At 72.5% G+C, this 55,284-nt stretch carries 55 protein-coding genes and 1 pseudogene (1 of these 56 only partly in view); 21 read left to right on the top strand and 35 right to left on the bottom strand.

From position 1 onward, the window contains the following. The 4 genes from ACYVAQ_RS19520 to ACYVAQ_RS19505 all read right to left on the bottom strand — a co-directional run. On the bottom strand, window positions 1–443 hold the start of the coding sequence (locus ACYVAQ_RS19520) for a CaiB/BaiF CoA transferase family protein (RefSeq protein WP_460792152.1). It extends 697 nt beyond the left edge of the window; only the first 443 of its 1,140 coding nucleotides appear in the window; it begins with the start codon at window positions 441–443; its stop codon lies off the left edge, out of view. Between the two features lie 94 nt (window positions 444–537). Continuing rightward, entirely contained in the window at window positions 538–1,659 is a 1,122-nt protein-coding gene (locus tag ACYVAQ_RS19515; protein WP_460792151.1) for a PucR family transcriptional regulator, read from the bottom strand. Between the two features lie 41 nt (window positions 1,660–1,700). Further along, complete coding sequence (locus ACYVAQ_RS19510) at window positions 1,701–2,702, bottom strand: class I SAM-dependent methyltransferase (protein WP_460792150.1); 1,002 nt, start codon at window positions 2,700–2,702, stop codon at window positions 1,701–1,703. A 44-nt stretch (window positions 2,703–2,746) separates the two neighbouring features. Then, complete coding sequence (locus ACYVAQ_RS19505) at window positions 2,747–3,532, bottom strand: hypothetical protein (RefSeq protein ID WP_460792149.1); 786 nt, start codon at window positions 3,530–3,532, stop codon at window positions 2,747–2,749. A gap of 438 nt (window positions 3,533–3,970) precedes the next feature. Between ACYVAQ_RS19505 and ACYVAQ_RS19500 the strand changes: the two genes are divergently transcribed. From ACYVAQ_RS19500 to ACYVAQ_RS19490, 3 genes and pseudogenes are all read left to right on the top strand, one after another. Then, entirely contained in the window at window positions 3,971–5,164 is a 1,194-nt protein-coding gene (locus tag ACYVAQ_RS19500) for an HNH endonuclease signature motif containing protein (RefSeq protein WP_460792147.1), read from the top strand. Window positions 5,165–5,223: 59 nt separating this feature from the next. Continuing rightward, window positions 5,224–5,322: pseudogene (locus tag ACYVAQ_RS19495) on the top strand (DUF2510 domain-containing protein); the annotation flags it as partial. Between the two features lie 99 nt (window positions 5,323–5,421). Further along, complete coding sequence (locus ACYVAQ_RS19490; RefSeq protein ID WP_460792200.1) at window positions 5,422–6,126, top strand: PASTA domain-containing protein; 705 nt, start codon at window positions 5,422–5,424, stop codon at window positions 6,124–6,126. 150 nt (window positions 6,127–6,276) lie between these two features. On the opposite strand, the gene ACYVAQ_RS19485 is transcribed toward ACYVAQ_RS19490, so the two are convergent. Both ACYVAQ_RS19485 and ACYVAQ_RS19480 read right to left on the bottom strand, forming a co-directional pair. Further along, window positions 6,277–6,912 (bottom strand): DUF1345 domain-containing protein, encoded by a 636-nt coding sequence (locus ACYVAQ_RS19485; protein ID WP_460792146.1) that lies wholly within the window; start codon window positions 6,910–6,912, stop codon window positions 6,277–6,279. A 9-nt stretch (window positions 6,913–6,921) separates the two neighbouring features. Continuing rightward, the gene (locus tag ACYVAQ_RS19480) at window positions 6,922–7,623 is read right to left on the bottom strand and encodes a TetR/AcrR family transcriptional regulator C-terminal domain-containing protein (RefSeq protein ID WP_460792145.1); all 702 of its coding nucleotides are present in this window, start codon (window positions 7,621–7,623) and stop codon (window positions 6,922–6,924) included. Between the two features lie 77 nt (window positions 7,624–7,700). Between ACYVAQ_RS19480 and ACYVAQ_RS19475 the strand changes: the two genes are divergently transcribed. After that, window positions 7,701–9,341, top strand: a complete 1,641-nt coding sequence (locus tag ACYVAQ_RS19475) for an amidohydrolase (protein WP_460792144.1) — start codon at window positions 7,701–7,703, stop codon at window positions 9,339–9,341. A 3-nt stretch (window positions 9,342–9,344) separates the two neighbouring features. Here the strand turns inward: ACYVAQ_RS19475 and ACYVAQ_RS19470 are convergent, their stop codons facing one another. From ACYVAQ_RS19470 to ACYVAQ_RS19450, 5 genes are all read right to left on the bottom strand, one after another. Next, window positions 9,345–11,033, bottom strand: a complete 1,689-nt coding sequence (locus ACYVAQ_RS19470) for a hypothetical protein (protein ID WP_460792143.1) — start codon at window positions 11,031–11,033, stop codon at window positions 9,345–9,347. 16 nt (window positions 11,034–11,049) lie between these two features. Further along, complete coding sequence (locus tag ACYVAQ_RS19465; protein WP_460792142.1) at window positions 11,050–11,472, bottom strand: hypothetical protein; 423 nt, start codon at window positions 11,470–11,472, stop codon at window positions 11,050–11,052. Beyond that, the gene (locus ACYVAQ_RS19460) at window positions 11,469–11,840 is read right to left on the bottom strand and encodes a cupin domain-containing protein (protein ID WP_460792141.1); all 372 of its coding nucleotides are present in this window, start codon (window positions 11,838–11,840) and stop codon (window positions 11,469–11,471) included. Before ACYVAQ_RS19460 ends, ACYVAQ_RS19465 begins: the two co-directional genes overlap by 4 nt. Before the next feature lie 65 nt (window positions 11,841–11,905). Then, complete coding sequence (locus tag ACYVAQ_RS19455) at window positions 11,906–12,784, bottom strand: LysR family transcriptional regulator (protein WP_460792199.1); 879 nt, start codon at window positions 12,782–12,784, stop codon at window positions 11,906–11,908. A 31-nt stretch (window positions 12,785–12,815) separates the two neighbouring features. Then, entirely contained in the window at window positions 12,816–13,991 is a 1,176-nt protein-coding gene (locus ACYVAQ_RS19450; protein WP_460792140.1) for an MFS transporter, read from the bottom strand. Window positions 13,992–14,123: 132 nt separating this feature from the next. Here ACYVAQ_RS19450 and ACYVAQ_RS19445 point away from each other — a divergent pair, with 132 nt between their 5' ends. Continuing rightward, window positions 14,124–15,410, top strand: a complete 1,287-nt coding sequence (locus tag ACYVAQ_RS19445; RefSeq protein ID WP_460792139.1) for a D-arabinono-1,4-lactone oxidase — start codon at window positions 14,124–14,126, stop codon at window positions 15,408–15,410. Then, complete coding sequence (locus ACYVAQ_RS19440; RefSeq protein ID WP_460792137.1) at window positions 15,407–16,612, top strand: alanine racemase; 1,206 nt, start codon at window positions 15,407–15,409, stop codon at window positions 16,610–16,612. The genes ACYVAQ_RS19445 and ACYVAQ_RS19440 overlap by 4 nt, the downstream gene beginning before the upstream one ends. Before the next feature lie 9 nt (window positions 16,613–16,621). Here ACYVAQ_RS19440 and ACYVAQ_RS19435 read toward each other — a convergent pair whose 3' ends face one another. Further along, window positions 16,622–17,143 (bottom strand): flavin reductase family protein, encoded by a 522-nt coding sequence (locus ACYVAQ_RS19435; RefSeq protein ID WP_460792136.1) that lies wholly within the window; start codon window positions 17,141–17,143, stop codon window positions 16,622–16,624. Window positions 17,144–17,173: 30 nt separating this feature from the next. Further along, window positions 17,174–18,007, bottom strand: coding sequence for a methyltransferase domain-containing protein (locus ACYVAQ_RS19430; RefSeq protein ID WP_460792135.1), 834 nt, complete (start codon window positions 18,005–18,007; stop codon window positions 17,174–17,176). Between the two features lie 66 nt (window positions 18,008–18,073). Here ACYVAQ_RS19430 and nemA point away from each other — a divergent pair, with 66 nt between their 5' ends. After that, on the top strand, window positions 18,074–19,165 hold the full coding sequence (gene nemA / locus ACYVAQ_RS19425) for an N-ethylmaleimide reductase (RefSeq protein ID WP_460792134.1): 1,092 nt from the start codon (window positions 18,074–18,076) through the stop codon (window positions 19,163–19,165). An 11-nt stretch (window positions 19,166–19,176) separates the two neighbouring features. Here the strand turns inward: nemA and ACYVAQ_RS19420 are convergent, their stop codons facing one another. The 5 genes from ACYVAQ_RS19420 to ACYVAQ_RS19400 form a co-directional block, all read right to left on the bottom strand. Beyond that, a complete protein-coding gene (locus tag ACYVAQ_RS19420) occupies window positions 19,177–20,004 on the bottom strand; it encodes a slipin family protein (RefSeq protein ID WP_460792133.1) in 828 nt (275 codons plus the stop codon). After that, on the bottom strand, window positions 20,001–20,480 hold the full coding sequence (locus tag ACYVAQ_RS19415; protein ID WP_460792132.1) for a DUF5994 family protein: 480 nt from the start codon (window positions 20,478–20,480) through the stop codon (window positions 20,001–20,003). The genes ACYVAQ_RS19420 and ACYVAQ_RS19415 overlap by 4 nt, the downstream gene beginning before the upstream one ends. Before the next feature lie 115 nt (window positions 20,481–20,595). Beyond that, on the bottom strand, window positions 20,596–21,597 hold the full coding sequence (locus tag ACYVAQ_RS19410; protein ID WP_460792131.1) for an alpha/beta fold hydrolase: 1,002 nt from the start codon (window positions 21,595–21,597) through the stop codon (window positions 20,596–20,598). Between the two features lie 24 nt (window positions 21,598–21,621). After that, window positions 21,622–23,784, bottom strand: coding sequence for a heavy metal translocating P-type ATPase (locus tag ACYVAQ_RS19405; protein ID WP_460792129.1), 2,163 nt, complete (start codon window positions 23,782–23,784; stop codon window positions 21,622–21,624). Next, window positions 23,781–23,996 carry a heavy-metal-associated domain-containing protein gene (locus ACYVAQ_RS19400; RefSeq protein WP_460792128.1) on the bottom strand — a complete coding sequence of 72 codons (216 nt, stop codon included), beginning with the start codon at window positions 23,994–23,996 and terminating at the stop codon, window positions 23,781–23,783. Before ACYVAQ_RS19400 ends, ACYVAQ_RS19405 begins: the two co-directional genes overlap by 4 nt. A 156-nt stretch (window positions 23,997–24,152) precedes the next feature. Between ACYVAQ_RS19400 and mqo the strand changes: the two genes are divergently transcribed. Beyond that, a complete protein-coding gene (mqo, locus tag ACYVAQ_RS19395; RefSeq protein WP_460792127.1) occupies window positions 24,153–25,652 on the top strand; it encodes a malate dehydrogenase (quinone) in 1,500 nt (499 codons plus the stop codon). On the opposite strand, the gene ACYVAQ_RS19390 is transcribed toward mqo, so the two are convergent. Then, window positions 25,640–25,831: a hypothetical protein gene (locus ACYVAQ_RS19390; RefSeq protein ID WP_460792126.1), complete on the bottom strand. Its 192-nt coding sequence runs from the start codon at window positions 25,829–25,831 to the stop codon at window positions 25,640–25,642. The genes mqo and ACYVAQ_RS19390 overlap by 13 nt on opposite strands. A gap of 286 nt (window positions 25,832–26,117) precedes the next feature. Between ACYVAQ_RS19390 and ACYVAQ_RS19385 the strand changes: the two genes are divergently transcribed. The 5 genes from ACYVAQ_RS19385 to ACYVAQ_RS19365 all read left to right on the top strand — a co-directional run bounded on the left by ACYVAQ_RS19385 (window position 26,118) and on the right by ACYVAQ_RS19365 (window position 30,909). Continuing rightward, window positions 26,118–27,392 (top strand): choice-of-anchor P family protein, encoded by a 1,275-nt coding sequence (locus ACYVAQ_RS19385; RefSeq protein ID WP_460792125.1) that lies wholly within the window; start codon window positions 26,118–26,120, stop codon window positions 27,390–27,392. A gap of 99 nt (window positions 27,393–27,491) precedes the next feature. Next, the gene (locus ACYVAQ_RS19380; RefSeq protein ID WP_460792124.1) at window positions 27,492–28,418 is read left to right on the top strand and encodes a Dyp-type peroxidase; all 927 of its coding nucleotides are present in this window, start codon (window positions 27,492–27,494) and stop codon (window positions 28,416–28,418) included. After that, window positions 28,415–29,029: a MarC family protein gene (locus tag ACYVAQ_RS19375; RefSeq protein ID WP_460792123.1), complete on the top strand. Its 615-nt coding sequence runs from the start codon at window positions 28,415–28,417 to the stop codon at window positions 29,027–29,029. Before ACYVAQ_RS19380 ends, ACYVAQ_RS19375 begins: the two co-directional genes overlap by 4 nt. After that, a complete protein-coding gene (locus tag ACYVAQ_RS19370; protein ID WP_460792122.1) occupies window positions 29,022–29,999 on the top strand; it encodes a cation diffusion facilitator family transporter in 978 nt (325 codons plus the stop codon). Before ACYVAQ_RS19375 ends, ACYVAQ_RS19370 begins: the two co-directional genes overlap by 8 nt. Before the next feature lie 25 nt (window positions 30,000–30,024). Beyond that, the gene (locus ACYVAQ_RS19365) at window positions 30,025–30,909 is read left to right on the top strand and encodes an SDR family oxidoreductase (protein WP_460792121.1); all 885 of its coding nucleotides are present in this window, start codon (window positions 30,025–30,027) and stop codon (window positions 30,907–30,909) included. On the opposite strand, the gene ACYVAQ_RS19360 is transcribed toward ACYVAQ_RS19365, so the two are convergent. The 6 genes from ACYVAQ_RS19360 to ACYVAQ_RS19335 all read right to left on the bottom strand — a co-directional run bounded on the left by ACYVAQ_RS19360 (window position 30,899) and on the right by ACYVAQ_RS19335 (window position 38,558). Next, entirely contained in the window at window positions 30,899–32,065 is a 1,167-nt protein-coding gene (locus tag ACYVAQ_RS19360) for a Wadjet anti-phage system protein JetD domain-containing protein (protein ID WP_460792120.1), read from the bottom strand. The genes ACYVAQ_RS19365 and ACYVAQ_RS19360 overlap by 11 nt on opposite strands. Next, window positions 32,065–35,496: an ATP-binding protein gene (locus ACYVAQ_RS19355; RefSeq protein WP_460792119.1), complete on the bottom strand. Its 3,432-nt coding sequence runs from the start codon at window positions 35,494–35,496 to the stop codon at window positions 32,065–32,067. Before ACYVAQ_RS19355 ends, ACYVAQ_RS19360 begins: the two co-directional genes overlap by 1 nt. Next, a complete protein-coding gene (locus ACYVAQ_RS19350; protein ID WP_460792118.1) occupies window positions 35,493–36,188 on the bottom strand; it encodes a DUF4194 domain-containing protein in 696 nt (231 codons plus the stop codon). The genes ACYVAQ_RS19355 and ACYVAQ_RS19350 overlap by 4 nt, the downstream gene beginning before the upstream one ends. Continuing rightward, on the bottom strand, window positions 36,185–37,675 hold the full coding sequence (locus ACYVAQ_RS19345; protein WP_460792117.1) for a DUF3375 domain-containing protein: 1,491 nt from the start codon (window positions 37,673–37,675) through the stop codon (window positions 36,185–36,187). The genes ACYVAQ_RS19350 and ACYVAQ_RS19345 overlap by 4 nt, the downstream gene beginning before the upstream one ends. A gap of 64 nt (window positions 37,676–37,739) precedes the next feature. After that, window positions 37,740–38,123 carry a hypothetical protein gene (locus ACYVAQ_RS19340; protein ID WP_460792116.1) on the bottom strand — a complete coding sequence of 128 codons (384 nt, stop codon included), beginning with the start codon at window positions 38,121–38,123 and terminating at the stop codon, window positions 37,740–37,742. 9 nt (window positions 38,124–38,132) lie between these two features. Beyond that, window positions 38,133–38,558: an SRPBCC family protein gene (locus ACYVAQ_RS19335; protein ID WP_460792115.1), complete on the bottom strand. Its 426-nt coding sequence runs from the start codon at window positions 38,556–38,558 to the stop codon at window positions 38,133–38,135. Between the two features lie 86 nt (window positions 38,559–38,644). On the opposite strand from ACYVAQ_RS19335, the gene ACYVAQ_RS19330 reads away from it, so the two are divergent. Continuing rightward, entirely contained in the window at window positions 38,645–39,808 is a 1,164-nt protein-coding gene (locus ACYVAQ_RS19330) for a metallophosphoesterase family protein (RefSeq protein WP_460792114.1), read from the top strand. Between the two features lie 36 nt (window positions 39,809–39,844). Beyond that, window positions 39,845–40,294, top strand: coding sequence for a hypothetical protein (locus ACYVAQ_RS19325; RefSeq protein WP_460792113.1), 450 nt, complete (start codon window positions 39,845–39,847; stop codon window positions 40,292–40,294). A 1-nt stretch (window position 40,295) separates the two neighbouring features. Here ACYVAQ_RS19325 and ACYVAQ_RS19320 read toward each other — a convergent pair whose 3' ends face one another. The 4 genes from ACYVAQ_RS19320 to ACYVAQ_RS19305 are packed head-to-tail and all read right to left on the bottom strand — an operon-like array spanning window position 40,296 to window position 44,195. Further along, window positions 40,296–41,096: an ABC transporter permease gene (locus ACYVAQ_RS19320; protein ID WP_460792112.1), complete on the bottom strand. Its 801-nt coding sequence runs from the start codon at window positions 41,094–41,096 to the stop codon at window positions 40,296–40,298. Next, complete coding sequence (locus tag ACYVAQ_RS19315) at window positions 41,093–41,935, bottom strand: ABC transporter permease (protein WP_460792111.1); 843 nt, start codon at window positions 41,933–41,935, stop codon at window positions 41,093–41,095. Before ACYVAQ_RS19315 ends, ACYVAQ_RS19320 begins: the two co-directional genes overlap by 4 nt. A 3-nt stretch (window positions 41,936–41,938) precedes the next feature. Continuing rightward, complete coding sequence (locus ACYVAQ_RS19310; protein ID WP_460792110.1) at window positions 41,939–43,129, bottom strand: extracellular solute-binding protein; 1,191 nt, start codon at window positions 43,127–43,129, stop codon at window positions 41,939–41,941. A gap of 25 nt (window positions 43,130–43,154) precedes the next feature. Further along, window positions 43,155–44,195 carry an ABC transporter ATP-binding protein gene (locus tag ACYVAQ_RS19305; protein ID WP_460792109.1) on the bottom strand — a complete coding sequence of 347 codons (1,041 nt, stop codon included), beginning with the start codon at window positions 44,193–44,195 and terminating at the stop codon, window positions 43,155–43,157. 81 nt (window positions 44,196–44,276) lie between these two features. On the opposite strand from ACYVAQ_RS19305, the gene ACYVAQ_RS19300 reads away from it, so the two are divergent. From ACYVAQ_RS19300 to ACYVAQ_RS19290, 3 genes are read left to right on the top strand one after another with little or no spacing between them, the layout of a single operon-like run. Beyond that, on the top strand, window positions 44,277–45,023 hold the full coding sequence (locus ACYVAQ_RS19300; RefSeq protein WP_460792108.1) for a FadR/GntR family transcriptional regulator: 747 nt from the start codon (window positions 44,277–44,279) through the stop codon (window positions 45,021–45,023). Further along, window positions 45,020–45,769: a PDC sensor domain-containing protein gene (locus ACYVAQ_RS19295; RefSeq protein WP_460792107.1), complete on the top strand. Its 750-nt coding sequence runs from the start codon at window positions 45,020–45,022 to the stop codon at window positions 45,767–45,769. Before ACYVAQ_RS19300 ends, ACYVAQ_RS19295 begins: the two co-directional genes overlap by 4 nt. Further along, a complete protein-coding gene (locus tag ACYVAQ_RS19290) occupies window positions 45,766–46,758 on the top strand; it encodes a 5'-3' exonuclease (protein ID WP_460792106.1) in 993 nt (330 codons plus the stop codon). The genes ACYVAQ_RS19295 and ACYVAQ_RS19290 overlap by 4 nt, the downstream gene beginning before the upstream one ends. Here ACYVAQ_RS19290 and ACYVAQ_RS19285 read toward each other — a convergent pair. Next, window positions 46,724–47,629 (bottom strand): ArgP/LysG family DNA-binding transcriptional regulator, encoded by a 906-nt coding sequence (locus ACYVAQ_RS19285; protein ID WP_460792105.1) that lies wholly within the window; start codon window positions 47,627–47,629, stop codon window positions 46,724–46,726. The two genes, ACYVAQ_RS19290 and ACYVAQ_RS19285, sit on opposite strands and share 35 nt — an antisense overlap. 80 nt (window positions 47,630–47,709) lie before the next feature. Between ACYVAQ_RS19285 and ACYVAQ_RS19280 the strand changes: the two genes are divergently transcribed. Further along, window positions 47,710–48,318 (top strand): LysE/ArgO family amino acid transporter, encoded by a 609-nt coding sequence (locus ACYVAQ_RS19280; protein WP_460792104.1) that lies wholly within the window; start codon window positions 47,710–47,712, stop codon window positions 48,316–48,318. Here ACYVAQ_RS19280 and ACYVAQ_RS19275 read toward each other — a convergent pair. Together ACYVAQ_RS19275 and ACYVAQ_RS19270 are read right to left on the bottom strand one after the other, a co-directional pair. After that, entirely contained in the window at window positions 48,247–48,573 is a 327-nt protein-coding gene (locus tag ACYVAQ_RS19275) for a hypothetical protein (RefSeq protein WP_460792103.1), read from the bottom strand. The genes ACYVAQ_RS19280 and ACYVAQ_RS19275 overlap by 72 nt on opposite strands. Further along, window positions 48,570–48,863, bottom strand: coding sequence for a hypothetical protein (locus ACYVAQ_RS19270; protein ID WP_460792102.1), 294 nt, complete (start codon window positions 48,861–48,863; stop codon window positions 48,570–48,572). The genes ACYVAQ_RS19275 and ACYVAQ_RS19270 overlap by 4 nt, the downstream gene beginning before the upstream one ends. A gap of 51 nt (window positions 48,864–48,914) precedes the next feature. On the opposite strand from ACYVAQ_RS19270, the gene ACYVAQ_RS19265 reads away from it, so the two are divergent. Together ACYVAQ_RS19265 and ACYVAQ_RS19260 are read left to right on the top strand one after the other, a co-directional pair. Next, window positions 48,915–49,541, top strand: coding sequence for a DUF1361 domain-containing protein (locus tag ACYVAQ_RS19265; protein WP_460792100.1), 627 nt, complete (start codon window positions 48,915–48,917; stop codon window positions 49,539–49,541). Then, a complete protein-coding gene (locus ACYVAQ_RS19260; protein ID WP_460792198.1) occupies window positions 49,538–50,491 on the top strand; it encodes a DUF222 domain-containing protein in 954 nt (317 codons plus the stop codon). Before ACYVAQ_RS19265 ends, ACYVAQ_RS19260 begins: the two co-directional genes overlap by 4 nt. A gap of 448 nt (window positions 50,492–50,939) precedes the next feature. Here ACYVAQ_RS19260 and ACYVAQ_RS19255 read toward each other — a convergent pair whose 3' ends face one another. The 3 genes from ACYVAQ_RS19255 to ACYVAQ_RS19245 are packed head-to-tail and all read right to left on the bottom strand — an operon-like array spanning window position 50,940 to window position 55,052. Next, window positions 50,940–51,581, bottom strand: a complete 642-nt coding sequence (locus ACYVAQ_RS19255; RefSeq protein ID WP_460792099.1) for a DUF6629 family protein — start codon at window positions 51,579–51,581, stop codon at window positions 50,940–50,942. Between the two features lie 21 nt (window positions 51,582–51,602). Further along, on the bottom strand, window positions 51,603–53,108 hold the full coding sequence (locus tag ACYVAQ_RS19250) for an SDR family NAD(P)-dependent oxidoreductase (protein ID WP_460792098.1): 1,506 nt from the start codon (window positions 53,106–53,108) through the stop codon (window positions 51,603–51,605). A gap of 9 nt (window positions 53,109–53,117) precedes the next feature. Further along, entirely contained in the window at window positions 53,118–55,052 is a 1,935-nt protein-coding gene (locus ACYVAQ_RS19245; protein WP_460792097.1) for a hypothetical protein, read from the bottom strand. Window positions 55,053–55,284 lie beyond the last annotated feature (232 nt).

The following is a 55,284-nucleotide window of genomic DNA, read 5'->3' as shown; positions in this document are numbered from 1 at the left end:
ATCAGCCCGCCGACGGCCTGGACCAGGAAGTCGTAGCCGGCGAGGTCGCGGCCCTCGGTGCTGCCGAAGCCGGAGATGGAGGCGTAGACGACGCCCGGGTTCGTCGCGGCGACGTCGTCGTAGCCGAGGCCGCGCCGGTCGAGCGCGCCGACGCGGTAGTTCTCGATCACCACGTCGGCGCGGCGGACGAGCTCGCGGGCGAGCGCGTTGTCGGCCGGGTCGTCCAGGTCGAGCTCGACCGACTGCTTGGAGCGGTTCGCGGACTCGAAGTAGGAGCTGGCGTTGTCGGTCCACGGCGGGCCCCAGTGCCGGGTGTCGTCGCCGGTCCCGGGCCGTTCGACCTTGACCACGGTCGCGCCCAGGTCGGCGAGCATGGCCGCCGCGAGCGGGCCCGCGAGGACCCGGCTGAGGTCGGCGACGAGGACCCCTTCCAGCGGTTGCACCGGCCAAGGCAACCACGCCGCGGGGGCCGCCGGGAAGACGACGGTCGTGCGGTGTGCGGGCCCGGCGTCATACGAACGTACGACGGGGGGTGCGTCAGCCCGCCGGCGGCAGGTCGCCGAGCTCGACGGCCGCCCGGATCGCCTGCCAGAGCTCCGAGGTCCCCTCGGTCGTGCTCAGGTCGTGGCCGGTGACCTCCTCGATGCGTGCGACCCGTGAGACCAGCGTCTGCCGGTGCACGAAGAGCCGCGTGGCCGCGCGCACCCAGCTGCGGTTCTCCTCGAGGAAGACGCGCAGGGTCGCCACCAGCTCGGTGCCGCGCGCCGCGTCGTACGCGAACAGGCCGCCGAGGGTCCGGGCGACGGCGTCGCGGAGCCGTTCGGGGTCGTCCGGCAGGAACAGCGTGCCCGGCCTCGGGTCCTCGAAGCGCACGGCGCCAGCGTGCGCTCCCGGGGTGCGGCTGAGCATGAGCCGAACCTGGCGAAACGCCTCCGGCACGTCCTCGAGGCGCGTGAAGGGACGGCTCAGGGCGAGCGGTCCGGTGCGGGTGATCGTCGGGTCGACGGTCGCGAGCGCCTCCGCGCCGGCCAGGACCACCACCACGCCGTCGGTGGCGGTGAGCAGGTGCGGGATCCTCCGCAGGGCGGTGTGAGTGTCGTCCGAGGTGGCCGCGTCCGCGTCGCCCCGCCAGCCCGCCAGCAGGTACGGCGCCCCCACCCCGTGCGGCTCCAGGAAGCGCTCCGCGGAGTCGGCCCCCACGGAGGCGTCGAGCAGGTCGCCGAGCAGCAGCGAGCCGTGCAGCCGGCGCTCGGCGAGCCGGACCTGCTCCAGGTGCTCGCGATTGGTGGCCTCGGCGACCGCCATCGCGACCGTGATGAAGGGGACGGCGAGGGCGGTCTCCAGGACCGGGAACCCGAGCTCGGTCGCCCGGGCGAGCATCCGGTCGGTCAGCGGCGGCGCCGAGAGGTCCGCGCCGACCGACACCGCGGCGATACCGGCGGCGTACATGCCCTCGACGTACGCGCACTGCTCGGCCTCGCCGGTGGGGACGCCGAGGCCCGTGGTGAGCACGAGCGCCCCGGGACCGACCCACCTCCAGGGCTCCTCGAGCTCGCAGGTGTGCGCCCACTCGACGGGCCGCTGCTCCCCCACGCCCGGCGTCAGCGAACGGGTGCCGAGGGCATCCGTCGCGAGCAGGTCGCCGACCGTGAACGTCACGGTCGGAGGCTATCGAGCGCGTCGGTGTGGGCGTGCTGCGGTCAGCGGACCGCGTGGAAGATCCGGTAGCCCGTCTCCGACACGAAGGACGTCACCTCGGCGAAGCCGGCGTCGGCGAGCGCGCGCTCCAGCCATCCCAGGCCGACCGACGGCGTCTCGCCGGTGCCACCGTTGGCGAGGTTCTCGGGCAGGCAGTACATCAGCGCGGCGGCGTGCGCGACGAGGGAGAACGGGTCGGCCCCGTCCTCGTCCACGTCACCGGTCAGCGCGGTCTCGGCGAGGAGGAACACGCCGCCCTCGCGGAGCGCCGCGTGGACCTGGCCCGCGACCCCGGCGGCCGGGAGGTGGTGGAAGGCGTCGAGGCAGGTGACGAGGTCGAAGCTGCCGTCGGCGGGCAGCCGCGCCGCCTCGTCACGGACCAGGCGCAGGTTCGGGACGTCCTCGTGGACACCCTCGGGAGTCGCGGGGTCGAAGCCGACCACCTCGGCCCGGGGGAACGCGGCAGCCATCAGCGCGGCCGCGTCGCCGCCGCCACAGGCGATGTCCGCGATCCGGCCACCGTCGGCAAGGCGCGCGACGAGCTCGGGCGCAGCGCCGATCCACTCCTGGACCAGAGCCATCCGGTACGTCGGCGTGTTGGCCGGCGAGGCGGCGGCCGCGAGCTCGGCGTACGCCGCGCTGGGGACGCCGGCTCCGGTGGCCATCGCCGTGGTGGCCTCCTGCAACGGGGGCGAGAAGCCCGCGTGGACGACGTCGAGGACGGCGCCGAAGTCCACCGGGAAGTCCGGGCCGAGGATCGACGCGGTCTGCCCGTCGACGGTGAAGGTGCCGGCGTCGTGGTGGGCGTGACCGGCGGCGGCCATGGCGCGCAACCACAGGTCCGCACTCCGCGCGTCGAGACCCGCACGGGCCGCGAGGTCGGCGCTGGTGCGGGGTCCCTCGAGCAGCACGGCGAGGGCACCGCTGCGACGACCCATCGCGAGCGTGGTCAGGGCGTAGTAGCCACGGAGGTGGTCGACGAGGAGGGGCAGCCCATCGGTCATCCGCCGAGCATGGCACCGGCTGCCGCGGTCGCGCAGGCGAATCCTCAGCCGGCGAACGACCAGCCGTGCTCGGCGAGGGTCGAGCGGAGGAGTCGTACGGCGACCGGCCCCACGCCGTGCAGCGCCGCCAGGTCGGCCTCGCGCCACTCCCGGACCTGCTCCAGCGTCCACACGCCCTGCCCGCGCAGCGCCCGCGTGGCGGGTGCGCCGATCCGCGGGAGCGCGGTGCCGTCGGGGCGCTCGCGGTCGCGGGTCGTGCCGCTCTCGGCGTCGATGACGGCCGCGCCGCGCGGGCTGATCCGGTAGCCGATGTCGAGGCTCTCGGTCAGGCCGAGCTCCTTCAGCTTGCGGACGTCGCGCTTGAAGGTCGGGGTGTCGCGGCCTACCCGGGCGGCGAGCTCCGGAGCGCGCACCGTCGGGTTGGCGTCGATCAGGGCGAGGGTGGTGCGGGTCCACGGACCGAAGGCCGAGGCGGCGTCGAGGCGGTCCAGCCGGGTGCGGATCCTCTGGATCTCCTCGGCGTCCGGGACCGAGGTCCGCAGCTCGGTGCGCGGGTCCTCGCCGGCGTACCTCACCCCGACCTGCCAGACCGGCTTGTCGGCCTTCATCGCGAGCAGCCGCTTGAGCTCCGGCAGGGTCGAGCCCGAGCGCTTCGCCTGGGCGGCGGTGATCCGCGAGGCCGGCACCTGCTCGACGCTCGTCACCTCGACCACCCCGACCCGGGTGCGGAGCATCGTGCCGACCCGGACCCGGGGGCGGTCCCAGCGGCGGAACGCCAGGTCGACCTCGCCGGACCTGATCGCGAGCAGGGTGTCGGGGCGGATCATCACGGTGCCGAACCTACCCACCCTTCTTCGGGGCTGGTCTGGGGCGGCCGCACCGTAGCCGTACGCCTCCCGCCGTCAAGGCTGCCTCCGGCATCGCTGCGCGACGCCTACGGCGGCCTTGACAGCGGGTCCCTGACGCACGGCTTGTACGGCGCGGAGTCGGCACGGGCTTCGCCCGCGCCGCCGCTCCGCGGCCGCCCCCTGCGAGCCTGTGGACGGGCCTTCCGAAATGTGATGGGTTATCCACCTAACTCACAGGCTTATCCACTTGTCTCGCACACCTGTACGACTAAAATAGACCCATGATCTCGGGCGACCACCACCACATCCTCACCGCCATCAGCGGTGCCGTGGACGCCCGCCACCACGCCGACGTCGCCGAGCTCCTCGCCGTCCTCGCCTGGGCCGACCTGCACACCGACCAGTCTTCCCCGATGCCTGGTGGGGACCGGCTCGTCCAGGTCGGCGGCGCCGGCGCTCCCCGGGTCAGCGAGCTGTGGCTGGGCCGAGCTCGCCATCGCCCGCCGTGCCGGCGTGATCGCCACCCGCAACCTCGCCGCCGACGCCCTCGACCTGCGCCACCGACTCCCGCTCCTCTTCGAGCAGGTCCAGGCGTTGAAGACCCCGGTCTGGGTCGCCCGCAAGATCGCCGCCATGACCCGACCCCTGGCACTCGAGGGCGCGGCGCTGGTCGACACCGCGGTCGCTGCGGCCTGGCAACTGCCGGCCGGGAAGCTGCTCCAGGTCGCTGAAGCGAAGGTGATCGAGGCCGACCTCGAGGCCCACCGCGCCCGGATCGTCGCCGACGAACAGCGGGTGGGGGTCTGGCGGTCCCGACCCCGCACGGGCGACCGCCTCGGAGGGGAAGCCGGCGCCGGCGAGCCCGCCACCGGCAGGCTCGCCGCCCAGCTCCCCCTCACCGACCTCATCGAGGTCGACACCTTCCTCGACGACCTCGCCGACAAGCTCGCCACCCACCAGCCGGCTGGCGAGGATCAGCCCACCCGCGACCAGCTCCGCGCCCAAGCGTTGGCGTTGATGGCCGACCCCGCCGCCGTCCTCCGCCTCCTCCACGGCCCCGACGCACCCACGCTCCCGGAGAAGCCGCGGCGTGACGCCACGATCTACGTCCACCTGACCCGCGCCACGCTCGCCGACGCAGGTGTCGCACGGTGCGAAGACCTCGGGCCGCTGCTCCTGCAGCAGGTCACCGACCTGCTGGGTCACCGCAACGTGCGCCTGCAGCCGGTGCTGGACCTCAACTCGATCCAGACGAGCCACGCCTACGAACACCCCACCCGGATGCGCACCCGCGGCATCCTGCGCACCGGTGGCGACAGCTTCCCCCACTCCGCCTCATCGACGACGCGTCTGGACCACGACCACGTCATACCGTTCGACCCCGGCGGCCCACCCGGTCAGACAAGCGACCGCAACCACGCTCCGTTGACCCGCCTGCACCATCGGATCAAGACCCACCAACCCGGTTGGCAGGTCGAGCAGATCGGCCTCGGCGCCTACCGCTGGACCACACCCCACGGCCTCTGCCGAGTCGTCACCCCACGCGGCACCCGAGACGTCGAACCCATCACCGCCGACGACGGCACCACCATCGGCGAGCTCTACTGGGACTGATCCCGACCAGATTCACCATTCCCCCACGCGCACCCACGGGTCATCCTTACGCTGCAGCGATGGACCCCCCACCACCTCCCCCAGGGTGGTATCCGGACCCACGCGACCACCGCGGCCAGCGCTACTGGAACGGTGACGAGTGGACCGAGTACGACCGCGCAACGCCCCAGTGGCAGCCTTTCCGACCAGGGTCGGGCCCCGGACGCCACCGTCCGTCCCGGTGGCGGTGGTGGCTGGCCGGCACCGGGACGGCAGCGTTGGTCCTGCTTCTCGTCGTGGCCGGCAACAGCTCCGGGCCGGACTCGGCGACGGTCGCACACGAGGTCCCGTCGTCCGCCCCGACGACATCCGACACCCCGCCCCCGACGGCCAGCCCGACCGTCGAGCGGGTCGCCACGCCTCGCGTCCGAGGCGTGTCGCAGGCCGACGCCCGCCAGGCGCTGCGGCAGGCCGGCCTCGTCGTCGGCGACGTCGTGCGCCAGCCGTCAGCACGCCCGGCCGGAACGGTGCTGTCCCAGCGGCCCGCGGCAGGTGCCTCACTCGATCCGGGCACCACCGTGGACCTGGTCGTCGCCTCGCCCCTCCCTCGCGTACCGACCCTTGTGGGCACAGGGAGTGCCGTGGCTCGACGCCAGCTCGAGCGGGCCGGGTTCACCGTGGTCGTGCTCACCCGCACCGTCTCGTCCGGTACCGAGCGCTCGGTCCTCGAGCAGAGGCCCGCGGGAGGCACATCGGTCCGGCCCGGCGCGCGGGTCACCATCGTCGTGGCGCACGTCCACGCGCCCGCCGTCGTCCAGACCAGCTGCACACCGGGCTACTCGCCGTGCCTGCCGCCGGCGAGCGACTACGACTGCGCCGGAGGTTCCGGCAACGGGCCGGAGTACGTCTACCAGACCGAGACCGTGACGGGATCCGACCCGTACGACCTCGACGCCGATGGGGACGGCTACGGCTGCGAGTGACCGCTCCCGAAGGGACCCGATCGGCGCTCCTCGTCGTAAAGGGGGACTGGAGCGACGAGGAGCACCGGAACCCGCGTTCCGGTACGGAGCGCGGCTAGGTCCATCGAACTCCCCTCAGCCGACAAACACCAGGGGTCGGGGCGATCGGACTCAGGCCGTGATGACCTGCTGCAGCACCTGGAACGACACGGCGAGCACCAGGGCGTTGTAGAAGAAGCAGAGGATGCTGTGCAGCATCACGAGGCGGCGGATGCGGATGCTGCGGATGTCGGAGTCGCTGGTGGCGAACGAGGCGCTGACGGTGAACGAGAAGTACAGGTAGGCCAGCATCGACCGGTGGGACTCCCCCGGGAAGTCGATCCGGCTCGACTCGGGCTCGGACGCGTCCACGGCCAGGTAGATCTGGGCGAAGCCGACGCTCAGCAGCGACCACGACAGCACGACGCCGAGGCAGGCGGCGACCGCGAGGACACCGCTCTCCAGGCCCTGCTGCATGCGCGAGCGCGCGACCAGCGCCAGGACCGCGGAGTACGCGCCGGCGACGCTCGACACGACGGGCAGGACCCACGCCCAGCGGCGCAGCTCCCGCATGGCGCGGGTGTCCTCGCTGTCGTCGTGGGTCGCCGGCCAGGCGACGATGAGCCCGACGGCGAGGTAGGCGACCGCCAGCGCTTCCCAGGCGATCAGCGACCACGTCTGCCCGCCGATGACGTACACGATGCTGGCCACCACGATCACCGCCTCGGCGACCGACTCCGCCCAGCCCGGGACCTGACTCCTGCTCACGGCGCCCATTCAACCGCGCGCCGGAACCCGCGCGGCGATCCCGTCGAGGAACACGTCCAACGCGGTCTCGAAGGCGGACCCCGACATGGTGTGGATGTGCCGGCGGGTGGCCGCGACGTTCGGATACTCCGCACGCGGCAGCGAGGTGTACGCCGCGGTCCACGCCTCCCGCCGCTCCGCGGGGTTGGCCGTGAGGCCGGCGGCGTCGAGGGCGCCGTACCCCAGCACCAGGTCGATGAACGCGTGGTAGAGGCGGACCGCGTCGCGCGGCCCGAAGCCCGCGGCGCGCAGCAGCCCGACGCCGGTGTCCACCGCGTGGAACTCGTTGGGCCGCAACGACAGCCGCGACGCCCCCATCACGGCGAGCTTCGGGTGCCGCTGGGCGTAGCTGTGGAACCGCACCCCGAACTCCCGAAGAGCGACCCGCCAGTCGTCGTCGGGCACGAAGTCCACGAGTGCGTCGCCGATCAGCCGGTCGGTGATCGCGGCCATCAGGTCCTCGGTGCCGCGGAAGTAGCGGTAGATCGCCGTCGGGTCGGCGCCGAGCGCGATGCCCAGCGATCGCACGCTGAACCCCGCCCCCTCGGGCTGGTCGATGAGCCGCATGGCGGTGCGCACGATCAGCTCCTCGGACAGCACCTCGCCCGACTGGGTGGGGCGGCGGCGACGCCGTACCGCGGGGATCCGGCCGCCGGACGTCGCTGCGCTCATGGGAGCAGTCCACCGGCTGACCAGCCTTTACGTCAACACCATTGACGCAAAGTTCCGCGCCCCCTGGAATCGGCTCCATGACCACCACGTACGCCGACCTCGTCCTCACCGGTGGCCCCGTCCACCTCGGCACCGTCGCCCGCGGCCGCGCCACCGCGGTGGCCGTCACCGGCGACCGCATCGTCGCGGTCGGCGACGACGACGTGCGCGACCTCGTCGGCCCGGCGACCGAGGTCGTCGACCTCGGCGGCAAGCTGCTCGTCCCGGGCTTCCAGGACGCGCACGTCCACCCCGTCGGCGGTGGCCTCGAGCTCGGCCAGTGCGACCTCACCGGCCTGGTCGACATCGACGAGGTCCGCGCCCGGATCCGGCAGTACGCCGACGCGCACCCCGACGTCCCCTGGATCACCGGAGGCGGCTGGTCCATGGAGACCTTCGACGGCTGGCCGGACCGCGCGTTCCTCGACGCGCTCGTCCCGGACCGCCCGGTCTACCTGGTGAACCGCGACCACCACGGCGCCATGGCCAACAGCCGTGCCCTCGAGATCGCCGGCCTCGACGCCCGTACGCCGCAACCCGCGGACGGCCGCTTCGAGGTCGACGCCGACGGCGTGCCCACCGGGATGCTGCAGGAGGGCGCGATGGCCCTGGTCGGCAACCACGCCCCGCGCCCCACCCTCGACGAGCTCGTCGCCGGCCTGCTCCGCGCGCAGGACCTGCTGCACTCGCTCGGGATCACCGCCTGGCAGGACGCGATCGTCGGCGACAACCCGCTGATGCCGAACGCCGGTCCCGCCTACGCCCGGGCGATCGCCGACGGCCGGCTGACCGCACGCGTCGTCGCGGCGCTGTGGTGGCAGCGCGACCAGGGCGCCGAGCAGATCGAGTCCCTGCTGCACCAGCGGGCGGCCCTCGAGGCGGCCGGCCTGCGCGCCTCGACCGTCAAGATCATGCAGGACGGGGTGGCCGAGAACCACACGGCCGCGATGCTGACGCCGTACCTGCGGGGCTGCGACTGCCGCTCCGGCGGCGACCACGCCGGCATCTCGTTCGTCGACCCGGAGGCGCTGCGCAAGCACGTCACCGAGCTGGACCGGCTGGGCTTCCAGGTGCACTTCCACGCCCTCGGCGACCGCGCGGTCCGCGAGGCGCTGGACGCCGTCGAGGCCGCGCGCGCGGCCAACGGCTGGCGCGACACCCGTCCGCACCTGGCCCACCTGCAGGTCGTCCACCCCGACGACGTCGGTCGCTTCCGCGCCCTCGGCGCGACCGCCAACATGCAGCCGCTGTGGGCGGCGCACGAGCCGCAGATGGACGAGCTGACGATCCCGTTCCTCGGCCCGGAGCGGTCGGCGTGGCAGTACCCGTTCGCCAGCCTGCGCGACGCGGGCGCGACGCTCGCGGCCGGCTCGGACTGGCCGGTCAGCAGCCCCAACCCGCTCGAGGGCATCCACGTCGCCGTCAACCGGATCGAGCCCGGCGAGCACGCGCCCGCGTTCTACCCCGAGGAGCGGATCGACCTCGGCACCGCGCTGGCGGCGTACACCTCCGGGACGGCGTACGTGAACCACCTCGACGCCACCGGCACCATCGCCGTCGGCAACCTCGCCGACCTCGTCGTGCTGGACCGGGACCCGTTCGCCCACCCGACCGACGAGATCTGCGCGACGACCGTGGAGCAGACCTTCGTGGGTGGACGCCGTGTCTTCGCGCGCTGAGCGTCAGAGGCGCCACTCCACCGGGTGTTCCGCGTCCGGCTCGTAGCAGCAGCGCAGCCCGGTCCGGACGTACGTCGACAGGTGCCGCGCCACCACCGGGTCCGCGGCATGGATCGCGTCGAGCGCCGTCGCAATCGCCTTGCGGGCGGTCACCCGCGCCCGCTCGGCACTGCTGCCGGTGACCCGGGGGCGGCCGCCGAGACCGGTCGCGGCGGAGACCTCGGCGAGCAGCGCGACGCGCTCCTTGGCCAGCTGCTCGCCCCGCTCGGCGTCGCCCAGGAGGTCCGCGTCGTCGAGCTCGGCGTCGATCTCTCCCAGCCGCCGGCGGTACGCCGCCAGGGCCTCGGCGTCGGCCACCTCGCCGAGCCCGGACTCCTGCACGGTGCCGGCCCCACCGACGAGCTCGAGCGCCTCGATCTCGAGCCCGGGACGGGACAGCAGCGCGTGCAGGTGCTCGAGACCGCGCCGGCTCGGGATCGCGGTCTCGGTGCCGTCGCGGCCGACCAGCCACACGCCGGCCGGACCCGGCCGCAGCGTCATGCCCGCGACGCGACCCGCGGCGGGCGCGGGCCCGTCGAACGGGACCGACTCGAGGCGCTCGCGCCACCACGCCGCCCCGATCCGCCGGTACGTCGCCAGCGCCTTCTCCCGCAACGCCGCCGCCCGCTCGTGGTCGCCGAGCCGCTCGCACGCCCGGGCCAGGGTGTCGTCGGTGACGCCGTGGAACATCATCGCGCCGGAGTTGACGACGGCCCGGCCGGCGTACGGCATCAGCAGCGGGGTGATCACCTCGACGAGCTCGTCGAGGCCGGTGTGCAGCGCTACGTCGAGGAGCAGCTGGAGCACCAGCAGGTAGTTGTGGTCACGCGGCAGGTTCGCGATGACCCGCTCGTCGAAGGTCGCCGCGAGCCGTCGGGCGTCGTCCAGCAGCCCCATCCCCAGGTAGATCCAGGCGACCTCCGCACTGATCTCGCGGATCCCCTCCCGCTCGGCCAGCTCCTCACCGGCCCGGGCGCCGGCGAGGGCCTGCTCGCCGGCGTCGCCGGCGTGGGCCGCGGCGTACCCGGTGAGGGCCAGCACCACCATCGGCCCGTCGGCGAGCTCGTCCTTGACGCCGTCGGCCAGGGCGACCAGGCCGCCGATCGTGTCCATCCGTCCGCGCATCAGGTCGAGCATCGCTCGCCGGGACGCGGCGAAGAAGAGCGCCTTCCGGGACTCCTCGCCGAGCAGCTCGAGCGCCCGCATCTGCCGGTTCAGCTGGCCCAGGTCGAGCGTCTCCACGGCCACGGTGAGCAGCCACAGGTGCGCCTGGAGCCGGGCGTCGGTGTCATCGAGGTGTGCGGTCACGTCGGCCAGCTTGCGGGCGAGCTCGACCCGCAGCTCGAGCTCGTCGGGTCCCCAGTGCGTGGCGAGGGCCGCGTCCAGGGCGCCGGCGACGAGAGCGGGATCGCCGGTGGCCTCGGCGTGCTTCACCGCCGCCACGGCGAACGGGACGGCGCGCTGCCGCTCCCCGGCGTACGCCCACAGCCGGGCGAGGGCCGCGCCCAGCAGGGCGCGGTCCCGGTCGGCCGCAGCGGCGTCGTACGCCGCGAACAGGACCGCCGGCGTCCGGCCCGGCTCGGTGCCGAAGACATAGGTCGCGGCGAGGTCGAGCGCCGCACGGGTGCGTACGTCGACCTCGCCGGTGTCCATGTCCGTCATCGTGGCATCACGGGCGGAGCAGCGTCACCGCTTCGGCGTGCTGGGCCACCAGGGCCTCGTCCCAGTCCCCCGTGCAGTAGTAGTGGAACTCCGCGATCCGGCCCTGCTCGTCGAGGTCGACGATGGCCGCCTCCCGGCAGTACCAGGCCTGACCCCCGTCGGACCAGCGCTCCTCGAACTTCAGCGCGTAGCCGTTGTCAGCCGCGAGCACCTTCTCGATGCGGGTGCGCCCGGCGGGCGGGTGCATCTGGTTCTTCGAGCTGATCAGGGCCTCCGCACCCCGGACCTGGAGCCGCCAGTGCGGCAGCGAGACGTCGGCGAAGACGTCCGGGGCGAACAGCCCGTCGGTCGCTCCGGTCTCGAGGAAGGCGACGAAGCGCTCGACGCTGCGCTGCACCTGGACCGGCAGCTCGGTCAGCACGGCGGTCATGACGCTGCCGCCAGGTTCGCGTCGATGACGGCCATGGTCGCGCCGAGCGCCTCGGTCGGGCTGAACTCGACGACGCTGGTGCCCGCCGCGATCAGCGGCAGGTGGCCGGGTGCGGCGTAGTAGGCGTCACCGGCGCCGTAGGTCTCCTCGCGGTCGGCCCACCGGAAGGTGATCTGGCCGCTCTGCACGATCCCCCAGTGGGGGCACTGGCAGCGGTCGTCGGGCAGGCCGGCGAAGAAGGGAGCGGGGTCGACGTCCTCGGGGTAGGACTCGAACCCGACGGTGTAGCCGTCCAGGTCGGCGTACCGACCCTGGATGACGGGCAGGTCGACGGCCACCGGGGTGGTCATCTTGTTGGCACTGGGCATGGCGTCCTCCTCGGGTGGAATTGATTCTCGACCAGGAGGCGTGACGCCGGGAGTCACACCGTGACTCAGGCGTTCTCCGGCGAACGCGTCTCGATCCGGCGCACGATCTCGGGCGCGCCGTCCCGCACCGCGCACACGGTGTCCACGAAGCCGGCGATCACCTGCGAGCGCTCCCCCACGTGCCACGCGAGGGCGCACCGCGAGCCCGGCCAGTCCAGGACCGGCAGGAAGCGCACGCCCGGCACCCGCGAGTAGGTCAGCACGGCCGCGCTCGTCATCGCGACGGCGGCACCCGCGGAGACCAGCGAGGTCTCCTCGGTCACCGAGTTGACGGGCACGAAGCGACCGGGCACCTCGCGCACGTCGTACAGGCCCCAGAAGGCGCGATAGACCTCGTCGGTCGTGTCGGACAACGTCATCGGCTCGCGCACGAGGTCGCGCACGGACACCGACGTACGGGCGGCGAGGGGGTGGGTCTCCGCGACCATCGCGACCACCGGGTCGACGAAGAGCAGCTCGGTCTCGATGTCCTTGGTGGCCTGCGGGAGCCGGATGAACGCGACGTCCGTGACGCCCGACGCGAGGCCCGCGGACGGGTCGTTGGACGGGAACTCGCGCATCTCGACCTCGACCTCCGGGAAGGCCTCGCGGAACGCCGCCATGATCGGCCCGGTCAGCTCGAGCGCCGCCCCGGCGATGAACCCGAGCCGGATCCGGCCGCTCACCGCCCGGTTGGTGCGCCGGGCCGCGGCGATCGCGTCGTCGAGCCGCTCCAGGATGGCGCGGGCCTCGGCCGCGAGCGCCTCGCCCGCCGGTGTCAGCGTCACGCTGCGCGTGGTGCGCACGAAGAGCTGCACGCCGAGCTCGTCCTCGAGCTCCTTGATCTGCCGGCTCAGCGCCTGCTGGGTGAGGAACACCCGCGCCGCCGCCCGGCTGAAGTGCAGCTCGTCGGCGACGGCGAGGAAGTAGCGGAGCTTACGCGTGTGCAGGTCGATGCACGGAGGCTAGTGCAGCCCGCCCGCGCGGGACAGCGGGAACGGCCACCAGGGTCACCACGGCGAGCAGCGCGAACGCCCCGGCCGGTACGCCGACCAGCGCTCCCGCCACGCCGGTGACCACCAGGGCGCCGACCTGGCCCGCCATCCAGACCAGGCCCGCGGCCGCACCGGCGGCCGGCCCGGAGGCGCGCTCGCTGACCTCGAGGACGATCGGCAGCGCGGGCAGCAACAGGACGCCGACGACCACCAGGACGACGCCGGCCACGACCAGCCCGGGCACGATCGCGAGGGCGGCGCAGCCGGCGACCGTGGCCGCGATGCCGAGCAGCAGCACCGGCCGCTGGGCACCCCGCTTCGCCGCCCACACCGGCAGCACGGCGCAGCCGACGACGCCGGCCGCGATGTTCCCCACGAGGAGCAGGCCGGCCTGGTCGCTGGAGACACCGGCCGGCTCGAGCAGCGGCTGCGCCCAGGTGGTGAGCGCGGTGAAGGTGCCGAACGGGATCGGAACGAGCAGGCACATCCGGCGCACCACGGGGTTGCGCCAGGCACCGCGGAAGTCGGCGAGGCCGGTGGCCGGCGTCTCCGGGGCGAAGTCGGGACGGGCGCGCAGGGCAACCACCAGCACGAGCGCCGCGACGACGGCGACGACCGCGTCGACCCGCAGCGCGGCGTGCAGGCTGACCGAGGTGCCGAGCAGGAAGGCCACGATCATCCCGGCGAACGTGCTCGCCGAGGCGGCGGCGATACCGGTCGGCCGGTGCTCGCTGCGCAGGTAGCGGGCCGGCAGCGCCGAGGTCGCGGTCACCACGAGCGGCTGGGCGACGGCCACCAGGGTCTGGCCGGCGAACGCCGCCGCGTAGTCGTCGGCGAGCAGCCGGACGCAGGCGCCGACGGCGGCGAGCACCGCGCCGACCAGCAACGTCGGTCGCATCCAGCGGTCCAGGGCGATCCCCACGGGGATGGCCAGGACGACGTACCAGAGCGGGAAGACGTTCGCGAGCCACCCGATCGCGCCCTCCGAGACCCCGTAGTGGTCGGCGGCCGAGGTGGTCACCGGGGCGTAGCTCAGCCACAGCAGCTGCGTGACCGCACCGACCAGCGCGAAGGCGACGAGCACGGTCCAGCGGGACCGGGGTGCGGAGGCGTCCATGTCGAGAAGCGTGACCCTCACCGCGGCGGTTGTGAAACACCAAGGGTGCGTCGATTGACAACCGGGATGGTGTGGATCCGCGACCGTTCCGGTGCTTCACCCGGACCGGTCCGCGGCCGCAGGGTTGTCGGCATGCGAGCGAATTGGAGCAACTGGGCCGGCGACCAGGCCTGTACGCCGGCGCACCGGGCCGAGCCGAGCACGGTCGACGAGGTCGCCACGACGGTGAAGGCCGCCGCCGAGCGTGGCGAGGTCGTCCGGGTGGTCGGCGCCGGGCACGCCTTCGGCGACAACGTCGCCACGGACGGCACGCTGATCTCGCTGGACCGGCTCACCGGCCTGCACCACGTCGACTCCGCCACCGGCCTGGTCCGCGTCGCCGCTGGGACCCGCCTGTACGACGTCAACCGGCTGCTCGACCAGCACGGCCTTGCGCTCGCCAACCTCGGCGACATCAACGTGCAGAGCACGGCCGGCGCCATCTCGACCGCCACCCACGGCACCGGCGCGCGCTTCGGCAACCTCGCCACCTTCGTCGCGTCGCTGGAGCTCGTCACCGCCGACGGCTCCGTCGTCGAGGTGACCGGCGACGACCTGCGCGCGGCCCGGGTCAGCGTCGGCGCGCTGGGCGTCGTGACGGCGTACACGCTGCGGACCGTGCCCGCGTTCCGCCTGCGCGAGCGCCGCGGCCGCCTGCCCCTGGCCGAGATCCTGCGCGACGTCGACGGGTACGCCGACAGCAGCGACCACGTCGAGTTCTTCGTCTTCCCGCACTCCAGGACCGCCCTCACCAAGGCGCTGGACCGCACCGACGAGCCGGCGCACGGCCGCAGCCGTGCCACGGCGTACGTCGACGAGGTGCTCGTCGAGAACCACGTCCTCGGCCTGGTCTGCAAGGCGGGCCGCCGCTTCCCGACCCGGATCCCGCAGCTCAACCGGATGGTCACCGGACTCGCGTCGAGCTCGACCCGCGTCGGGCACAGCCACCAGGTCTTCTCCAGCCCGCGCCTGGTGCGCTTCACCGAGACCGAGTGGGCGTTCCCGCGCGCGGCCTGCGCGGACGCGGTGACCGCCATCCTCGACGTGGTCGACCGGCGCTGCCTCGCCGTGAACTTCCCGCTCGAGGTGCGGTTCACGGCCGCGGACACGGAGTCGATGCTGAGCCCGTCGTACGACCGGGACACGGCGTACGTCGCGGCCCACATGTTCCAGGGCATGCCGTGGCAGGAGTTCTTCGCGGCGGTCGAGGAGGTCGCCGCCGACTTCGGCGCGCGGCCGCACTGGGGCAAGCGGCACACGCTGGACGCCGCCCAGCTGGCCGAGCGCTACCCGGAGTTCGGAGCCTTCCAGGCCGTGCGCGACCGGCTCGACCCGGACGGTGTCTTCGCCAACGCGCACGTACGACGGATCTTCGGATGATCGACCTCGCCGACCCGACCGCCGGCGACTCCTTCGCCCAGCTCGAGGCGGCCACGGCCCACCTCGAGCCGCCGTACGCCGTCGTCGACCTCGGCGCGCTCGCCACCAACACCCGCTCGCTCGTCGCCCGCGCCGGCGGCAAGCCGGTCCGGCTCGCGACCAAGTCGGTGCGCTGCCGGGCGATCACCGACGCGGTGCTCGCGCTCGACGGCTTCGCGGGCGTCCTCGCGCTGACCCTCCCCGAGGCGCTGGTGCTCGCCGAGACGTGCGACGACGTGGTCGTCGGCTACCCCACCGCCGACCGTACGGCGTTGCGCCGGCTGGCCTCCGACGAACGGCTCGCCGCCCGCGTGACGCTGATGGTCGACTCCACCGACCAGCTCGACCTGGTCGAGGCGACCGTCCCCGACGGGCCGCCGATCCGGGTCTGCCTCGACCTCGACGCGTCGCTGCGGCTCGCGTCCGGGCGGGTGCACCTCGGCACGCGCCGCTCCCCCGTGCACAGCCCGGCCGCCGCCGAGGCGCTGGCCCGGGCGATCGCCGCCCGGCCACGCTTCCGCCTCGTCGGCCTGATGGCCTACGAGGGCCAGGTCGCCGGGATGGGCGACGACGCCGGCTCGCTGCTGCACAGGGTCCAGGTCCGCGCCGTGCAGCGGGCGTCGGTCGACGAGCTCGCGGTACGCCGTGGCGAGGCCGTGGCCGCGGTCCGCCGCGTCACGGCGCTGGAGTTCGTCAACGGCGGCGGCACCGGCAGCATCGAGACGACGGTGGCCGAGGACGCGGTGACCGAGGTCGCGGCCGGTTCGGGGCTGTACTGCCCGACGCTGTTCGACGGCTACCGCCGCTTCTCGCCGCTCCCGGCGGCGTGGTTCGTCACGAGCGTCGTACGCCGCCCGTCCCCCCGCATGGCCACCGTGCTCGGCGGCGGCTGGGTCGCCAGCGGCGTCCCCGGAGCCGACCGCCTGCCCACGCCGGTCCACCCGCCCCAGCTCAGGCTGACCGGCCTCGAGGGCGCCGGCGAGGCACAGACGCCGCTGACCGGCCGGGGCGCGAAGGACCTCCGGGTCGGTGACCGGGTCTGGTTCCGGCACGCCAAGGCCGGCGAGCTGTGCGAGCGGGTGGAGGAGCTGCACCTGGTCCACCGCGGCCGGCTGGTCGCGACCGTCCCGACGTACCGCGGCGAGGGCCACGCCTTCCTCTGAGCGAGGACCTCAGCCGTGCGGGTCGATCACGCGTGCCTGCGGCGGGCGTCCCGGCTCGAGGTCCGCGACCCGGGACGCGCGCAGCGGCTCGAAGTCGCCGTCGCCCTCGGCCTGGACCGGCCGGCCGGTCAGGCAGACGTGGTCGCCGCCGTCGTCGAGCAGGGCGATCCGCTCGAGCACGATCCGCCGCGGCAGCGCCGTGACGAGAGGTACGCCGTGCGGGCCGGTCTCGAACGCCACGTCGGCGAGCTTGTCCTGGTCCTCGCCCGAGCGGGTGCCGAAGAGCTCGGCCAGCGCCAGGTCGTCGACGCCGAGGAAGTGCACCGCGTGGTGCGTGGAGCGGAGCGCGACGCGATAGGTGTGGTTGGCCTTGGAGAGCCAGACGGCGTACCGCTGCGGGTCCATGCTCGCCTGCCCGTGGAACCCCACCAGGCAGCCGGCCGGCTCGCCGTCGGCCGCGGTCGTGACCACGACCATCGCCGGGTCGGCCGCGGCCACCAGATCGTCGAAGGACTCCCGGGCATCCGTCATGTCGGCCAGCGTACGAGGGACCGCCAGCGCTCAGCGGCGGCCGACGACCCCGAACATCGTCACGGCCGTGAACACCTCGCCGGTCGCCACCGCCGCCGTCAGGTCGGAGATCAGCTGGTCGCCCTCGGCAGCGGTGATCGCACCCGCCGCCACCGCCGGCTCGGCGGTCTTCCGGACCAGGACGAGCATCGCGCCGCCGGGCGCCACCACGGCCGTGGCCGCCACGTCGGGGTCCACCTGGAACCCCGCCCGCGTGAGCTGGCCGACCAGCCGGCGACCGGCGTACGGGTTGGGGACGGTCGACAGCCGGTGCTCGTGCATCCGACGCACCACGTCGGGATCGCCGGGCGTCAGCACCTGCGTCCCCCAGTCGCTGTCGATCACCGCCAGCCGGCCGCCGGGCCGCAGGACCCGCGCGAACTCGCGCACCGCCGCGTCGGGGTCGGGCAGGTGCTGGAAGACCCGCTCGCAGGTGAGGACGTCCACGCTGGCGTCGGTGAACGGGAGGTCGGTGGCGTCACCGTCGACGAAGGTCGCCCGGGTGCCCGTCGAGCGCTCGGTCGCGGTCGCGCGGAGCCCAGCGTGCGGATCGACCCCGATCGCCCGGCCGTCCGCGCCCACCAGCTCGGCCATCCGGCGTACCTCCGCGCCCGTGCCGCTGCCCACGTCGACCACGGTCTCGCCCGGCTGCGGCGCGAGGAGGCCGCGCGCCCACTCCCGGATCCGGACGACGCCCGGCATCGCCTCCTGCATGTCGAGGATGAACACCTGGGCCGCCGTGTCGGCGTCCACGTCCTCGACCTGGTTGCCCTTCACGAAGGAGCTCCCCTGGAACCCCTCGAGCACCTCGAACGACTCGGTCATGCTGCTGACGGTAGGACTCCCCGGCCTCCGGGAACAGGGGGCCGGCACCCGTGGTTGCACACCACCGTGCACACCCTCTTCGAGCCCGTGACGCTCGGTACGACGACCCTGCCCAACCGGATCCTGATGGCGCCGCTGACCCGGATGCGCGCGAGCCAGCCCGGCGACGTACCCAACGCGCTGATGGCCGACTACTACCGGCAGCGCGCGAGCGCCGGTCTGATCGTGTCGGAAGGGACCCAGATCTCGCCGCAGGGCAAGGGCTACATGGACACTCCCGACATCTACTCGGCCGAGCAGGTGGCGGGCTGGCGCACGATCACCGACGCCGTCCACGAGGCGGGCGGGCTGATGGCCGCGCAGCTCTGGCACGTCGGCCGGGTCTCGCACGAGTCCTTCCACGACGGCGACCTGCCGGTCAGCGCGTCGGCCCTGCCCTATCGCAACCGCACCACGGTCCGCGGCGAGGACGGTACGCCGACGCGCGTCAGCTGCCCCACGCCGCGGGCGCTCGAGCTCGACGAGATCGCCGCGGTGGTGGAGGACTACCGGCGCGCGGCCCGCAACGCCCGGGAGGCCGGCTTCGACTTCGCCGAGATCCACGCGGCCCACGGCTACCTGCTGCACCAGTTCCAGGGCGCGGGCAGCAACACCCGCACCGACGAGTACGGCGGCTCGCTGGCCAACCGCGCTCGGCTGACGCTCGAGGTCCTGGACGCGGTCATCGAGGCCTGGGACGCCGACCACGTCGGCATCCGGATCTCCCCGATCGGGTCGTTCAACGGCCTGGAGGACCCCGAGGGCGCCGAGATGGGCCGCTACCTGGCGGCCGAGATCGGCCAGCGCGGCGTGGCCTTCCTGCACCTGTCCGAGCCGGACTGGGCCGGCGGCCCCGAGCTCACCGACGACTACCGCAAGGAGCTGCGGGCGGCGCACCCCGGCCCGATCGTCGCGGCGGGCTCCTACACCGTGGAGAAGGCCGAGCGCCTGCTCGCGGCCGACCTCATCGACGCGGCCGCCTTCGGCCGCCTGTTCATCGCGAACCCCGACCTGCCGCGTCGGCTCGCCGAGGGCCTGCCGCTCAACGAGCCCGACCTGGCGACCTTCTACGGCGGCGGCGAGGCCGGGTACACCGACTACCCGGACTGGACCGACTGACCGGCCCGACCTCAGCTCCGGACCGGGTGCCCGTTGGTGACCGGGTCCGGAGCCGTGCCTGAACCGGCCGCGGCGGTCTCCCGGGCGAGGAAGGCGCCGAGCTCACCGATCGTGCTCATCAACGGCGCGGGGAACACCACCGTCGTGTTCTTGTCCACGCCGATCTCGACGAGGCTCTGCAAGTTGCGCAGCTGCAGGGCAAGCGGGTGGGCCATCATCGTGTCGGACGCGTCTCCCAGCGCAGCAGCGGCGAGGGACTCGCCCTCGGCGTTGATGATCTTCGCACGCTTCTCCCGCTCGGCCTCGGCCTGACGGGCCATCGCCCGCTTCATGCTGTCGGGAAGCTGGATGTCCTTGAGCTCGACCAGCGTGACCTCGACACCCCACTCGACGGTGGTGACGTCGAGGATCTCCCGGATCGCCAGGTTGATCCGGTCGGTCTCGGACAGGGTCTCGTCGAGGGTGTGCTGGCCGACCACCTTCCGCAGGGTGGTCTGCGCGATCTGGTCGATCGCCGCTCGCACGCTCTCCACCGCCACCACCGACCGCACGGGGTCGACGACGCGGAAGTAGGCGACCGCCGACACGTCCACGCTCACGTTGTCGCGGGTGATGATGCCCTGGGACTCGATGGGCATCGTGACGATGCGGAGCGAGACCCGGTGCAGGACGTCGACGAACGGGATGATCGCGCGTAGCCCGGGTTCGCGCGTGCGGTGCAGCCGGCCGAAGCGGAACACGACACCGCGCTCGTACTGCTTGACCACCTTCAGCGCCGAGGCGAGGAGCACGATCGCGACGAGGAGGACCGCGATCGCCACGGCCACCACCCCGGTCACGACACGCCTCCGTCGTCGTTCCACCGCGCGCCGGAGGCTTCCGGCTCCCGGCCGGCCACCGCGACGAGCAGCTCGGGCCCGCTGCTCCGGTTGCCCTCCGCCACGGCCGAGGCCATCAACCGGTCCGCGTCTTGGGCGGTGCTGTCCGGCGGAACGACGAGCACCTTGAGCTGGGTGCCGCTGGACAGCTTGAGCAGCACCACGTGGGTGTCGTCGCTGGGGAACGATCCGGTCTTCACGAATCCTCGGGCCGCACGGATGTGGTGCGGGTGCGTCGACCAGTCGGGCCGGGAGAACAGGACACGGCCGATCCGGCCGACCGACGGCGGGAACAGATCGACGAGGTGGGCCACCTCGGTGTCGATCTCACGGGTCCTCGGCCACCAGGCGCCGTCGAGCATCCCCGAACCCGGAGGGAAGGCCGAGAGCGTCAGGCGGAGCGCGGGACGGGCAGCGGTTTCGTACGACGTCGTCATGACGCCCACCTTCCGACCGGCCCTTGCCGAGGGTCCTCGTGGAGGCTCGGCGAACCGGTACTTCTCCACCGTACGTCGGGTCCCCAAACCCCGGCCGATCCGCGCATCGCCCGGGTCAGGTGCCGGCCGGCGCCACCTCGGCCAGGAACTCCAGCAGCAGCGCGTTGACCTCGTCGGCGCGCTCCTGCTGCACCCAGTGCCCGCAGCCGGGCAGGATCTCGGAGCGGTGCAGCCGCGGCAGCGTCTTGGGGAAGCGCCCGATCGCCGCACCGCCCCACATCGTCGGCCCGTCCAGCTCGCCGCCCACGAAGAGGGCCGGCACCTCGATCGGCCGGTGCCGGAGCACCGCGAGGTCCTCCCAGTCGCGGTCCACGTTGCGGTAGCGGTTCAGGGGGCCGGCGAAGCCGTGGCGGGCGAACTCGGCGACGTACACGTCCAGATCCGCCTCGCTCATCCAGGCCGGCGCCTGCTCGGGCCACACGAAGCGGTCGCGCATCCGCCCACCCGCGGGCACCGCGACCATCGGCGGAGCGCCGGCCTCCAGCGTGGCGCGAACGCCCTCCCCCGAGGCGGAGAAGTACATGCCGCGCAGCCACTCGCGGACATCGTCCTCGATCTCGGCCTCCGCGCGGCCGGGCTGCTGGAAGTAGGAGATGTAGAACTCGTCGCCGCCGCCCATCTCCGCGAACGCGTCGGTGGGCCGGGTCGGACCTGACGGCGCGAACGGCACCGACAGCCCCGCGACCGCGGTGAACACGTCGGGCCGCAGGTGGGCGGACGTCCACGCGATGGGCGCGCCCCAGTCGTGGCCGACGATGACCGCCGTGCTCTCGCCGAGCGCCTCGACGAGCGCGAGGTTGTCGGCGACGTGCCGCAGCATCCGGTAGTCCTCGACCGCGGTCGGGGCCGAGGAGGCGCCGTACCCCCGGACGTCGAGGGCGGCGGCGCGGTAGCCGGCGGCCGCGAGTGCCGGGAGCTGGTAGCGCCAGGAGTACCAGGACTCGGGGAAGCCGTGCACGAGCAGCACCAGCGGTCCCTCACCCACCTCCGCGACGTGCAGGTCGATGCCGTTGACGTGCTCGGTGCGGTGGCGCACAGCGCTCAGGTCCGGGGTCACCGGGCCAGTCTGTCAGCCCGGATGTCAGCGGAACCGGCGCAGCCGAAGGCTGTTCGCCACGACCGAGACCGACGAGAACGCCATCGCCGCCCCCGCGACCATCGGGTCGAGCAGGCCGAGGGCCGCCAGCGGGATCGCGGCGACGTTGTAGCCGAACGCCCAGAACAGGTTGGACCGGATCACCGCCAAGGTACGTCGGGACAGCCGGATCGCGTCGCCCGCGACCCGCAGGTCGCCGCGGACCAGGGTCAGGTCGCCGGCCTCCATCGCGACGTCGGTGCCGGTGCCCATCGCCAGGCCAAGGTCGGCCTGTGCGAGGGCGGCGGCGTCGTTGACGCCGTCGCCCACCATCGCGACGACCCGGCCCTCCGCCTGCAGCCGCTTGACGACGTCGACCTTGTCGGCGGGCAGGACCTCGGCGTGCACGTCGGTCTCGGCGATGCCCACCTGGGCGGCCACCGTCCGCGCCACGCGGGCGTTGTCGCCGGTGAGCAGGATCGGGCGCAGGCCCAGGTCGCGCAGCTCGGCCACGGCCTCGGCCGACCCGGGCTTGACGGCGTCGGCCACGACCAGCACCGCGCGGGCCCGACCGTCCCAGCCGACGGCGACCGCGGTGAGGCCACGGTCGGCCGCCTCGTCGTACCGCTGCTGGAGGGTGGTGGGCAGCTGCTGGGACCACTCCGCGAGCAGCCGCGGGCGACCGACGAGCACCGCGTGCCCGTCCACGACGCCCTGCACGCCGAGCCCCTCGACGTTGGCGAAGTCCTCAACGGTGCCGAGCGCGCCGGCGGTGCGGGCGCCGTCCGCGATCGCGCGGGCGATCGGGTGCTCGGAGGCGTTCTCGAGCGCACCCGCGAGACGCAGCACCTGCGCCTCGTCCTCGCCCTCGGCCACGTGCGTCTCGACCAGCGTCATGGCGCCGGTGGTGACCGTCCCGGTCTTGTCCAGCACGACGGTGTCGACCCGCCGCGTCTGCTCGAGGACCTCGGGTCCCTTGATCAGGATGCCCAGCTGGGCGCCCCGCCCGGTGCCGACCATCAGGGCGGTCGGCGTGGCCAGGCCGAGCGCGCACGGGCACGCGACGATGAGCACCGCCACCGCCGCCGACACCGCCGCGGCCGCGCCGCCACCGGTCGCCAGCCAGACGCCGAGGGTCACGAGCGCGACCAGGATGACGAGCGGGACGAACACGCCGGAGACCCGGTCGGCCAACCGCTGCACGGCCGCCTTCCCGGTCTGGGCGTCCTCGACGAGGCGAGCGATCTGCGCGAGCTGGGTGTCGGCGCCGACCCTGGTGGCACGGACGACGATCCGGCCACTCGCGTTGACGGTCGCGCCGACGACCTCGCTGCCGACACCGACCTCCACCGGGACCGACTCACCGGTGAGAAGGGACGCGTCGACAGCCGAGCTGCCCTCCTCGACGACGCCGTCGGTCGCGACCTTCTCCCCCGGGCGGACGACGAACCGGTCGCCCACGGCCAGGTCGGCCACCGGGACCCGCACCTCGACCCCGTCGCGCAGCACCGCGACGTCGCGGGCGCCCAGGTCCAGCAGCGCGCGGAGCGCCGCACCGGCACTGCGCCGGGCCCGCTGCTCGAGGTAGCGGCCGAGCAGGATGAACGTGATGATCCCCGAGGCCGCCTCGAGGTAGATGTCCTCGGCCCCGCCGTCGAGGAGCAGCGCTCCGACCGACCAGAGGTACGCCGCTCCGGTGCCGAGCGTGACGAGCGTGTCCATCGTCGCCGTGCCGTGCCGCAGGTTGCTCCAGGTCGCGCGGTGGAACGGCCATGCACCCCACAGCACGACCGGGGTGGCCAGGGCCAGCGAGACCCACTGCCAGCCGGAGAGGTGCAGCGCGGGGACCATCGCGATCAGCACGACCGGCACGGCCACCGCCGCGGAGACGACGAGCCGTCGTCGCAGCGCGGAGACCTCGGCGTCGTCCTCGGGCGCATCCTCGTCGCGGGCGGGTGCGGCGCCGTACCCCGCGGCCTCCACGGCGGCGACCAGGTCGGCGGTCGAGATGTCACCAACCACCTGCACCCGCGCTTTCTCCGTGGCGTAGTTGACCGTCGCGGTGACCCCGTCGAGCTTGTTCAGCCTGCGCTCGATCCGGTTCGCGCACGACGCGCAGGTCATGCCCGTCAGGAGCAGCTCGACCTCGTCGGTCGACGTACCGCTCATGCCAGCTGGTAGCCCGCCTCGCGCACGGCCGCCTCGACGGTCTCGCGCGGGACGGGCCGGTCGGCGGCGAAGGTCAGCGTGCCGCTGGCGAGGTCGACGGTGACGTCGCGGACGCCGTCGATCTCGGCGACCTCTTCGGTCACCGAGGCCACGCAGTGGCCGCAGGTCATGCCGGTGACGGTGTACGACGTGGTCTCTCCCGGGATGCTCATGACCTCGACGATATACCCCCTAGGGGTATTGTCTCAACCGCCCTACCGCACGGACTGGACGACACGGTGTGATGTTGATCAAAATCACAGGGCAAAAGGGCACCCCCGATGCTTGTGAATGATTTCTCATACGGCATAAAAGGTCAGGTGGAAACCATGACGGCTGTCGCGGCTGACAACAGCCCGAGCACTGACGGCATCCAGGACGTCCTGCTGATCGGCGGCGGAGTCATGAGCGCGACGCTCGCGACCCTGCTGTCCGAGCTGGAGCCCACGTGGAGCATCCGCCTCCTCGAGCGGCTCGACCGTCCCGCCCGGGAGAGCTCCGGCCCGTGGAACAACGCCGGCACGGGCCACTCCGCGCTGTGCGAGCTCAACTACACCCCGCAGGCCGCCGACGGCAGCGTCGACATCTCCAAGGCCGTCGTGGTCAACGAGCAGTTCCAGATCTCGCGCCAGCTGTGGGCCTTCCTCATCGAGTCGGGCCGGATCCCCCAGCCCGACGCGTTCATCCACGCCACGCCGCACATGAGCTTCGTGTGGGGTGCGGAGAACGTCGAGTACCTCCGCGAGCGACACCGCCTGCTGTCCGCGCACCCGCTCTTCGCCGGCATGGAGTTCTCCACCGACCGCGCGCAGATCGGCCGCTGGGCTCCCCTGCTGGTCGAGGACCGCGACATCGACGAGCCGATCGCGGCGACGTACTCCACCTTCGGCACGGACGTCGACTTCGGCGCCCTGACGTCGTTGATGATCGACTCGGTCGCCGCCCGCGGTGCGCAGGTCGAGTACGGCGCCGACGTCACGCTGGTCCACCGGACCATGGACGGCGTCTGGCACGTCATGGGCAAGCAGGACGGCAAGAAGTTCCACCACCGGGCGCGCTTCGTGTTCGTGGGCGCGGGCGGCAGGGCGCTGACCCTGCTGCAGAAGTCGCGGATCCCCGAGATCAAGGGCTTCGGCGGCTTCCCCGTCAGCGGCGAGTTCCTCCGCACCGACAACCCCGCGATCGTCGCGCGCCACCACGCCAAGGTCTACGGCAAGGCCGCCGTCGGCGCCCCGCCGATGTCCGTGCCGCACCTGGACACCCGGATCGTGGACGGCAAGGCCAGCCTGATGTTCGGTCCGTACGCCGGCTTCAGCCCGCGCTTCCTCAAGCACGGCTCGCTGCTCGACCTGTTCCGGTCGCTGCGGCTGCACAACCTGGTCCCGATGATCCGGGCCGGCCTGGCGAACATCCCGCTGACGATCTACCTGATCAGCCAGCTGGTCGCGCGGGCATCGACGAAGTTCGCCGACCTCACCGACTTCTACGGCAACGCCGACCCGAAGGACTGGACCAAGATCATCGCCGGCCAGCGGGTCCAGGTGATCCGTCCGGACGGGGTGCTCCAGTTCGGCACCGAGGTCATCACGCACGCCGACGGCTCGATCGCCGGGCTGCTCGGCGCGTCACCGGGCGCCTCGACCGCGGCCCCCATCATGCTCGAGCTGATGGAGCGCTGCTTCGCCGACCGGTGGGAGGCGTGGCAGCCCCGGCTGCGCGAGATCGTGCCGAGCATCGGGACCAACCTGGCCGACGACCCGGAGCTGGCCCAGGAGATCCACGACCGCACCGACAAGCTGCTCGGGCTGCGGGCCGTTCAGCCCGCCTGAGCGACGAGGCCGGCCTCGCGCTGGCGACGCAGGTGGATCTTCTCGTGGATGCTCGGCTCGGCGACCTTCCCGCGGAGCGACGCGACCCGGTCGGCGACCACGCCGAAGACGACCCCGAGGAGCGGGATCCAGACGGGGAGCAGCATGAAGATCCAGAGCGGGGCGAGCGAGCTGAGCATCGGATGTTCCCTTCGGCAGGTGGTTCGGCGTTGAGGAAGATTCAACGTCGCTGCACCCCGCCCACGCTTGGGTCCGCCGCACATCTTTACGCGTCGCGTTGTGCTCCCGTACAACTCCGCACCGCCCGCGGGCGTCCCGTCGCGGGTGTCTTTCGCCGTTCCGGTTGCCGGCCCCGGCAGCCGGGCGCAGACTGAGGCGGTCAGCAGTTGATCGGGCGACCCCTGACGACACGCTCCATGGGGGACCGCATCACCCGCGCCTCCACCGCTCCCAACCGAGGTGCCCATGAACCGAGCCCGTATCGTCGCTGCGCTCGCAGCGACCACGCTGACCACCGCGATCCTGTCGATCACCTCCACGGCTGACGCCGTGACGGCGAAGTACGGCTTCCTCGCCAGCGCCGGCGCCACCCAGGTGAACGCCGTCGGCCTCACCGTCCAGTCCACCGCCACCGCCAGCTCCACCATCGTCGGCGCGACCAGCCAGACCGCCAGCAACTCGGCCGTCGGCGCACAGGCGGGCACGTTGCTCGTCGCCGGCGCCGCGACCACCGACGCGACCTCGACGGTCAGCTCGGTCGGCGGCGTCACCCTCGTCTCGCACGCGCGCACGGCGGACGTCTCGCTGCTCAACGGACTGATCAAGATCAAGGCGGTCGACACCACCGCGACCGTCGTCGCCGACGGGACCAACCCGCCGACCGCGTCGATGACGACCCAGCTGCTCGGCCTGAACATCGCCGGTACGTCGTACCCGACGACCTTCGCCCCGAACAGCGGCCTCACCATCCCGGGCGTCGTGACGATCGGCTTCAACGCCCAGGCGATCTCGACCACCGCGGACTCCGCGGCGATCCTCGGCGCGGGCATGAAGATCACGCTCCTGGAGAACGCCAGCGGCACGTCGGCCGGCGCCTCGGTGCTGCTCAACCCGATCGTCGACTTCCTCCAGCCGGACAACGTGGACATGCCGGGCAGCCCGCTCGGTGGCGTGGCCTTCGGCACCTACGTGGCCGCGAACGTCGGCAACCAGGTCCAGGTGAAGTCCGACCCGACGGCAGTCATCTTCATGCCCCAGGGCGGCACCAGCGGCTCCCCGCGGACCGCGACGGTGGCGACCGCCAACCTCCCGGGCGTGCTGAACGCCGGCGCCGTCACGAGCACCGCGACCGGTATCCGGACCGAGGCCCTCTCGCAGTCCACGATGTCCTCCACGGTGGCCGGCCTGAACCTGTTCAACGGCCTGATCAGCGCCCAGGCGATCGGGACGACCTCGACGGCCAGCGTCGGGTCGACCTCGACGGCGAAGGGATCGATGACCCTCGTCGGGCTGACCATCGCGGGCCGGACCATCCCGATCAACACCGCGCCGAACACCACGATCCACGTGGCCAACCTCGGCACCGTCACGATCAACCAGCAGATGACCGACGTCCGTCCGGGCTACATCCACCAGGTCACGACGTACGGCCTGCACGTCGTGCTGGACACCGCGCAGGCGGGCCTCCCCGTCGGCGCCGAGGTCTACGTCGCCGCCAGCCAGGCGACGGTCTGGGACTGATCGTCCACCGCACGCGCGGGTGAGGGCTCAGCCCTCACCCGCGCGGTCGACGACGGCGCGCAGCGCCAGGGCACGTCGTCGAGCCTCTAGGCTGAGGTCGTGCCCGATCCGCAGCCGCAGCCGGTCCTGGTCCCTCTCTCCGCGTCAGCGATCTTCCTGACCCTCACCGTCGACACGGGTGGCGAGGACACGGTGCGCGAGCTGCTCGGGGACCTGAGCGGGCTGCGGCGGTCCGTGGGCTTCCGGGTCCCGGACGCCGCGCTCAGCTGCGTCGTGGGCATCGGCTCGGACCTGTGGGACCGGATGCTGCCCGGGTCGCGGCCGCAGCACCTGCACCCCTTCACGGCGCTGTCCGGCCCGCGCCACCGGGCCCCGTCCACGCCCGGTGACCTGCTGCTGCACCTGCGCGCGAGCCGCCTCGACATGTGCTTCGAGCTGGCCCAGCTCGTCGTGGACCGCCTCGCCGGCGTCGCCCACGTGGTCGACGAGGTGCACGGCTTCAAGTCGTGGGACGAGCGCGACCTGCTCGGCTTCGTCGACGGCACCGAGAACCCCGAGGGAGCGGCGGCAGCAGCGGCCGTGCTCATCGGGGACGAGGACCCGACGTACGCCGGGGGCAGCTACGTGATCACCCAGAAGTACCTGCACGACATGGCCGCGTGGAACGCGCTCACCGTCGAGCAGCAGGAGGCCGCCATCGGGCGCACGAAGCTCAACGACGTCGAGCTCGCCGACGACGTGAAAGCCGCCGACGCGCACACCCGACTCACCGTGATCGAGGCGGACGGCGTCCAGCGCCAGATCCTGCGCGCGAACATGCCGTTCGGGGCGGTGGGTGCCGGCGAGTTCGGCACCTTCTTCATCGGGTACGCCGCCGACCCGGGCGTCACCGAGGAGATGCTGCGCCGGATGTTCATCGGGGAGCCCGCCGGCACGACCGACCGGATCCTCGACTTCTCGACCGCCGTGACGGGCAACCTGTTCTTCGTCCCGACGGCCGACTTCCTCGACGGGCTCGGCGGGTGAGCGCTCCGGCCCTCGCCGGCGCCGCGCTCGTCGCGCTCCTGCCGATCACCAACCCGATCGGCGCCGTCGCCGCGTTCGCCGGGCTGACCAGCGGGGACGACCCGGCGCAGGTCCGGCGCCAGGCGCCCCTCGTGGCGCTGTACGTGTTCGCGATCCTCGGTGTCTTCGCGCTCCTCGGGAGCCTGGTGCTCGACGCGTTCGGGATCAGCCTGCCTGCCCTGCAGATCGCCGGAGGCCTGGTCGTCGGGCACTCCGGCTTCGGCATGCTCAACCAGCGCGCCCCGATCACCACGCCGGAGGCCGACCACGCGGTCGCGAAGACCTCGGTGGCCTTCTCCCCCATGGCGCTGCCGCTGGTCGCCGGCCCCGGCGCCATCGGCGTCGTGACCGCCCTGTCCGCTCGGAACCCGGGTGTCGAGAGCCGGCTGGCGCTCGTCGTGGCCGCGGCCGGCATCGCGGTCGTGATCGGCCTCGCCCTGCGCTTCGCCACTCCCCTCATCGAGAAGCTCGGTCCCAGCGGCGTCGGCGCGCTGAGCCGGGTGATGGGCTTCCTGATCCTCGCGATCGGGGTCGAGCTCGTGGCGCACGGGGTGCTCGCGCTCCATGGCTGACCCGGAGCGCAAGGGCGGCGAGAGCCTGTTCACGGTGCTGCTCGCGCTCGGCGCGAACGCCCTCGTCGCGGTCGCCAAGACCGTCGCCGCGACCATCACCGGCTCGCCGTCGATGACGGCGGAGGCCGCGCACTCCTGGGCCGACACCGGCAACGAGGTCTTCCTGCTGATCGGCGAGCGCAAGGCCGCCCAGCCGCCGGACGGGAAGCACCCGCTCGGCTACGGGCGGGTGGGCTACGTGTGGTCGATGTTCGCCGCGTTCGGCCTGTTCACCGTGGGCTCGGCGGTCTCGATCTGGCACGGCGTCCAGTCGCTGCGCGAGCCGGAGCAGGACACGTCGTACGTCGCGGCGTACGTCGTCCTCGCGGTCTCCGCGGTGCTCGAGGGGATCTCCTTCCTCCAGGCGCTCCGGCAGACCCGCGCGGGCGCGGGCAAGCGGCAGCTGCACCCGCTGCGCTACGTGCAGATCACGTCCAACCCGATGCTGCGGGCGGTGTTCCTCGAGGACCTGTCCGCGCTGGTCGGCATCGCGATCGCGGCCGTCTGCATCGGGCTGCACCAGGTCACCGGCGAGCCCGCGTGGGACGCGATCGGCTCGATCAGCGTGGGCGTGCTGCTGGGCGTCGTGGCGCTCTTCCTCATCGCGCGCAACATCGACTTCCTCACCGGGGAGACGGTCACGCCGCTGGCCCGCAACCGGGTGCTCGAGGCGCTGCGCGCCCACCCCGACGTGGAGCGCATCAGCTTCCTGCGGATGGAGTGGCTCGGCGCCGACCGGATCTACCTGGTGGCGGCGGTCGACCTGACCGGCGACGCACCGGAGTCCGACGTCGCCGCTCGTCTCAACGCGGTCGCCGACGCGCTGGAGTCGCGCCCCGAGATCGAGCGGGCCGTTCTCACGCTGACCCGGCCCGGCGACCCGACCGACCTGGCGCCCGCCGAGCTGCCGGACTGGTACCTCGCCGACTGACCCGCGGCCTGCCAGAATCGCCCGCATGGACCAGGTCGTTCTCATCACCGGTGGTGCCCGCGGCGTCGGAGCGGCGGTCGCCGCCGAGCTCGTACGACGTGGCGCGCACGTCGTCCTCACCGACCTCGACCGCGCGGCGCTGGACGAGACCGTGGCCGGTCTCGGCGAGGGGAACGCGCTCGGGATCGTGGCCGACGTGTGCGACGTCGCCGCCATGCAGGCTGCCGTCGCCTCGGCGCTGGACCGCTTCGGCCGGGTCGACGCGGTGCTCGCCAACGCCGGCATCGCCAGCTACGGCAGCGTCCTCCACACCGACCCGAAGGCGTTCAAGCGCGTCATCGACATCAACATCACCGGCGTCTTCAACACCGTGCACGCCGCTCTTCCCGCCCTGATCGAGTCGAAGGGCTACGTGCTGGTCGTGTCGTCGTTGGCCGCCTTCGTGGCGGCACCGGGCCTCTCGGCGTACCACGCGAGCAAGGCGGGGGTCGAGCACTTCGCCAACAGCCTGCGCCTCGAGGTCAAGCACCTCGGCGTCGACGTCGGCTGCGCGCACATGTCGTGGATCGACACCCCGCTGGTCCAGGACGCCAAGTCCGACCTGCCCGCCTTCCAGCGGCTGCTCAAGAAGCTGCCGCCGCCACTCGGGAGGACGACCGACGTCGAGTCCTGCGTGGCCGCCTTCGTCAAGGGCATCGAGAAGCGGTCCCGCAAGGTGTACTGCCCGGGCTGGGTGCGCGGCCTCGGCATCAACCGGGTCGCCCTCAACTCCGCCGCCGGCAACCTCCCCGTGCTGCGCCTGGTCCCCGAGATCCTCCCGGCACTGGACGCCGACGTCGCCCGCCTCGGCCGCTTCACCAGCGCCCGCAACCTCGACAACGAGGCCGACGAGGCCGCGGTCAAGGACTGACGATCCGCGCCAGCTCCTGAGCCGCCTCGTCCAGCGGGATCCGCTCCTGCTCGATCCTCCGGTGGCCCGTCCAGTCCGCGGAGCACAGCGACCGGTAGACCGCCTTCTCCCCCGGCTCCAGGTGCGCCAGGTCCCGCACGGGACGCGGGCCGAGCGGCTTGCCGTCGTGGTCGTGGTCGACGCCGTACCTCTCCCAGCGCTCATAGGCACGCGCATCCATGAAGAGCGACCGCACGTGCGACCCCAGAGCTGCGCGGAAGGCGGCGAGGATCTCCAGCCCGCGCACATCGAGGTCGCCCCAGTAGACGACGTGCGGAGCGGCCGCGACCCACGGCAGGCGCGGCACCACCCCGGGCCCGTTCCCGTCGCCCTCGATCGCGATCCCGCCGGGCACGGGCGCGAACAGCTGGGCGGTGTCGCGGTTCTCGGAGATGAGGACCACCCGGGGCGTATAGGCCACCGCGTCGACATCGCCGTCCGTCGCCAGGTCGTGCCGCCGCCCTCCTGCAGCCTGGTGGTCAGGGTCGAGGTAGGTCACGTGGACCCGTTGGGGCCGCCCGGGCACCAGGTCGAGCGAGTCGAGGCCGGCGAGGCGGCGTACGACGCCCTGCCGCTTGTCCAGCCACTTCGTGCCGAGTCCCTCCACCGGCACCTGGCGTGCGGTCAGCCCGGCCGGGTGCGGGCCGGCGAACCACGCCGCGGACCGGCAGAGCACGTCGACGTCGACGTCCGACCATCCGTCGACCGCCCTGATCACCCCTGCCACGTCGGCCGTGGGGAACTCCGCCGTCAACCTCGTCGCCCGCGCCCGACCACGGGCCAGCCGCGCCGGCCAGTCCCCGCCGACCACCGACGCGGCGACATCCACCGATGCCACCCGCACCGCCGCAGCGATCGCCTGGGCGGTGCGGTGCAGGCTGACAGTCCTCAGCTCGAGGTCGACGCCAGCCGCAGCCGCCCAGTCCTGCCAGTCCAGTGTGTCCTGGTGGATCTCCGACCAGTGCTCGCGCAGGCGATGGCCGCGCAGGTCCGACGTACCGAGGCGGATGAGGGGATTCCAATCAGTGCCGCAGACCAGGCGGTGCCAGTCGCGCGCCAGCCGCGCCGCGACCTCAGCCACCACGTCGTCGGGTGACTTGAGTCGCGGCGTCCGCATCAGGCGTCCCGGATGGGCGTGATCCAGGACTGGTGGGTGGTGGGGTTCTTGGTGATGGCGAGCAGCTCGTCCATGTGCGGCTCGAGGCCGGTGACCTTGTCGAGCGGCACGCCGATGACCAGCTGGAAGCCCAGCCCCTTCCAGGCCTGCACGGCACGGCCGGCGAACTCCGAGTCGGCCTTGACGAAGCCCTCGTCGAGGAACACCGGCGCGAACCGCGGACGGGAGCGCATCTCGTCACCGAGGCGGAAGCGGAGCGCCGAGCCGACGATGAACGCCACCAGCTCCTGCGACTCGCCACCGCTCTTCTCCCCCAGCGTGCGGTACGTCGCCCGCAGCTCGCCGGTCAGCGGGTCGTAGCGCTCGGCGCTGATCTCGACGTGGCGGCGCACGTCGAGCAGACGGTCCCGGTCCGACGGGCCGTCGCCGACCGACGGGCGCAGCTGCTGCATGAACCGGCTGAGGTCGGCGAAGCGCTTCTCGAGGTCCTCCTCCGCGAGCTTGGTCGTCGAGGACGACGACAGCGCACGCAGGTCCTTGAGGAAGATCTGCACGTGGGCGGGTGCGAGCCGGCGCAGCCGGATCCGCAGCCGGTCACCGGTCGCGCCGAACTCCAGGCGCCGCAGGATGTCGTTGATCGGCCCGAGTCGGTCCTCGATCTCCTCGATCGACTGGGACATGGCGCCGAGCAGCGGCACCAGGTCCTGCCCGCTCCACTCGGTGAGCCGACGGCGCCACTCCGCCCGCCGGTCGGCGAGGCCCTTGCTGCGGATCTCGTCCAGGATCCGCGCATAGTCCGCGAAGGAGTCCACCGTGGAGCCCAGGTTGGGCGAGTCCCACGTGCGCTTGTAGAAGCCGAAGATCCGGACGAGCTCGTCGTCGACCCGCAGGATCTCCGCCTCGGAGTCGCCGACCGCCCCGCGGAGCCGGTCCTGCAGCCGCTGCGAGTGCTCGTGGAAGCGATCGAGATCCTCGGGATCCGCCGGCGCGACTGCGGCCGCCAGCTCCGCCGCGAGGGCCGCATCCTGCTCCTCGGTGAGGACGACACGACCTCCGGACTCCATCGCGTCGAGCCGGTCGTTCACCGTGTCCTCGGAGTCGACCAGCTCACCGTGCGCGGCGTTGACCTCCCGCTGGCGGTGCTCGAGCCCGAACCGCCGCTGGCGCACGGCCTCGAGCTCGACACCGAGGCCGTCGATCTGCTTCTGCAGCACCTGCAGCTGGTCGTCGGCCGACAGGATGTCGTCGCGGCGCTGCTCCATCTCGGCGATGCGACGCTCGCTGCCCACGACGTCGACGTCGTCGAAGCGGGCCATCGCGATGGCGTCGTAGGCCTTGCGCTGCTGCTCGAGGACGCTCGCACGCCGGTCGAGCTCGGCCAGGCTCGCGTCGAGGCGCTCCAGGTCGCGCTCGATCCGCTCGAGCTGGAGGTCGAGCTCGGCGATCGCGTCCTCGTTGGAGAAGCCGATGATGTTGCGCTGGTCGCTGCGCCCGTGGGAGCCGCGGTGCCCGCTGCGGGTCTGGCCGGCGAGCGTCACCCGGTAGCCCGGACCGTCGAGCTCGGCGCTGGTCTCCACGCACAGCGCGTTGCGGCTGCTCTCCGCGACGTGCGCCTGCACCCAGCCCGCGAACGGCGAGTCCTTGAAGAGGAGCTTCCCGGCGATCCGCTCCGGGTCCTGCGGGCCGCTCTCCGGCAGGTCGAGCGGGACACCCTGGAACGTCAGACGGGCGCGCAGCTGCAGCCCGTCGATCGCGGCCGAGAACGCGGTGAGCCGGTCCAGCGGCACCAGCATCAGCCGGGCAGAGCCGCCCAGCACGGTCTCGATGGCGGTGCGCCACCGCGACTCCTCGGGCGCGACGTCGATCAGCTCGGCGACGAACGGCAGGTCGTCGGGATCCATGCCGACCGCGCGTGCGACGTGCGTGCGCAGCTCGTGCAGCGGGGCCGGCACGCGACCGGCGCGGCTCTCCAACGACGCCCGCTCCGAGCGCAGCTCGGTCTGCTGGGACTTGAGCGGGATGAGGCCGTCACGCACCTCGTCGCGCTGTGCGCGGAGCGCTGCCTGCTGGGCGGCGAAGCCGTCGAGCGTGCGTCGCGCGTGCTCCTGCAGCTGGGCGAACCCGGCCGCCGTGTCCAGCGCCGTCTCCAGGTCGGGGACGTCGGTGTCGGTCAACCCGACCAGCGGGAAGACCCGCTCCTCGAGCTCGGCGAGCCGGGATCCCCGCTCCTCACGGACGATCCGCTCGGCGTCGATCTGAGCGGCCAGCGCCTGCAGGTCGCCGCCGCCCGCGGCCCGGTGGGCGTCCTTGGCCGCCTCCAGGTCACCGGCGGTCTGGGTCTCGGCGGTGCGGGCCGAGGCGAGCTCCTCGACGGTGCGCGCGTGCTCGGCGCGGTTGGCGACGACCGCGGCGGAGAGCAGCCGCTGGTGGGTGCGCAGCAGCCACAGCTGCAGCGGGCTGTCGCCGCTCAGCGTCACGCCGAACGCGTCCAGCTCGGCCGCCCGCTTGACCGCAAGCTCCTTGCGGCGGTGCAGGTCGACGATCGGCTCGAGCACCTCGAGCTTCTGCTGCTCGGTCCGCATCGCCGAGTGCGCGGAGTCGAGGTCGTCGAAGTGCTCGACGGCGCGGTCGGCGGCGGCGTACGTCGCCGGGCGCTCCAGCACCATGTCCTTGTAGAGCTCGTCGACGCTGCGGACCTGGTTGCCGGCCTGGATCCGGGCGAGCAGGCGCAGCGCCTTGGCCCCGTCGCCGTTGGCCCCGATGCCGAGCCGGGCGTGCAGGACGGCCGCGAACTCGGCGTACGTCCGGTGCACGCGGATGCCCGGGAACAGCTTCTTGATCGTGTTCGAGTGCAAGCGGTCCGGGACCGCCGCGTCGAGCAGCTCGACGTCGAGCGCGCCGTCGAGGCTGAGCAGCGTCATCGCCACGTCGCTCGACCGGGTCGCCCGGCGCGGCACGTAGTAGGTGCGCAGCGCGGTGAACCGGCCGCCGGTGTCGTTGACGAAGGTCATCGCCACCGCACCCCAGGTGTCGCCGCCCTTGCCGCGGAGCAGCTGCTCGACCGGCCGCCCGGTCCTCGGGTCGTCGACGACGTCGACGGCGCCGCGCAGGTAGGACAGCAGGTTGCGCTGCCCGGCGCTGCGGGCGCGCCCGGCGACGGCGTCGTTGGAGGCCCCGTTGAACTTCGTGTCCGACGGCATCATCAGCGCGGTGTAGGCGTCCAGGATGGTGCTCTTCCCGACGCCCGAGGCGCCGGAGATCATCGTGGTGTCCCCGCCGAGGGGCACGACCGTCACGCCACCGAAGCCGCCCCAGTTGACCAGCTGGAGGACGGATGCCCGCCACTGCGCCGTGTCGTCGCTCGGGGTCGCGACCGTCTGCTCGTCGAACAACCCGCCTGCGGCAGTCGTCGCGTCGATGGTCTCGGTCATCGCTCGTCCTCCTCGAACAGCTCCGCGTCCGCCTCCGCCGGCTCGGCCTCGTCGGCCGCGTTCGCAGCCTGCAGCGAGGCGAGCAGCTCCTGCAGCAGCTCCAGCGGGAGCAGCGGCTCGACCGCCTCGCTGATCTCGAACCGCTCGTCGGTGGTCGCCCCGATCAGCAGGCCCGCCTTGACGATGTTCTGCACCGCAGCGCGCGCCCGCTTCTCGTCGCCCGCCTCGTCGGTCGCGTGGCGCGGCCGGAACGTCTCGACGTGGGCGACGATGTCCTCGCGATCGATGAACACGTGAGCGTCCCCGGCGCCGTGCCCGGCCCGGAGCCGGTCGCGCAGGTGCACCAGGACCACGGTCTCCTCACGGGTCCAGCTGGTGTCGTGGAGCAGGGTCGGGAAGCGGCTGCCGGTCTCGGAGACGGCCTGCCGCTTCCACGCGACCTCGCGGTCGCGGTCCATCATCAGGTCGAGGAACAGGTCGTTGAGCCGGGACCTGATGAGCCGCTCGTGCTCGACCAGGACGTGCCAGTCGCGCGCGTGCGTGCGCGCGCTGATGAAGCGCTGCTTGAGCAGGGTCACCAGCACCTGGCGCTGCGCGAGGTCCAGACCGCCCTCGTCGCCCTCGAAGAGCGACACGGGGTACTCCTCGAAGGGCTCGAGGTCGATCTCGTCCAGCTCGTCCAGCTCGGTCATGCGGGATCCCCTGTTCTCGTCAGGTCGGGGTCGGGAAGGGGCGTGCGCGGGACCGCCAGGGTCCGCAGCGACCCGTCCGGGCGTACGGCGGGGTACGACTCCGTGGCCTCCTCGGCCACCCAGTCACGGGCGGCTGCCAGGTGCAGCAGCCCGAAGATCTCGACCGGCCGCCGCAGGGAGGGCTCCAGCTCGCCGAACATCGCGCCGAGCGACTCGGGCGGCGTCAGCCCCGCCAGCACCCGGTCGAGCCGGTCGCGCAGCTCGCCGAGCTGCGGGCCGCCGTACAGCTTCAGCTCGGCCAGCGAGAGGCCCACCGCCTCCTCGGGCTCGGACGGCGAGATGCGGTCGGGCAGCACGTCGTCGGCCGGGTCGTAGAAGCGCTCGCGCAGGTGCTCGACGCTCGCGCGCGACGGCAGCAGGGGGACGTCGTGGCTGGCTCGCGGACCGGTCGAGGCCACCCACGTCATCAGCTCCGACTCCACCTGCCGCAGCGTCTGCTCGAGCTCGCGGTCGCGGGCCGCGTCGTGGGAGACGATGTACTCCTTGAGCGTGGCGGTCACGCGGGACCGCTGCGACAGGACCCGGTCGAGCCCGTCGCGCACCAGCCGGACCGTCCCGCGCAGCTCGCCCCGGTCGGCGTCGCCGAGGATGCCGTCGGACAGGGGGTGGTCCAGCAGGGCGGTGAGGTCCTCGCGCAGCTGGGTGACGAGCGCGTCGTCGCGGAGCAGCGCGAAGGCTCCCTCGAAGGCGCGGCCCTCCTGGGTCGCGGTCATCAGTGCGTCGGCGCGCGCGAGGTAGTCGTCGATCACCTCTCCGGCGGGCCGCTCCTCGGCCCGGAACGCCGCCAGGATCTCGCCGCGGATCTGGGCGAAGCGCTCCTCGACCCGGGCGAAGTCGCTGGGCAGCGCGGAGATCAGCGAGAGCAGCTCGGTGAAGCCTTCGAGCATGTAGTCCTCGGTCGCGCCGACCAGCTCCTCGCCGTCGACGAGCCGGTCGCGCTCGAGCTTGAGGCGGGCGATCTCGTCGTTGAGGATCGTCACGCGAGCGGTGCGGTCGGGGTTGGCCTCGGCGTTGAACCGGCGGACCGTGCTGAGGATCGTGGCGATCCTGTGCTCGCTGAGCGTCGCGCGGTCACGAGTCAGGTTCTTGACCAGCTCGAGCGCCTGCTGGGCGTGCGAGGTCAGCGAGTAGACCTCACGCCCGCCCTCGTCGATCGAACGCACCAGCCACTGCCCGCGCATCCACCGCTGGCAGATCTCCCGACCGCTGCCGGCCGGCACGTCGGTCTCCCCGGCGAGCCGGATCTCGACGAGGTGCTCCTCGACCTGGGTGTGCAGCCGGGCCGTGGGGATCGGGCTGTTGCTGCGCCCGAACGCGGCCCGGAAGATCGTGATCACGACGGGCGCCTGACGCTGGTGCAGGAGCATCAGGGTGGGCTGGGTGAAGGCACCCTTCACCCGCGCGAGCTCCCCCGCGATCTCGCTCAATTCCGACCTCCCCCGGGTCCTGCTGGTACGACGTGAGTGGCCCAGCATCCCAGAGGGGTCCGACTCAACCCGAGCGCGGGTCGGGCATCCCCTCCAGCGCCGCACCGACGAGCGTCACCACGCCCAGGATCTCGGCGGTCGGCGCGATCCAGGCGACCCCACGATCGGTCACCAGGACCGACCTCCCGAACCGCCGGTCGAAGACCCCGACGCGCACCCGCTGCTGCTCCCGGACGGCGACCACGTCGCCGCGACCCGGGCGCAGCGCCGGGTCGACCATCACCTCGGTGCCGGCCGGCCAGCCGCGGGTCGCGACGAGCTCGGCGCCCAACCGGTACGACGCCGGCGGCTCCTCGGCGACCGCCCGGCGGCGTACCGACGAGCGCGCGGAACGCTCGGGCGCGGTGAACGGCAGGGGCTCCTGGCCGCCCACCGTCACCGAACGCATGTTCGAAGTCTAACCAGACTTCTTGACCGCCCGCACCAGCGCCGCCAGCAGGGCGGAGGCGATCGCCTGGGTCGCGACCCGGTCCAGCGCCGGCAGCTTGCCGTGCGCGGAGACCGAGTAGCTGATCTCGGTGCCGTCGCCGTGCGGAGCCAGACGGACCTCGCCCGCGTACTCCTTGAGCGGTACGCCGGCACGGGCCTTGTAGCCCAGCACCCGGTCCGGCTCGAAGGCCGTGATCTCCTCGACGATCGCGGGCAGCGGCACCGGCGCGCTGATGCGGCGCACCGCTCCGACGCCGTTGCGGTCCCCGGCGCCCTCCTGGTCGAGACGGACCCGGATGCCCGGGCCCCACTTGGTCATGCCCTCGTGGTCGGAGAGGACGGCCCAGACGGCTGCGGGGCTCGCGGAGACGCGCGCGGTTGCGGTGGATTGCACGGCCCGACGCTACATCGCGATGAGTTCACCGAGGATCCATCCCACGTTGGGCCGAGCCGCCGATGCTCTCCACTACAACGAGCACCATGAAGCGAAACACCCTGGTCGCGGCGGTCGCCGCGGGCCTCGTCCTTGCCGGCACCGCCAGCGTCGCGGTCGCGCTCAACCGTCCGCACGACGACAACGACTGGCCCTATGCGCAGCCGCAGGCCAAGACCTCCACGATGGCCGTGGTCGGCGACATCGCCTGCGAGCCCGACGACCCCGAGAACGCCTCGACGCCGGCCGCGCTCAAGTGCGGCAGCCCGACCCTCGGCGGGCTGAGCGCGGAGTTCGCCACCGCGAAGCAGGCCACGGCGATGCACCCGGACGCGGTCGCGCTGCTCGGCGACGAGCAGTACCAGGTCGGCAAGCTCAGCGACTTCGAGCAGTCCTTCGAGCAGGCGTGGGGCGGGCTGAAGATGCTCGAGCGCCCGGCCCCGGGCAACCACGAGTACTACGCGTACACCAAGAAGGGCGACCACGAGGCGGGCCAGAACGGCGCCGGCTACTACGGCTACTTCAACGGGCACGACCAGTCGGGATCGCCGTACCCCCAGGGCCAGGCGGGTGACGACACCAGCGAGCGCCAGGGCTGGTACTCCTACGACCTCGGCAACTGGCACGTCATCTCGCTGAACGCCGAGTGCGACTCCGACGCGTTCCAGCACGACTGCTCCACGACCGACGGCGGCCTCCTCGCCCAGGAGACCAGCTGGCTCGCCGACGACCTGGCGAACAACAACCGGCCCTGCACGATCGCCTACTGGCACCAGCCGGCGTTCAGCGCCACGACCGCGTCGACCGCGACCGTGCCCGCCTCGGCGCCCGGCGCCGGCGGCAAGGAGGGCGCCATGACGGACGCCTGGTGGAAGCTGCTCTACGCCAACAACGCGACGCTGGTCCTCAACGGCCACGAGCACGCCTACGCCCGGCTGCGCCCGATGGACCCGGCCGGCAACCCCGACGCCGCCAACGGGATCCCCGAGTTCATCGTCGGCACCGGCGGCGAGGGGCTCGACTCCCTGGCCGGTACGCCGGGCAGCTGGGCCAACCCCAACGTCGTCACGGCGTACGCCGGCGGCTTCGGGGTGATGAAGCTCGACCTCGGCCCGAGCGGCTACAGCTGGGACTACAAGCCCGTCCTGCCCGGTCCCGGCAAGGACGCCTCCGCGCTGGGCTACGAGGACAGCGGCTCCGCCTCCTGCTGATCGCGCGTCACTCGCCACGGCGGTAGCGTCACCGTCGTGGCGAGTGACCCGAGCCTGACGACGCACCACCGCTCCTGGGCCGGGCGCTGGGTGCCCCGCCTCTACCTGGCCGTCGCGGCGCTGCTGATCCCCTGGGACGTCTACCTCGCCTCGGCGCTCCCCCGGCACAGCGTCGCCTACCACTACCGCGGCGCCTGGGTGGGCTACGACCTGTTCCTCATCCTCGTGCTCGCCCGCACCGGCTGGCTCGCCGCCCGGCGCGACCCGCACGTCGTCCTCACCGCCACGGCATGCGCCACGATGCTCATCGTCGACGCGTGGTTCGACGTGCTCACGGCCCACCCCGGCACCGATCGCACCACGGCCATCGTGATGGCCCTCGTCCTCGAGCTGCCCGGAGCGTTCCTGTGCGGCCTGCTCGCGCGGCGCGGCCTCGCCGCGATGGTGGCGCGGATCGTCGTGCCGCCCCGGATCGACCGGGGCTGATTCAGACCCGCGTGGCCGCGTCGTCCCCCGCCGCGCGCTGCGCGACCCACACCGGGATCACCGCGACGACGGTCAGCACGGCCGCCACCACGTTGATCACGGGCGCCTGGTTCGGCCGGAACAGGTTGTCGAAGATCCACAGCGGGAGGGTCTTCGACGAGGCGCCGAGCGTGAAGTTGGTGACCACGATCTCGTCGAAGCTCAGCGCGAACGCCAGCAGGCCGCCGGCGAGCAGCGCCCCGCGCAGACCGGGCAGGGTGACGTAGAAGAAGGTCTGCCAGCCGCGACCCCCGAGGTCCGAGCTGGCCTCCTCCAGCCGCCCGCCCATCCGGCGCAGCCGCGCCTGCACGTTGTTGAACACCACGACGATGCAGAACGTCGCGTGCGCGATGATCACGGTCCCGATCGACAGCGTCCAGCCGAGCACCGAGGTGAAGGTCGTGCCCATCGCGATGCCGGTGACGATGCCGGGGAGCGTGATCGGCATCGTGATCAACAGGCTGATCGGCTGGCGCCCGAAGAACCGGTGCCGCTGCAGCGCGAAGGCCGCGAGCGTGCCGAGCACGAGCGCGATCAGCATCGAGCAGAGCCCGACGACCGCCGTCACCCCGAGCGCGCTCCAGGCGCCCGAGCTGTGCGCCGCGTCGTGCCACCAGTCGAGGGTGAGCCCGGTCGGCGGGAACGCGAAGGTGCGCGAGGTGTTGAACGAGTTCAGCACCACGAACGCGAGCGGGATGTACAGGAACAGCAGGACCAGCACGGTCCAGGCGGCGGTGATCCGCCGCATCGCAGCCGACCTCACGCGGTCTCCCCTTCCAGCTGCCCGGTGAGCCGCAGCGCACCGAGGTAGAGCAGCACGGCGACCAGCGGCACGAAGGCGAGCGCGGCCGCCATCGGCTGGTCGTTGGCCGTGACGAGCTGTCCGTAGATCACGTTGCCGAGCAGCTGCGACTTGCCACCGACGATCTGCACCGCGATGTAGTCGCCGAGCGACAACGAGAAGGTGAAGATCGACCCCGCGGCCAGGCCCGGGAAGACCAGCGGGAGCACGATCCGGCGTACCGTCCCCCAGGCGTTGCCGCCCAGGTCCTGGCTCGCCTCGGACAGCGAGTCCGGCACGCGCTCGAAGGCGGCGTACGCCGGCAGCACCATGTAGGGCAACCACAGGTAGGACAGCGTGATCACGGTGGCCGTCAGGCCGTAGCCCGGCGCGTTCCCGCCGGTCGCCCAGTCCATCGGACCGCCCGGCGCGAGCAGGCCCCGCCAGGCGTACGCCTTGACGAGGTACGACGCCCACAGCGGCGTCGTGACCGCGACGACCAGCGCGAGCCGCACCCGGCGCGACGCGAACTTCGCCATGTAGAGCGCCATCGGCACGGCCAGCGCCGCGTCGACCACCGTGACCAGCAGGGCCACGCCGATCGTGCGCAGCGTGACCGTCCGGTAGAACGGGTCGCTGACCAGGTTCGAGAAGTTCTGGGTCGTGAAGACGTGCTCCACGTGGCCGGTGAAGCCGTTCACGCCCCAGAAGGCGCTGACCAGGAGGACCGCCATCGAGCCCAGGTAGGCGATCACCAACCAGGCCATCGGCGGGAGCAGGAGCAGCGCGAGCCGCCCCCGCCCCTGCACGACGTCAGACATGCGTCAGCCCTTCATCCGCTGCCAGGCGTTGACCCAGTCGGTGTAGCTCGTGCAGTCGTTGCCCGAGCCGTCGACGCACTGGGTCTGGGGCGTGGTCCAGTAGTGGATCTTCGCGGCGTACGACGCGTCGGTCGCGTGGTACTGCGCGCAGAACGCCTTGTCCGCGGCGGACAGCGTGCAGGACTTCGTCTGCGCCGGCGCCTCGCCGAAGTACTGGGCGACCTGGGCGTTCACCTTCGGTGAGGTGATCCAGTCCATCCACTTGTACATGCAGTTCGGGTGTGCGGCCTTCGACGAGATCATCCAGGTGTCCGACCAACCGGTCGCGCCCTCGGACGGGATCGTCGTGCCGACCTGGGTCTTGCCGTCACCGTCGATGGTGTTGGCGATGACCTGCCACGACGTACCGATCGCGCTGGCGCCGGAGTCGAAGGACTGCACCTCCTTGGTGTAGTCCGACCAGTACTCCCCGATGCTGCCGTTCTGCTGCTTGAGCAGCGCGACCGCGGCGTCCAGCTGCGGCTGGGTGAGCGAATAGGGGTCCTTGATGCCGAGCGACGGGTTCGACTTCATCAGGTAGAGCGCGGCGTCCGCGATGTAGATCGGGCTGTCGTACGCCGTCACCTTGCCCTTGAGCGAGGCGTCCGGCGCGAAGACCGACGACCACGAGGTCGGCGTCTGCTTGACGACCGCCTTGTTCCACATCAGCACGTTGGCGCCCCAGCCGTGCGGGATGCCGTACATCTGGCCCTTGACCGAGTTCCACGAGCCGTTCTTGAGGAAGGGCGCGATGGTCTTGTAGCTCGGCACCAGGTCGGTGTTGACGGGCGCGACGTCGCCGCCGTAGATCAGGCGCAGCGTCGCGTCGCCGGAGGCCGAGACCCCGTCGTACTGACCCGACTGCATGAGCTGCACCATCTCGTCGGACGTGTTGCCGATCTTGGCGTTGACCTGGCAGCCGGTCTGCTGCTCGAAGGGGTGCACCCAGTCGACGCTCTTGACGTCGGAGCCGTCCTCGGCGTAGCCCGCCCAGACGATGATGTTCAGCTTGCCCTCGCCCTGGCCGACCGAGGACTGCATCGGGATGTTCGGCACGCTCAGGCCGCTGGTGCCGGTGTCGGACGAGCCGCCACAGGCGCTCATCGTCATCGCGGCGGCACCGAGCACGGCGCACGCCTTCCAACGTAGCTTCATCTGCTTCTCCTCTGGTGGTGGGCGTTCAGCCGACGAGCTCGTGGAGCGCGTCGTCGTTCCAGGCGACCCGCACGCGGTCGCCGCGCGCGAGGGCCGAGGTGGCGGGGTCGGTGTTGAGGCTGGTCACCGTCAGCGTGGTGCCGGCGACGTCGACGAGCAGCCGGCTGATCGGACCGGCGTACACGACCTCGGAGACGGTGCCGTCGTGGCTGCGTCGTACGCCGGCATCCGCACCGGACGGCAGCACGGCGATCCGCTCCGGGCGGATCGCGAACGCGCCCTCCCGGCCGACCAGGTCCGTCGCGACGCCGTCGGCGAGCACGTTGGACGTGCCGACGAAGTCGGCGACGAAGCGGTTGACCGGGTTCTCGTAGACCGCGCGGGCGTCGCCGACCTGCTCGATGCGCCCCTCGCTGAAGACGGCGAGCCGGTCGCAGAGGGTCAGCGCCTCCTCCTGGTCGTGGGTGACGAAGACGAAGGTGATGCCGACCTCGCGCTGGATCGCCTTGAGCTCGACCTGCATCTGCTCGCGCAGCTTGAGGTCGAGGGCGCCCAGCGGCTCGTCGAGCAGCAGCACCTGGGGGCGGGAGACCAGCGCGCGGGCCAGGGCGATCCGCTGCCGCTGACCGCCGGAGAGCTGGTGCGGCCTGCGGTTCGCGACGTGGCCGAGCCGGACGAGCTCGAGCGCCTCCGTGGCGCGCTTGCGGCGCTCGGCCGCGCCGACCCGGCGTACGCGCAGGCTGTACTCGACGTTCTTGAGGATGCTCATGTGGGGGAAGAGCGCGTAGTCCTGGAAGACCGTCGTCACGTCACGCTTGTGGGGCGGCACGCCCGTGACGTCGTGGCCGTTGAGCAGGATCTGGCCGGACGTGGGCTGCTCGAAGCCCGCGATCATCCGCAGCACCGTCGTCTTGCCGGACCCCGACGGACCGAGCATGGCGAAGAACTCGCCGTCGGCGATCTCGAGGTCGATCTCCTCGACCGCGACCACGTCGCCGAAGGCCTTGCGGACCCCGCGGATGGAGATCGCGGGCGGGATCGCCTCGGCGGTCTCGGACTCGTTCATGGGTAAGCCTCCTCACGACTGGTGCGAGAAAACATATGAAACCAGTTTTCAAAGTGCAAGGGGTCGGGCACACTTTCTGGCGTGCCGATCCCGTTCTACGGCCGCGCCGCCGGCGCGGTGTTCTCACCGCTGGAGTCACAGAGCCGCACCGAGCTCGTGGCCCGGCGGCTGACGGACGCGATCGCGCTCGGGCTGGTCCCGGACGGTGAGCAGCTCCCCGGCGAGATGGAGCTCGCCGGCCTGCTCGGGGTGTCGACCGTGACGATCCGCGAGGCGCTGGCGACCCTGCGCCACGAGGGGCTCGTCGTCACCCGCCGCGGCCGCGGCGGCGGCAGCTTCGTCCAGGCGTCGCGCGAGGTCGCGGCGCGGCTGGCCGAGCAGCGCCTGGCCGCCTTCGGCCTGCTCCAGCTGCGCGACCTCGGCGACGTGTACGCCGCCATCTCGGGCGCCTGCGCCGCGCTCGCCGCCCGCCGGGCCAGCGCCGAGGACGTCGCGCGCCTGCACCGCGTCGCGACCCAGCTCGCGCAGGCGCCGGACACGGCCCTGCGGCGCCGCGCCGACGCGCAGTTCAGCATCGAGATGGCCGTCGCCGCCCAGTCGACGCGGCTCTACCGCGAGGAGATCCAGCTGCAGGCGGAGGTCGGCACCCTGCTCTGGCTGGCGTTCGGGGACGACGACAGCCATGCGGAGACGGTCGAGACGTGCAACGCTCTGGTGTCGGCGGTCGACGGACGCGACCCGCTCGCGGCCCGAGCGGCCGCCGAGCGACGGGTCGCCGACGCGACCGCGCGACTCATCGACTTCAAGCTGAGCAAGGAGGCCTCGTGAGCGACCTGGGGGATCTCGACGCGGTGCTGGCCAGGCTCGTCGAGCTCACCGGCCTCGCCGTCGCCTTCGTCACGGCCGCGGCGAAGGGCGCGCACGAGGCGCTGTCGACGGGCGGCCCGCGCCGCAGTGGCGACCTCGCGGTCATCGATGACACGCTGCGCGCGGGCCTCGCGCCGGGTGGCCTGGTCCACGGCGGCGGCTTCGTCGCCGCGGTCGGCGGCCTCGACGACTCCCGGTGGTGGCTGGAGTGGTTCGCCCGTGACGCGGACGACCGGCCACAACGGCTGGTCGTGCAGACCGACTCGAGCGCGATGGGGTTCTTCGACTACGAGCACCTGCCCTGGTACACCGTGCCGCGCGACTCGGGCCGGCCGCACGTCACCGGCCCGTACGTCGACTACCTGTGCACCGAGGACTACACCCTCACCTTCACCGAGCCCGTCGTCGTCGACGGCACCTTCCTCGGCGTCGCCGGCTGCGACGTCAAGGTGCACGTGGCCGAGCGGTTCCTCCTCCCGACCCTGCAGGCGTGCGCGGGCCGGGTCGCGATCGTCAACGAGCACGGCCGGATCCTGACCAGCAACACCGGCCGTGCCGTGAGCGGCGACCTGATCGAGCCGCTCGACGTGCTGCTGCGGCTCTGGGACGACGACTCGGCCGAGGCCCGCAACGCCGTACGACGCCTCGCGGGGACTCCCCTGGCCGTCGTCTCCCTGGACGCCCTCGACGCGCTGGCGCACGCGTGACCCGTCCGCGCAGGCTTCTGCTCGCGGTCGACGCGCCGTCGCTGCTGCACCGCAACCACCACGCGCGCGCCCACACCCGGCTCCGCGACCGCGGTGGACGCCCCGCGTGGGCGCTGCACGGCATGCTGCGCCAGATCATCGAGGCCATCGACGCCTTCGCGCCGGACGCGGTGATCTTCGGCCTCGACGACCGGGTGGCGTCGGTGCGCCGGGACCGCTACCCCGACTACAAGGCCGGCCGGGCCGAGAAGGACGCCGACCTGGTCGAGCAGCTCGACCGCGCGGGCGCGCTGCTCGACGCGCTCGGGCTGGCGACGCTGACGCCCCCGGGCCTCGAAGCGGACGACGTCAACGCCTCGGCCGCGGCCTGGGCCGTCCGCAACGGGTGGGACTGCACGATCATCACCTCCGACCGCGACTCGTTCGCGCACATCAGCGACCACACGAGCGTGCTGCGGCTGATCGACGGCGGCATCAACGGCTCTCCCCTGCTCACGCCCGCGCGGCTGAGGCTGATGTACGGCGTCCCGGCCGAGCGCTACCTCGAGTTCGCCGCCATCCGCGGCGACGCGAGCGACAACCTCCCCGGCATCGCCGGGATCGGCGAGAAGACCGCGGCGGCGCTGCTCTCGGAGGTCGGGCCGATGGACGACATCTGGGCGGACGTCGAGCACAACGGCGGCGCGGCCGTGGCGGCGGCCCTCGACGCGTGGGCCGACGAGAGCGGCGGCCGCCGGATGGGCGCCACCGTGGTGCGACGGCTGTCGGCCGAGGGGGCGCGGGCGGCGTACGACTTCAACCTGGAGCTGATGGCCGGGCGCACCGACCTCGACCTGCGGCTCACCCCGGACGTGCCGGGCACGCCGGGGCTGCTGCCGCTCGACATCGCCCGGGTGGAGCGGGTGGTCGGACACCTCAACATGTCGGCCACGACGGACCTCGCGCTGCGGGTCCTCACCGGCGATCCGGCGTCGGTGCCACGCGCCTGAGCCCGCGTCGGGCTGCCCGGCGTACGTCCTCGGTGAGGGTGGCGAGGGCATCCGAGCCGAGCCGCCACCGCTGCCAGAAGAGAGGTACGTCGACAGGGCGACTGCCCGGGAGCCGGGCGACCTCGCCGTTCGCGACGCCCGCGGCGAGCTGGCCGTGGGGCAGCATCCCCCAACCGAGGCCGCAACGGATCGCCTCGTAGAAGTCGGCCGTGCTCGGCACCCGGTGCACGACCGGCGGGCGCGCGTCGCCGAGGACCTCGTCCTGGAGGTGGTCCTTCTCGTTGAAGACCACCATCGGCAGGGTGCTCCGGTCGACGCTGCGGCCGCGGCGGCCGCGGCGGCCGCGGCGGTGGCGCTCTATCAGGTCAGGCGCGGCGGCGGGCGTGTAGCGCAGGGCGCCGAGCGGCTCGACGGTGCAGCCCTGGACCGGGTCCGGCTGGGAGGTCACCGCCGCCAGCACCTCGCCACGCTGCAGCAGCTCGTGGGAGTAGGCCTGGTCCTCGATGGAGAGGCGCAGCGCGATCTGGCCACGCTCGGCGACCGTGGTCAGGACGGGGCGGAACCAGGTGGCCAGCGAGTCCGCGTTGACCGCGACCGCGAGGTCGCCGGCGGTCTCTCCTCCGAGCGCGGCCGCGGCCTCCTCCTCGAGCAGGCGGTGCTGGCGGGCGAGCCGGAGCAACGGCTCGCCGGCCGGGGTGGCGGTCGCCGGCGTCGTACGCCGCAGCAGGACCTGGCCGGCCGCGCCCTCCAGCGCGCGGACCCGCTGGCTCACCGCGCTCGGCGTGAGGTGCAGGCGGCGTGCGGCGGCGTCGAAGGTCCCCTCCTCGACGATCGCGAGCAGGGTCTCGAGCTGGGCGGGGTCGAACCGCATGGCTCTCATCTTAAGACGTACTTCAGATACTGTAGGAACCTTCGCTGGCCTTCATATCCCGGGCCACTCAGGATGGAGGTGTGCTCACCGTCGCCACCGCCGGCCTGCTCACCGGCCTGTCCCTCATCGTCCCGATCGGGGCACAGAACGCCCACGTCCTGCGGCAGGGCCTCCTGCGTACCTACGTCGGCCCCGTGGTCACGGTCTGCGCCCTGTCCGACGTCGTGCTCATCCTCGCCGGGGCGGCCGGCGTGGGCGTCGTGGTGCAGGACCACACCTGGCTGCTCGAGGTGGCGCGCTGGTTCGGGGTGGCCTTCCTGGTCTGGTACGCCGTCGGCGCGATCGCCCGCGCCCGCCGGTCCGAGTCGCTGACGGCCGCGGCGGGCTCCGCGGACTCGCGCCGCCGCGTGGTCGGTCGGACGATGGCACTGACCTGGCTCAACCCGCACGTCTACCTGGACACCGTCCTGCTGCTGGGCACGCTGGCCGCCACGCACGACTCGGTCGGCGGCGGCCGGTGGTGGTTCGCCGCCGGGGCGGGTCTGGCCAGCATCGCCTGGTTCACGACCGTCGGGTTCGGCGCGCGGCTGCTCTCGCCGCTGCTGGCCCGCCCGCGCTCATGGCAGGTCCTGGAGCTCCTCGTCGCCGCGACGATGCTCGTCGTGGCCGGGCGTCTCGCGCTCGGCTGAGGCGCGGAGGCGGAGGACCAGGAGGGTCGCGCAGACCGGGGTGATCACGACATTGGGCAGCGCGATGGGCAGCAGCCCCTCGGCGAAGCCGTAGACCACCCAGGCCGTGCCCTGGACCGTCGCGATCGTCCAGGTCGAGAGGCTGAGGTCGCGGATCGCGGCGTGGTCGCGGCGCAGCCGGAGCGCGCGGCGCAGCTGCGGCAGGAACTGCACCACGTCGAGGATGCCGACCGCCCAACCGAGCGCGGCCGTCACGGCGTACCCCGCTCGCGGCGCGGCAGGCTGATCGCCCCCACGATGACGGCCGCGCACACCAGGTTCACCGTGCCGGCCACCACGACCGGGACCGCGCGCTCGGTGACGCCGTACCAGGCCAGCAGCACGTTGAACACGATCGCCACGGCGTACGCCGCCGGGCTGACGCCCTGCAACGGCAGGCCGGACCGGCGCAGCCGCAGCACCCGCGCCGCCTGGGGCACCCACATGACTGCCGCACCCGCCGAACCGACGAAGCCGACCGCATCGATCGCTCCGCCCGTCATCACGGCCGCAACGCTAGCCGTCGGGCCCAACCGGACCGGCCCTACCCTGGCGCCATGGCGCACCTCCACACGGTGGCGCAGCTGCTCGACCGCAGCGGCGGCTGGATGCTGTGGAACACCTTCCTGGCGTGGATCCCGGTGGCGCTCGCGGTGCTGCTGTTCCGGCGCGGGACGTCTCGGCGGGGACCGCTGTGGTGGGGCGGCGTCGTGGTCTTCGGCCTGTTCCTGCCGAACTCGCCGTACGTCGTCACCGACCTCATCCACGTCGGCCCCACCATCCGCCGCCTCGGGCCGGACGCTCCGGTCTGGACCACCGTCGTGCCCGTCTACGCCCTGCTCGTCGTGTCCGGCTTCGTGGCGTACACCTTGGCGCTCGGAATGGCCGGCTCCTACCTCGAGCGGATCGGGCGGGGCTCCTGGCGGCTCCCGCTGCGCTTCGTCGTGCACGCCCAGGTCTCGGTGGGGATCTTCCTGGGCCGCTGGCCCCGCCTCAACAGCTGGGAGCCCTTCACCGACCCGGGCGGAACGATGCGGACGATCGGCCACGCCCTGGCCTGGGACGCCGCACCCCGGCTGATCCTGCTCCTCTTCGTGATCACCGCGGTCGGGCACGCCCTCACGCAGGCGGTTCTGAGCCTTATCGTCCGCCGCTCCGCCGAACCGGCCCTCGGCGACCGCTGAGCCGGCCTCCGCAGTGGTCGGGGAGGTCGCGCCGCGGTGGTCGAGGTCGCACCACGACCACCGCCCGTGCCGACCTCCACCTGGCCCGCGACCTCCAGGCCCATCCCCTCACCGCGGCCGCGATGCGAGCCGGGTCCGTCAACACCGCGCAGGCGCGGGTGATCATCCGCTCGATCGAGAGGCTGTCCGACAGGGTCGACGACCTCACCAAGACCCGCGCCGAGAAGCACCTCATCAAGCTCGCCCAGACCTACGACCCCCGCGACCTGCGGGTGCTCGGGACCAAGATCCTGGAAGTGGTCGCGCCTGACGTGGCGGAGGCCGAGCTCGGCAAGGCACTCGAACGTGAGGAACAAGCAGCCCGCGACAAGTGCAGCGTGAAGCTGCAACGCCGTGGCGACGGGACCACGAAGATCGCCGCACTGGTCCCGGACTCGATCGCGGAGCGGCTCGCCACCTACCTCGACGCCGAGGACTCACCCCGCGTCACGAAGTCCAGGTCCCGTGGTGAGGCGTTCTGCCGACTCCTCGAGGTCCTCGACCCGAGCCGGCTGCCCGACCACGGCGGCGACGCCACGGCCGTGATCGTCACCGTCTCCTACGAGGCCCTGGTCGACGACCTCGGGTCCGCGATGCTGGGGAGCACGGTCATCTCCGCGTCGGAGGCGCGGCGGCTGGCGTGCACCGCGAAGATCATCCCCGCCGTCCTCGGCGGGAAGTCCGAGGTCTTGGACCTGGGGCGGGGTCGACGTCGCTATGCGCCCCATCAGCGCAAGGCCATGTGTCTGCGGGACAAACGCTGCCGCGCGGAGGGCTGCTCGATTCCGGCGGCCTGGTGCGAGGCGCATCATCTGAGCCGTGGTTCGAAGGCGGCAGAACTGACCTCGCCGACGGTGTGCTGCTCTGCAGCCACCATCACCATCGGGCGCACGACACCCGGTACTCGATGACGAAGCTGGCCTCGGGCGACTTCCGGTTCCACCGCAGGACGTGAGGGTCGGACGCCTACGGGCTATGGGTCGAGTGACCCATAGTCGGTAGCGGCGCGACCACCACCGACCGGCCCCGAGAGCATGGCGCCGGGCCTCGTGACGGTTGCTGCGCAACCTCCTCGACCAGCGGCGCGGTCGAGCGCACCCCCGTGGCGGCCGCGTAGCGGCGGCGCGGGCGAAGCCCGTGCCGACTCCGCGCCGTACAAGCCGACCGGTAAGGACCCGCGGTCAAGGATCGCGAAGCGACCGCGCAGCGGCGCCGAAGGCGTCCTTGACGGCGGGGACCGGTCCGCTACGGTGCGGCCGCCACCGACCAGCCCCGTAGAGCACCCAGAGAAGTCTCGCGACGGTTGCTGCGCAACCTCTCCGACCACCACCGAGCACGAGCAGCGAACGATCCTGGCCGTCACCGCCGCGATCTGGTTTCCGCCCGCAGGTGGAGGTAGATGAGGACGCTGATCAGCGCGGCCCAGAAGCACCACAGCGAGACCGTTCCGTTGCGCGCCGCCCACACGACGACGCCGACGCCCGCAAGGTTGAGCACGGCGAACAGCCGCAGCGACCGGCTCCGAGCCAGGAGCCCGGGACCGCAGGTCGCGACCAGGTAGATCACGAAGGAGGCGTCGCCCAGCAGCGGGGACACGGTGTAGGCGATGTGGTGGCCGTCGATCCGCATCGGCACCTCACCGTCGCGCAGGCCCCAGGCGCACGTCGCCACGGCCACCACCCCGCACCCCACGAAGAACCACGCGAGCCAGGCCGGTCGCACGGCGTCCTCGCGCAGGAGGGAGTACGGCACCAGGATCGGTACGACGAGCAGCGCGATCGCCAGGTAGATCCACTCGGCCGTCAGGCCGGCCGCGTGGCACACCCGGCCCTGGAGGTCCCACCACACGAAGGTCTCGACGAGCTGGTGCACGCCGAACAGCAGCGGCAGCGCCGCCAGCGCCCGGCTCCGCGGTGAGGAGCGCGACACGCGCAGCGATGCGACGCCGATGCCGGTGACGGCCAGGCCGGCGCCGAGGTCCATCGGGGCCGCGAAGCACATGCGCTGTTCTCTCGGGCGGGCCTACCAGGGCGAGGGCTCGTAGTCCTTCACGAAGACCCCGTAGAGGTCCTCCCCGGCCTCGCCGCGCACGATCGGGTCATAGACGCGGGCAGCCCCGTCGACCAGGTCGAGGGGCGCGTGCCAGCCCTCGGCGGCGATGCGGAGCTTCTCGTAGTGCGGCCGCTCGTCGGTGATCCAGCCGGTGTCGACGGCGGTCATCAGGATGCGGTCGGTCTCGAAGTACTCCCCCGCCGACGTCCTCGTCATCATGTTGAGCGCGGCCTTGGCCATGTTCGTGTGCGGGTGGCCCGGGCCCTTGTAGCGCCGCGAGAACTGACCCTCCATGGCCGAGACGTTGACGATGTACGCACGCCGGGCACCCGCGGCCACCGCCGCGCGCATCGCCGGCCGCAACCGCGAGTTGATGAGGAAGGGCGCGATCGAGTTGCAGAACTGCACCTCGAGCAGCTCCAGCGGGTCCACCTCGTCGAGCACCTGGGTCCAGGAGTTGTTGTCCTGGATGTCCGGGATCAGGCCGCCCGCGTCGATCGCGGTGCCGGCGAGGTGCTGCTCCAGGGACGCCCCGCCGGCCTTGAGCGCCAGCGCCGTCATCGACGCGGCGTTGTGCGCCGCCAGCGCGGACTCGGCCGACTCCCCGTCGTGGTGGGCGACCGCGTGGTCGGCCAGCGCACCGGCGATGGCGGCAGGGTGTGCCTCGGAGATCCGGTCGAAGGACACCATCTCCGGCAGCTCGATGCCCGACGGCAGCGGCGCCAGCTCGCCGTCGGTGAGGTGCGAGTAGGCACCCGGGAGGCGGCGTACGGTCTGGCAGGCGTTGTTGATGATGATGTCCAGCGGCCCGTCGGCGGCGACGTCGTCGGTCAGCGAGATCACCTGGGTGGGGTCGCGCAGGTCGATGCCGACGATCTTCAGCCGGTGCAGCCAGTCGGCGGAGTCCTCCATGGCCGCGAACCGGCGGACGGCGTCCTTCGGGAACCGCGTCGTGATGGTCGTGTGCGCACCGTCGCGCAGCAGCCGGAGCGCGATGTACATGCCGATCTTCGCGCGCCCGCCGGTGAGGAGCGCCCGCTTGCCGGTGAGGTCGGTGCGCTGGTCCCGCTTGGCGTGCGACTTGGCGGCGCACGACGGGCACAGCCAGTGGTAGAACGCGTCGACGAGCGTGAAGTCCTGCTTGCAGATGTAGCAGCCGCGGGCGGTGATCAGCTCCCCCGCGAACGCGCCCTGGGCCGTCGACACCAGCGGGATCCCCGCGGTCTCGTCGTCGATGCGCATGGCCGACCCCGTCGCCGTACGCTCGATGATCTCCTGGTCGTGCCGCTGCTTCTCGGCTCGGATCTCTGCCCGCCGCTGCTTCTTGATCAGCTTGTACATGTACGACGCCGCGCGCTTCATCGTGCGGACGTCGTCGTGCTCGGGGTCGAGCAGCGGGATCTGCTTCAGCACCCGCAGCGCGACCTCGAGGTCCGCCGGGTCGATCCGCTCCAGCGGTGTGTCTGCCTCGTGCACCGGGCGATTCTAGGTGTGCACCGGCTCCCGGGCCGCCTTCGCGACCGCACTGGGACGTCCCGCGTTGACGTAGCACCAGCCGTAGAGGGCCAGCAGGACCATCCAGGCCGCCAGGACGGTGCCGTACATGACGCCCCACAACCAGCCCGGTACGCCGTCGCGGCGCTCGCGCTGCAGCAGGGACGGCTCGTACACGAACGGGGCGCTGTCGCCGTCGGCCACCTGGATCAGGCCGGCGCGGACCGACTTGATCGACGGGTCCGCCGGGAAGTGCAGCGGCAGCGCGACCATCGCGCTGGGGGCACGGTGCAGCCGGACCATCGTCTTCCAGTTGCCGTAGAGCGGCACCGGGTCGGCCGTCTCGTAGATGCCGTCGCCGTGCGAGACCATCTGCGTGGCCAGGACACCGTTGCCCGGCACTCGGCTGTCGTGGTCGCGCTCGCCCTGCCAGGCCAGCGCGTCGAACCAGAGGGCGTTCTCGGCGGCGTCGGCGGGCGTGACCTCGACCTGCACCTTCGACAGGCAGCGGTCCTGGCCGACGCAGTTGTCGACGTACCGCACGGTCGCGACGACGGTGTCGCTCCCCACCGGGGCGAAGCTCGTGACGCAGCCACCGTTGCCGCACTGCTCACTGACCGTCGTCTGCCCGATCGAGCGCGGGACCGCGAAGATGCCCATCAGGACCAGGAACGTGAGGACGCCTGCGGTGCCGATCCAGCGCGGGACCGTGGTGGCGCGTCCGGGCGCGTCGGGGACGGTGCCGTCCGGGGACGCCGTGCGCAGCAGGAAGGTCGCCCAGGCCAGGCCGAGCAGGCCGGCGCCGAGGCCGGAGACCGCGGCCGCGCCCAGCAGGAACGGCAGGTGGTCGGCGGGCGGCGGCAGCGGGATCGGCATGAAGACCTTCATCCAGACCTGCTCGGTCAGCATGCCGATCGCACCGGCCAGGGCACCGGCGGTCGCGGCGAAGACCGCGCCGTGCTTCTTGAAGCCCAGCGCGACGAGCTCGATCACGATCGCGGCGCCCAGGTAGAGCAGGAAGCGGGCGTGGTGGATGTGGGTCAGCGGCGCGGTCATCGCGAGGATGGCGAGCCGGATCACGACGTACACGCTCCAGCCGTAGAGCGCTCCCCCGCGGCCCAGCACGATCCGGGTGCCGACGAAGATCCAGCCGGTCAGCAGTGCGCTGATGATGTAGAGCGTCACCTCGGGGAACTGCGGGATCCCGAGGTCGAACTCCATCAGGAAAGCGGTCGGGATGATGCACGAGCCCATCGCGAAGGCCAGCGACAGCCGCGGGAAGCGGCCGCCGAGCAGCGGCCTCCCGGCCTGAGCGCTCTCGGCGAGGAACAGCGGCAGGGACAGGAACGAGGTCACCGCGCCGCCGATCATCATCGTGTGGGTCGGACCCCACTCGGTGACGTCCTGACCGAAGAGCCGGTGCCACAGGTCGTCGAGGGGGAAGCCCAGCGCGGCGATCAGGCCGGCCGCGGTGAGGACCACGGGCGCCATCGGCACCCGCCAGGTCGACGTGATCCGGAGGGTACGCCGGGGCAGGTCCTGCCGCGCCAGCGTCGCCGCCATGACGCCGGCCATCAGGAACAGCAGGATGCCGAGCAGGATCGGGTAGTGCGACGGGTTGGCCAGCGGCCCCGGGTCACGCCCCTTCTGCATGTGCGTCGGGACGTCCCAGTACACGCCGAACCCGCACGACAGCAGGCTCACGTAGGTCAGCGCGAACGGGAGCGCGGCCCACCGCGCCAGCCCGCTCTTCTCCGCCATCCAATCCGCGAGCCGCCCGATCAGGGTCGGGTGACCGCCCGACTCCCGCCACACGAACCACGCCAGCGGCAGGTACAGCACCGCACACATCGCGAAGGCGATCAGGATCTGGTCCGTGGGAGCCCCACCCGCAGGCGGGCTCACCGTCGACTCGAAGGCGATCATGGGCCGATCGTAGGACCGCGCGGCTCACCAGGGAACATGTTCTGCGACACGCTGTAGCGGTAAGTGTCGGTGGTTTCGATACGCGCTCGCTCGTCCTCGCTCGCGCTACTCAACCAACGACCCCGAAGGTACGAAAGGAGAGTCCCCTGTGGTGGTGGGGTTTGAGGTCCAGCGGCGGGGCTGCGTGAAGTAGGCGGCCATCGGCGGGATCTTCGGTGTGAACGGCGAAATC

The organism is Nocardioides maradonensis (assembly GCF_054777115.1).
This window is presented reverse-complemented; position numbering and strand designations above follow the sequence as displayed.

Excerpts from the sequence above, each read along its gene's own strand:
- ACYVAQ_RS19510 (WP_460792150.1), bottom strand. The coding sequence starts at position 2,702 with ATGACCGATGGGCTGCCCCTCCTCGTCGACCACCTCCGTGGCTACTAC.
- ACYVAQ_RS19480 (WP_460792145.1), bottom strand. The coding sequence starts at position 7,623 with ATGAGCGCAGCGACGTCCGGCGGCCGGATCCCCGCGGTACGGCGTCGC.
- ACYVAQ_RS19475 (WP_460792144.1), top strand. The coding sequence starts at position 7,701 with ATGACCACCACGTACGCCGACCTCGTCCTCACCGGTGGCCCCGTCCAC.
- ACYVAQ_RS19470 (WP_460792143.1), bottom strand. The coding sequence starts at position 11,033 with ATGGACACCGGCGAGGTCGACGTACGCACCCGTGCGGCGCTCGACCTC.
- ACYVAQ_RS19465 (WP_460792142.1), bottom strand. The coding sequence starts at position 11,472 with ATGACCGCCGTGCTGACCGAGCTGCCGGTCCAGGTGCAGCGCAGCGTC.
- ACYVAQ_RS19460 (WP_460792141.1), bottom strand. The coding sequence starts at position 11,840 with ATGCCCAGTGCCAACAAGATGACCACCCCGGTGGCCGTCGACCTGCCC.
- ACYVAQ_RS19450 (WP_460792140.1), bottom strand. The coding sequence starts at position 13,991 with ATGGACGCCTCCGCACCCCGGTCCCGCTGGACCGTGCTCGTCGCCTTC.
- ACYVAQ_RS19445 (WP_460792139.1), top strand. The coding sequence starts at position 14,124 with ATGCGAGCGAATTGGAGCAACTGGGCCGGCGACCAGGCCTGTACGCCG.
- ACYVAQ_RS19440 (WP_460792137.1), top strand. The coding sequence starts at position 15,407 with ATGATCGACCTCGCCGACCCGACCGCCGGCGACTCCTTCGCCCAGCTC.
- ACYVAQ_RS19435 (WP_460792136.1), bottom strand. The coding sequence starts at position 17,143 with ATGACGGATGCCCGGGAGTCCTTCGACGATCTGGTGGCCGCGGCCGAC.
- ACYVAQ_RS19430 (WP_460792135.1), bottom strand. The coding sequence starts at position 18,007 with ATGACCGAGTCGTTCGAGGTGCTCGAGGGGTTCCAGGGGAGCTCCTTC.
- ACYVAQ_RS19415 (WP_460792132.1), bottom strand. The coding sequence starts at position 20,480 with ATGACGACGTCGTACGAAACCGCTGCCCGTCCCGCGCTCCGCCTGACG.
- ACYVAQ_RS19405 (WP_460792129.1), bottom strand. The coding sequence starts at position 23,784 with ATGAGCGGTACGTCGACCGACGAGGTCGAGCTGCTCCTGACGGGCATG.
- ACYVAQ_RS19400 (WP_460792128.1), bottom strand. The coding sequence starts at position 23,996 with ATGAGCATCCCGGGAGAGACCACGTCGTACACCGTCACCGGCATGACC.
- mqo (WP_460792127.1), top strand. The coding sequence starts at position 24,153 with ATGACGGCTGTCGCGGCTGACAACAGCCCGAGCACTGACGGCATCCAG.
- ACYVAQ_RS19390 (WP_460792126.1), bottom strand. The coding sequence starts at position 25,831 with ATGCTCAGCTCGCTCGCCCCGCTCTGGATCTTCATGCTGCTCCCCGTC.
- ACYVAQ_RS19385 (WP_460792125.1), top strand. The coding sequence starts at position 26,118 with ATGAACCGAGCCCGTATCGTCGCTGCGCTCGCAGCGACCACGCTGACC.
- ACYVAQ_RS19370 (WP_460792122.1), top strand. The coding sequence starts at position 29,022 with ATGGCTGACCCGGAGCGCAAGGGCGGCGAGAGCCTGTTCACGGTGCTG.
- ACYVAQ_RS19365 (WP_460792121.1), top strand. The coding sequence starts at position 30,025 with ATGGACCAGGTCGTTCTCATCACCGGTGGTGCCCGCGGCGTCGGAGCG.
- ACYVAQ_RS19360 (WP_460792120.1), bottom strand. The coding sequence starts at position 32,065 with ATGCGGACGCCGCGACTCAAGTCACCCGACGACGTGGTGGCTGAGGTC.
- ACYVAQ_RS19355 (WP_460792119.1), bottom strand. The coding sequence starts at position 35,496 with ATGACCGAGACCATCGACGCGACGACTGCCGCAGGCGGGTTGTTCGAC.
- ACYVAQ_RS19350 (WP_460792118.1), bottom strand. The coding sequence starts at position 36,188 with ATGACCGAGCTGGACGAGCTGGACGAGATCGACCTCGAGCCCTTCGAG.
- ACYVAQ_RS19340 (WP_460792116.1), bottom strand. The coding sequence starts at position 38,123 with ATGCGTTCGGTGACGGTGGGCGGCCAGGAGCCCCTGCCGTTCACCGCG.
- ACYVAQ_RS19330 (WP_460792114.1), top strand. The coding sequence starts at position 38,645 with ATGAAGCGAAACACCCTGGTCGCGGCGGTCGCCGCGGGCCTCGTCCTT.
- ACYVAQ_RS19315 (WP_460792111.1), bottom strand. The coding sequence starts at position 41,935 with ATGTCTGACGTCGTGCAGGGGCGGGGGCGGCTCGCGCTGCTCCTGCTC.
- ACYVAQ_RS19310 (WP_460792110.1), bottom strand. The coding sequence starts at position 43,129 with ATGAAGCTACGTTGGAAGGCGTGCGCCGTGCTCGGTGCCGCCGCGATG.
- ACYVAQ_RS19305 (WP_460792109.1), bottom strand. The coding sequence starts at position 44,195 with ATGAACGAGTCCGAGACCGCCGAGGCGATCCCGCCCGCGATCTCCATC.
- ACYVAQ_RS19285 (WP_460792105.1), bottom strand. The coding sequence starts at position 47,629 with ATGCGGTTCGACCCCGCCCAGCTCGAGACCCTGCTCGCGATCGTCGAG.
- ACYVAQ_RS19265 (WP_460792100.1), top strand. The coding sequence starts at position 48,915 with ATGGCGCACCTCCACACGGTGGCGCAGCTGCTCGACCGCAGCGGCGGC.
- ACYVAQ_RS19255 (WP_460792099.1), bottom strand. The coding sequence starts at position 51,581 with ATGTGCTTCGCGGCCCCGATGGACCTCGGCGCCGGCCTGGCCGTCACC.
- ACYVAQ_RS19245 (WP_460792097.1), bottom strand. The coding sequence starts at position 55,052 with ATGATCGCCTTCGAGTCGACGGTGAGCCCGCCTGCGGGTGGGGCTCCC.